Source organism: Pseudomonas sp. H1h, assembly GCF_000633255.1.
Taxonomy (GTDB): domain Bacteria; phylum Pseudomonadota; class Gammaproteobacteria; order Pseudomonadales; family Pseudomonadaceae; genus Aquipseudomonas.
Map to the genome: position 1 here is coordinate 1 of NZ_AYMJ01000004.1, position 55,565 is coordinate 55,565.

Below are 55,565 nucleotides of genomic sequence, written 5' to 3' on the forward strand. Positions count from 1 at the left end.
ATCGGGGCGTTTTTTATGGCTTGGCGCAAAACCAATGTGGGAGCGGGCTTGCTCGCGAAGGCGCCGTGTCAGACAACATCAATGTTGAATGATCTACCGCCTTCGCGAGCAAGCCCGCTCCCACAGGGGATCTTCAGCGTTATTCGGCCCAGGGCGCCCGGCGTGAATCATTGAGTCCCAGTAAATAACTGGTCCCGCCCAACTGGCTCATCTGCTGCCGAATCCAGCCGGCCCGGCGCGACACGTACGCGGTTGGATGGCTGGCGCTCCACACTCGCGGATTAGGTAATACCGCCGCCAGGTAACTCGCCTGCTGACGCGACAGTGACTTGGCGCTTACGCCGAAATGATGGCGGGCTGCGGCTTCGGCGCCAAACACACCGTCATCCCATTCGACGCTGTTCAGGTACACCTCAAGAATTCGCTGCTTGGGCCAGAGCACCTCGATCAGCGCGGTAAACCAGGCTTCCAGGCCTTTGCGCAGATAGCTGCGACCCGACCACAGGAACAGGTTCTTCGACACTTGCTGGCTCAAGGTGCTGGCGCCGCGAATCGAGCCGCCGAGTTCGTTGTGGGCCAACGCCGCCTGGATCGCACCGAAGTCAAAACCCCAGTGCTCGGGAAACTTCTGGTCTTCGCCGGCCATGACCGCGACCTTGAGGTCATCGGAAATCTCGTCCCACGGTTTCCAGGTGCGCTGCAGGTCGATCGGTTCGCCGTCGACCCAGGATTCGACCTTGCGCTCGACCATCAGCGCGGTCCCCGGTGGCGGCACGAAGCGAAACAGCAAAACCAGCAATACGCTGCCGCCCGCGAACCAGAGCAGGGCCTTCGTGAGACGACGCAAAAGTGAACGCAACATAGAGATGGCTTGGCCGAACCGATAGAGCGGGCCATTATACAGACCCTGCCGAACGAGTCTGACTGGAGTTCCACATGCTGCGTGGCTTTCTGATGCTGGCCGCTTTCTTTGGTTTTACCGGTGTCGCCCTCGGCGCATTCGCCGCCCATGGTCTGAAAAACCGCCTGACCCCCGAGTACCTGGCGATCTTCCACACGGGCGTGACCTATCAACTGGTGCACACCCTGGCGCTGTTCGGCGTGGCGCTACTCGCTTCGCAAATTCAGGGGCGGCTGGTGACTTGGGCGGGAGCTTCGTTCACCGTCGGCATCCTGTTGTTCTCTGGCAGTCTGTATCTGCTGACCACCACCGGCATCAGCAAGCTCGGCATCATCACCCCGTTCGGCGGCCTGGCGTTTCTGGTGGGCTGGCTGTGCCTGGGCCTCGCCGCCTGGCGGTTGAGCTGACCGGGCAGTCCATTTCACGATGAATGGCTTGGGTCGCCCAGTCTGATCGGGCTAGAATGCCAGCCCCTAAAAATGATGGCGGCCTAGCGCATGCGCATTCAGTTGAACGGCGAATCCCTTGAACTGCCCGACGGTGAAACCGTTGCGGCCCTGCTGACCCGTCTGGAACTGACCGGACGCCGGGTAGCAGTCGAGCTCAATCTGGATATCGTCCCGCGCAGCCAGCATGCCGAGACCACGCTCAACGACGGCGACAACGTCGAAGTGGTGCACGCCATCGGCGGCGGCTAGCCGCCCGGCTCGCAAGGGCACAGAATTCTGCAAGACCCTCACCCCTAAAGAGGACTCCCCATGAGCATCGTTCGTAGCGACAAGCCTTTCGTCCTGGCCGGTCGTACTTACCAGTCGCGTTTGCTGGTTGGTACCGGCAAGTACCGTGACATGGAAGAAACCCGTCAGGCCATCGAAGCCTCGGGTGCCGAGATCGTCACCTTCGCCGTGCGCCGCACCAACCTCGGTCAGATCGAAGGCGAGCCGAACCTGCTCGACGTGCTGTCGCCGGAGCGCTACACCTTCCTGCCAAACACCGCCGGTTGCTACGACGCCATCGAAGCTGTGCGCACCTGCCGTCTGGCCCGTGAACTGCTCGACGGCCACAACCTGGTGAAGCTGGAAGTGCTGGCCGACCAGAAAACCCTGTTCCCCAACGTGATTGAAACCCTCAAAGCCGCGGAAACGCTGGTCAAGGAAGGCTTCGACGTGATGGTGTACACCAGCGATGATCCGATTATCGCTCGCCAACTGGCGGACATCGGCTGCATCGCGGTCATGCCACTGGCCGGTCTGATCGGTTCGGGCCTGGGGATCTGCAACCCGTACAACCTGCAGATCATCCTTGAAGAAGCCAGGATTCCTGTGTTGGTCGATGCCGGTGTCGGCACGGCGTCCGACGCAACCATCGCCATGGAGCTGGGTTGCGATGCGGTGCTGATGAACTCGGCCATCGCCCACGCCCAGCAACCGGTGATGATGGCCGAAGCCATGAAACACGCCATCGTTGCAGGCCGTCTGGCCTACCTCGCTGGTCGTATGCCGAAAAAACTCTATGCCAGCGCCTCTTCGCCGCTGGATGGTCTGATCAAGTAAGAGCCATTGATGACTGAATCGAACGACACGCCTATCCAGACGGAAGAGGGCGACGAGCGCCAACACCGCCGCATCAAGAGTTTCGTGATGCGCGCCGGGCGCATGACCGAAGGCCAGCAACGTGGTCTGGATCAGGGCGCGCCGCTGTACGTGCTGCCACTGGCCGACGCGCCGGTGGATTACGATCAAGTGTTCGGCCGTTCGGCACCGCGCTCGCTGGAGATCGGTTTCGGCATGGGCCACTCGCTGCTGGAGATGGCCGCGGCCGCGCCGGATCAGGACTTCATCGGTGTTGAAGTGCACCGGCCGGGTGTTGGCGCGCTGCTCAATGGCGTACTGACCCAGGGCCTGACCAACCTGCGCGTCTACGATTGCGATGCGATCGAAGTGCTCAACCGCTGCATCGCCGATAACAGCCTCGATCGCCTGATGCTGTTCTTCCCGGACCCATGGCACAAGAGCCGTCACCACAAGCGTCGCATCGTTCAGGCGTCCTTCGCCGAGCTGGTGCGCAGCAAGCTGAAGGTTGGCGGCATCCTGCACATGGCCACCGACTGGGAACCGTACGCCGAATACATGCTGGAAGTGATGAACGTTGCTCCGGGCTATCGCAACCTCGCCGAAGACGGCAAATGCGTACCACGCCCGGCCGAACGCCCGATCACCAAGTTCGAACGTCGCGGCGAACGTCTTGGGCACGGTGTGTGGGATCTGAAGTTCGAGAAACAGTCCTGAGCATCACGCAAAACCGAATGTGGGAGCGGGCTTGCTCGCGAAGGCATCGGATCAGTCAACATCAACGTTGAATGATCGATAGCTTTCGCGAGCAAGCCCGCTCCCACAGTTGTTTTTGGGTCGGCTGAAAAGATCAGCGGCGGTCAGCGACGACGCCGATCAGCACCAGCACCACCAACAACACCGGCGCCAGGCTGTAGTTGTTGAACTGGCTCAAGCCCTTGACCACCCACGGCGTGGCGTAGATCAGCGCTGCGCCACTGCCGATCACGCACAGCAGGGCCATCAGCGGTACGCGCAGGGCGCCGGCGATGCTGCCCAGGCGTTGTTCGACCCAGCCTTTGAAGTCGGCGCCAAACAGCACCAGCAGGCAGCCCACGAGGGCCAGGGCGATTTCCGAGAGATTGCTGCGGCTCCAGCGGGACACGGTGGCGAGCAGGTCGAGTATCAAATCCATGCGTTTTTCCTTGGGGCTGCCGTTGGGGCGTGGGCTCAGCTCAGAAATTTCTGCAGCAAGTCGTTGAGAAAGAGTTGTCCGCGCTCGGTGGCCGCCAGACGTGACGGTTCGACCTGCATCAGGCCGCTTTGTTCGGCCTCCTTGCGGTGTTCGGCGAGACTTTCCAGGGGCAGGCCGGTGCGCTCCGGGTACAGGTGCGATTCCACACCAGCCGTCAGGCGCAGCGCGTTCATCAGGAACTCGAACGGCATCTCGTCGTTGCCCAGGGCTTTCTCGCCGGCCTGGAAGCTCTTGGCCGGGTTCAGATAGTCCTTCGGCAGGCGCGTTTTCCAGGTCCGGACGATGCGTCCGTCCGGGTGGCTGAGCTTGCCGTGGGCGCCGGCACCGATACCGATGAAGTCGCCGAAACTCCAGTAATTGAGGTTATGCCGCGCCGGGCGTCCGGGCTGGGCGTAGGCCGACACTTCGTATTGCGCGTAACCGTGTTCCGCCAGCAGCGCTTGCCCGGCCTCTTGAATGTCCCACAGCGTGTCGTCTTCCGGCAGCACCGGCGGCTGGTTCCAGAACACCGTGTTCGGCTCCAGTGTCAGCTGATACCAGGAGATGTGCGTCGGTTTCAGCTTGATCGCCTGGCGCAGGTCGCTCAAGGCATCGTCCAGCGATTGATCGGGCAGGCCATGCATCAAGTCGAGGTTGAAGTTATCGAACCCGGCCTGCCGCGCCATACCGGCCGCGCGCACCGCTTCGTCGCCGTTGTGGATGCGTCCAAGGGCTTCAAGCTTCTGCTGCTGGAAGCTCTGGATACCGATCGACAGGCGATTGATCCCCAGTTTGCGGTACGCGACGAACTTATCTTGTTCGAAGGTGCCGGGGTTGGCTTCCAGCGTAATTTCGATATCAGGGGCGAACGGAATGCGCTCCTCGACGCCTTTGAGCAAACGCCCAAGCGCTTCGGCACTGAACAGGCTCGGCGTGCCGCCGCCAAAGAAGATCGAACTGATTTCGCGCCCGTACACCGCGTGCAGGTCCTGATCGAGATCGGCCAGCAGCGCATCGACGTATTCCTGCTCCGGCAGCACCGGGCTGGCGGTGTGCGAGTTGAAATCGCAATACGGGCATTTGCGTACACACCACGGGATGTGGATGTACAGCGCCAGGGGCGGCAGCGTCGGCAGCGGTGCCCGAGGCGAGGAGGCGGCGCCGCCGATGATCAGCGACGACGCAGAGGGGCTGGCGGTCATTTCAGGCCCAGACGCTGGCGCAGCAGATCCATTGCACGGGCGCGGTGGCTGATCTGGTTCTTGTCGGCCGGGCTCAGTTCGGCGCTGGACACGTCACGTTCCGGCACCCAGAACAGCGGGTCGTAGCCGAAACCGTGTTCGCCGCTGGCGGCGGTCAGGATGCGCCCGTGCCACAGGCCTTCGCAGAGGATCGGCAACGGATCGTCGGCGTGGCGCACCAGCGCCAACACGCAGACGAATTGCGCGCCGCGCTCGGCTTCAGGCACGTCTTTCAGGGCTTCGAGCAGTTTGGCATTGTTCGCCGCATCGCCCTTGCCGTCGGCGTAGCGCGCCGAGTAGATACCCGGCGCGCCGCCGAGGAAGTCCACCGCCAGACCGGAATCATCGGCCAGCGCCGGCAGGCCGGAAAGGCGCGCGGCATTGCGGGCCTTGAGGATCGCGTTCTCGACGAACGACAGACCGGTTTCTTCCGGCTCGACCTTGCTCCATTCGCCGATCGAGCGCAGTTGCACCGAGTCGCCGAGCATGGCCTGGAGTTCTTTGAGTTTGCCGGCGTTATGGCTGGCCAGTACGAGTTGCTTGAGGTTCATCATTCGCCGGGAAAGAGTTCTTGGTTGAAATTGATGGTGTTGATCTTGTCACCGTTCTGCACCTTGATTTCAAAGGTGCGCGTTTCCTGCTGGTCCACCGGGTATTGGGCGATGTAGTAGATCGCGCCCTGTTCGGTGATCTGACGGAAATTCAGCGGCACGCTCTGGCTGGTCAGGTCTTTGACCGTGCCGGTGACGCTGGCGATCAACGGTTTGCCGTCCTTGATCACCGAGACATTGATCACGCCCTGGTTCTTGCTGCGGATCAGCTCGGCAGCCTTGGCGATGTCTGGCTGCAAATACGTGGAGTTGAAGGTGTTGTAGTGCACCGTCACGTCGCCGAAGGTTTCCTGGCGTTCGCTTTTGATGACGTCGGCTGCCATGGCCGTGACGCTCAGGCAGGCGGTTAATAACAACAACGCTAGACGACCCATGATCGTGCTCCTCGAAATGTCGTGGTTCAGACCGCGACCCGATGATCTGCAAGCACCGGGCTGCTGACGCGGTAGATACCTATCTCACCTAACAGATTAGGCCATAGCTTACTGGCCCACCCGTGACGGTGCTGTTGATCCACGGCAAGCCGATCAATGACCTTCGCATCACGTTCGCGACAAAGTTCTTCAAAGTCTTCGAAGGTGCAGAAGTGGATGTTCGGCGTGTTGTACCAGGTGTACGGCAGGAACTCGGACACCGGCATGCGGCCCTTGCTCGCCAGGTACCAGCGGCAGCGCCAGTGGCCGAAGTTGGGGAAAGTGATGATGCACTGGCGACCGACCCGGAGCATTTCGTCGAGGATCTTGTCCGGGTAATGCACGGCCTGCAGAGCCTGGGTCATGACCACGATGTCGAAGCTATTGCTGGCGAAGTTGCCCAGGCCCTTGTCCAGGTCCTGCTCGATGACGTTGATGCCCTTGGCCACACACTCGGCGATGTTGTCCGCGTCGTTTTCCAGGCCATAACCGGTGACCTGCTTGTGGTCGCGCAGCCAGGTCAGCAGTTCGCCGTCACCGCAACCGAGGTCGAGGACGCGGCTGCCGGCGGGGATCCATTCCTGGATGATTTCCAGATCAGCTCTCATGGCTTTCTCACAACGTGATTCGGTTCATGTAATTGCCGAACGCCTGCAAATAACGCGGGATCGGAATCAGGAAGGCGTCGTGGCCCTGTGGTGCGTCGATCTCCAGATAGCTGACGTCTTTGCGCGCCGCCATCAACGCGTCCACCAGCTCCCGCGAGCGGGCCGGGGAGAAGCGCCAGTCAGTGGTGAACGACATCACACAGAATTTGGCCGTGGCGTTCTCGAAGGTTTTCGCCAGGTTATCGTCGAAGTTCGCCGCCGGATCGAAGTAGTCCAGTGCCTTGGTCATCAACAGATAGGTGTTGGCATCGAAACGGCCGGAGAACTCTTCGCCCTGATAACGCAGGTAGCTTTCGACCTGGAACTCGACGCTGTGGAAGTCGTAGTTGAGCTTCTCGCTCTTCAGGCCACGGCCGAATTTCTCGCCCATCGAGTCGTCGGACAGGTACGTGATGTGCCCGACCATCCGCGCCAGCATCAGCCCGCGCTTGGGGATCACGCCTTGTTCCTGGAACGAACCACCGTGGAACTCGGGGTCGGTGAGGATGGCCTGACGCGCCACTTCGTTGAAGGCGATGTTCTGCGCCGAGAGCTTGGGGGCCGAGGCGATGGCCAGACAGTGACGCACGCGATCCGGGTAGGTGATGGTCCACTGCAGGGCCTGCATGCCGCCGAGGCTCCCGCCTATCACTGCCGCGAACTGACGGATGCCGAGCAGGTCAGCCAGACGCGCCTGGCTGTGCACCCAGTCTTCCACAGTGAGCACCGGGAAGTCGGCGCCGAACGGCTTGCCGGTGTCCGGATTGATACTGCTCGGCCCGGTGGAGCCGTTGCAGCCGCCGAGGTTGTTGAGACTGACCACGAAGAACTTGTTGGTATCGATCGGCTTGCCCGGGCCGATACAGCTGTCCCACCAACCGGGCTTGCGGTCGTCGACGCTGTGAAAGCCGGCGGCATGGTGATGGCCGGACAAGGCGTGGCAGATCAGCACGGCGTTGCTCGCCTGCGCGTTCAGCGTGCCGTAGGTTTCGTAGATCAGGTCATAGGCCGGCAGCGAACGTCCACAGGCCAATGCCAGGGGTTCACTGAAGTGCGCCGTTTGCGGCGTCACCAGACCAACAGAATCGGGGGGAAAGGCAGCTGGCATCGACCCTGCTCTCGTTGAAATGAGGCGTAAGTCTAAAGACCGGGGGGGTTAGCGGCAAGCAACGATCGGGCCCTGATGTGTTCGCTCTGGACCGAGGTGCAGCCATTCGCGAGCAGGCTCGCTCCCACAGGGGAATGCGATCCCCTGTGGGAGGGCATTTAGAAGTCAGATCCCTGGAATGCATTCCCCTGTGGGAGCGGGCTTGCTCGCGAATGGGGCGACTCGGTACATCAGATTGGTCGCATCAGATCAGGCAACTCCGGCAACTTCTTCGGCGAGCAAATCTTCACCCGTTTCTGCCGGTTCAACTCACCGCTGAGCAAACTGACCTGGCTCTTCGAGACCCCGAAAGCCTTGGCCAGAAAGCCCATCAGATAAGCATTGGCCTTGCCCTCGACCGGCGGCGCGGTGAGGCGAATCTTCAAGCGATCACCGTGCAGCCCGCAGAAATCATCGCTGCGGGCTGCCGGTTGCAGATGACATTCGAGGATCAGGTCGTCCCCGTCCCAGCGAAACCAGCTCACATCAGCAGGCGCAGGATTTCCGGCATCATCGTCATCGCCGCCAGATTGTTGATCACCAGCATGTCGATCAGCTTCAGCGCGAGGAAGGCGAAGATCGGCGACAGGTCCAGACCGCCGAGGTTCGGCAGGATCTTGCGGAACGGTGCCAGCGCCGGTTCGCAGATCTGGTTCACCAGTTCAGCGCCCGGGTTGTGACTGCCCGGGGCGACCCACGACAGGATCACACTGATGATCAGGGCGAAGAAGAAAATCTTCAGGAACAGCGCTGTCACGCCGATGATCGACCAGATGAACAGCTGCAGCGGGTTGCCGGTGGTGCCGTAGGTCAGCAGCAGGGTCAGGGCCATCAGGGCCAGTTGCACCAGAATCGCCAGGACCAGCGACGACATGTCGAGGCCGAATACGCTGGGGATAACCCGACGCAGAGGCTTGAGCAGCGGCTGGGTGGCCTTGACCACGAACTGGCACAACGGGTTGTAGAAGTTCGCCCGCACCAGTTGCAGGACGAAGCGCAGCAGCACGATCAACAGGTACAGGCTGCCAAGGGTTTGCAGCACGTAAACCGCTGCGGTGTTCAATCCAATCATGTAAGGCTCCTTATTTGCCCAGTTGTTCGGCCATTTCGGCCGAGCGGTGCGCGGCGGCGCCGAGTGCTTTTTCCACCAGGGCTTCGAAGCCGCCGGCCTGGAACGATTTGATTGCAGCTTCCGTGGTGCCATTTGGCGAGGTCACGCGGCGACGCAATTCAGCAGCGTCGACGTCACTGGAGACTGCCATGTGCGCGGCGCCCAGCGCCGTCTGCAGAGTCAGTTGCTCAGCGACTTCCTGCGGCAGGCCGAGTTTGACGCCGGCGGCGGTCATCGCTTCGATCAGCAGGAAGAAATACGCCGGGCCGGAGCCGGAGACGGCGGTTACCGCGTCCAGTTGTTGCTCTTCGTTCAGCCACAGGGCGATGCCCACGGCGGACAGCAGTTCTTCGGCCTGCTGACGCTGCTCGGCGGTCACTTCGCTGGTGGCGTACAGGCCGCTGACGCCCTGACGCAGCAGCGCCGGGGTGTTGGGCATGCAGCGCACGATTGGCTGCTCGCCGAGCCACGCGGTCATGCTCGCGCAAGTGATGCCAGCAGCGATCGAGACCACCAACTGCTGTGGTTTCAGGCTCGGGCGGAGAGCTTCACACACGGCTTTCATCGCCTGTGGCTTGACCGCCAGCACGATAACGTCGACGCCATCGATGGCCTGAGCGTTATCGGCAAAGGTTTCGATGCCGTGTTCGGCGCTGACGCGATTGCGCGTCTCTTCACCCGGATCGCTGGCGCGGATGTGACTGGCTTGCAGACCCTTGGCGCGCAGGCCGCCGATCAGACTGGCGGCCATGTTGCCGGCACCGATAAAGGCAATACGTGTGTTGCTCATGTCAGGTCCTTATTCAGAGGTTTGTCAGCCATTTCATGGCTGGCCGTAGTCGCGGGCACCAAACAGGGCGGTACCGATCCGCACCCAGGTGGCGCCTTGGGCGATGGCCGACTCGAGGTCGTGGCTCATGCCCATGGAAAGTGTGTCGAGCGGCAGATTCAGGCTGGCCTGCAGGCGTTGCACGGCAGCAAACGCGGCGTCCTGTTCGGCGCGATCTTCGGTCGGCTCGGGAATCGCCATCAACCCGCGCAACTTCAGGCGCGGCAGGGCGCTGATGGCCTCGGCCAACGCCGGCAGATCGGCCGGGGTGCAGCCGGATTTGCTGGCTTCGCCGCTGACATTGACCTGAATGCAGATATTCAGCGGCGGCAGGTCGGCCGGGCGCTGTTCGGACAGGCGTTGGGCAATTTTCAGGCGATCCACGGAGTGCACCCAGTCGAAATGCTCGGCAATGGCGCGAGTCTTGTTCGATTGAATGGGGCCGATGAAGTGCCAGATCAAGGGCAGGTCGGCCAGCTCGAGCTGTTTGCCCAGGGCTTCCTGCAGATAGTTCTCGCCGAAATCACGCAGGCCGGCGGCGTGGGCTTCACGCAGATCCCCGGCGGGCTTGGTCTTGCTCACGGCGAGCAACTGAACGCTGTTTTCAGCGCGCCCGGCAGCGGCGGTGGCGGCCTGGATGCGCGAACTAACCTGAAGGATGTTGTCTGCTATCGTGGACATCAAGAGGCGCCGGCGGTCTGAAGGTTCGCGGCATTCTACTGGAATTGAGGGACGCTATGGATATCACTGAACTGCTGGCGTTCAGCGCCAAACAGGGCGCTTCCGACCTGCATCTGTCGGCCGGTCTGCCGCCGATGATCCGTGTCGATGGTGATGTGCGGCGGATCAATCTGCCGGCGCTGGATCACAAGCAAGTGCACGAATTGATCTACGACATCATGAACGACACCCAGCGGGTCGACTTCGAGAAACACCTGGAAACGGATTTTTCGTTCGAAGTCCCCGGTGTGGCGCGCTTTCGAGTCAATGCCTTCAACCAGAACCGGGGCGCCGGCGCGGTGTTTCGCACCATTCCGTCGAAAGTGCTGAGCATGGAAGACCTCGGCATGGGCGACGTGTTTCGCAAGATCACTGATGCGCCGCGCGGGCTGGTGCTGGTGACCGGGCCGACCGGCTCCGGCAAATCGACCACGCTGGCGGCGATGATCGATTACCTCAACACCCATCGCCATCACCACATCCTCACCATCGAAGACCCGATCGAGTTCGTCCACGAATCGCGCAAATGCCTGATCAACCAGCGCGAGGTGCACCGCGACACTCGCAGCTTCGCCACCGCCCTGCGTTCGGCGTTGCGCGAAGACCCGGACGTGATTCTGGTGGGCGAGATGCGCGACCTGGAAACCATTCGCCTGGCCCTGACCGCCGCCGAAACCGGCCATCTGGTGTTCGGCACGCTGCACACCACCTCGGCGGCGAAAACCATCGACCGGGTGGTGGATGTGTTCCCGGGGGACGAGAAGTCGATGGTGCGTTCGATGCTGTCGGAATCGCTGCTGGCAGTGGTCTCGCAGACGCTGATCAAGAAGATCGGCGGCGGACGGGTGGCGGCGCACGAGATCATGCTGGGAACGTCGGCGATCCGTAACCTGATCCGCGAGGATAAGGTGGCGCAGATGTATTCGGCGATTCAGACCGGTGGGGCGTTGGGGATGCAGACACTCGACATGTGCCTGAAGGAGCTGGTGACCAAGGGCTTGATCAGCCGCGAGCATGCGCGGGAGAAGGCGCGTACGCCGGATAATTTCTGAAGGAGGCTTGCGGTGCTTTCACGGCCTCTTCGCGAGCAGGCCCGCTCCCACATTGGAATGCATTTCCATGTGGGAGCGAGCCTGCTCGCGATGAGGTCAGTACTGGCGATACAACTTGCGGATCAATCAGCTCAGCGCTGAACCACACGCATCTGCTTGCCGGCAGGCTCTTTGGGCAGCACACGCTTGGCAACCACGTAATGCTGTTCCCAGTACGGCTTGTTCAGCGTGTCGATGCTCACCGCTTTGCCACGGCGCGGTGCGTGGATGAAGCGGTCGTTGCCCAGGTAGATGGCAACGTGGTTGACCCGACGGCTCTTGATGTTGAAGAAAATCAGGTCGCCCGGTTTCAGATCCTTGCGCTCGACTTTCTCGCCATGACCGCTGGCCATGGCGTTGGAGGTGCGTGGCAGGTCGAACGTGGCGTCGTTGAACGCATATTTCACCAGCCCGCTGCAGTCGAAGCCTTTACTTGGGCTGCTGCCGCCCCAACGATAAGGAGTACCGAGAACGTTGACCGCACGGCTCAGGACGTTGCTGCTTTCCTTGTTGGCCATCGGCGGAACCAGCTTGCCGTGATTCTTGCTGGCGAGCGTGGTGTGTTTCGTTTGTTTGCTGCTTTTGCTCGAAGGAGCCGAAGCATGGGATTTAGGGGTGAAACCGTTAACGTTGGGAAGACGTTGCTCACGATTGGTGGCGTGGGCGGCCAGTGGCATTAATAGGCAGATGGTTAGCCATGTCTTGAAAAATGGTCGCATTAGGCGTGGCTCTTAAAGGTTTGCGCGCAACTTTATAACAGCTTTTTTGTCCCTTCCGAGGCCGTTGGTCGATTCAACCCGGGGGTCAATTTCGCCCAACAAGCGGCAATCTGGCGCAATTGTCGGACAGAACCCAAGCCCTGCAAGGCTTTGAGCAAGGTGTAACGCCCACGAACCACTTGTCGGCTCGACACAAAAAAGTCACAGAGATGCATAAAAAATTTATCTATCGACGCAAAAGAGGCCATTCATGAACCGCTATCAGCAGGTTGCTCAACCCCAGGATACGCACAGCAAAGTGATCGGTTATCTGCTGTGGATTTTCGGCTTTACCGGTGCTCACCGTTTTTATTACGGCAAGCCCGTCACCGGGACGATCTGGTTTTTCACCTTCGGTCTGCTGGGTATCGGCTGGCTGATCGACGTGTTCCTGATCCCGGCGATGGATCGCGAGGCCGATCTGCGTTTTACCGCAGGGCCGATCGAATACAACGTGGCGTGGATCCTACTGACGTTTCTGGGGGTGTTCGGCGTGCACCGGATGTACCAGGGCAAGTGGATCAGCGGTTTGCTGTACCTGCTGACGGGCGGATTGTTCTTTGTCGGAGTGCTGTATGACTTCTGGACCCTGAATGATCAGGTCTCGGTGCGTAACGCGCAGAACAGAGGCGCCTTCCAGTAAGTGATAGCGAGGGGGCAGACCGCCGACGCCAGTTCGCACGCTGGCAGGCAAGCCCCCTCGACACCCGGTCTTGCATTTGTGCTATTTCAATTGCGCGAAGGTTTGCATTTGGAAAACGACAAACGTAATGGCCGTGACACCATAAAGTATTGCAATGATGGCGTGATGGGGTTCGGACCAGTAGACAATCCTGTCAACCAAAATCACCAGCGATACTGTTGCAATCAAATAGGCTGACATTTTCAGTAACAGACCTGCGAGCGAGTGGGTGTAGGCCCAGCGTAATAAGAGAATCTGCAGCAGGTGCGTGAGTGTCAGTGTCAGGAAAATAATCAGCGTTGCACCAATGGGAAGGCCGATTGAGTCCTGATTTACATCATATATTTCTGCTCTGAGGTTTTTTATGAGTATGAGTACCCCTGCGCCAGATGTCAGTGCGAGAACGATAGGGTATATATAAATTAACAGTTTGCAGGCTCTGTTCATTCGCTCTCCATTGTGCAGAAGTTTGTGGAAATACTGATGCTCACGGAGCAGGGTGAAATCCTGTTCCGCTCAGCCTTATTTTATGGTCGCCGAAAATATCGATCTCATAATGTGTTCCGGAAAATACTCTACCTGCTGTCGTTAATAACTCAAGGGCAGTTGATCTGTTGCTTGCATCAAAGTCGTAAGTGTCAGTATAGGCACGAATAACGCCATCGAAAACCCAAGACCCTGTTTTGTCCCGGGTAAAGTTTCCCTCCATCTTTAACGTTATTCTTCCCAGATAAGCCCCGGTGACGTTGCTGTCATTAATAGTCGCGTAAGGGATCTTCGGGTCAGATAAGTAATAAGTTCCAGCTTCTCGAGTGCTGGCGATAGAGCTTGCCAATAGTGGCAATTCATTGGCGCTGACATTCAGCCCAATATTGTTGATGTTCACCCTCATCCTCTCACCCTTTCCCCAAAGATAATGAGCGAAAGCTTTGATCGGGCTAAAGGTGCCTCCGGAAAGCTCGGTTGTGAGTGTTTCGTAATTCAGAGTGTAGGGAGCAGTCGCGGAGACTTTGATCAGGGCTTCTATGGCGCTTAGTTTTTGCTGCGCCGCAAATGAATCTGCCAGGCTAAAATTGATGACTTTGTTCTTGAAGTAGCCGTGGCTGATAATGGCGGAGTTGCTTAGTAAATAATTGTCGCTTTCCGTTATTCTCCAGAGATCACGAATTCCACTCAGGGCGTCATTATTAATGGCCTTGCTCACCATTTGCAGTTCGTAGGTGAAGGCTTTGATTCCGGATTTCATTTCAAGCCAGGCATGGAACATATCCATTTCTGCTGAGGTTATTACCGGGCCATTGCTCAGAGGCAGTGAATAGGTTTTACCGTCATTGGTGATGATGGCCTCTCCTGCGCCCTGCCAGTCTGCTGTTGCGTAGGTTCCCCATTTGAAGCCCGAGTCGACTGTAAAGCCGCCAGAACTACTTGTTGTGCCTCTGGTGACAATAGGGGGAAGCGTAAGTCCATTTTTCATATGCTCATCCTTGTGGGTGTTGGTTATCCTTCTGACGGTTTTATATTAATAGCTGTGTGTAAACGTCACCTACGAGAACTTTGTAGGCTGTTTCTGATTGTGTCGAAGCTGTTTTTACAGGGCTGTAAAGCGTCGGAGATTTCTTTATGGCGAGTGGCCGGGTTCCTACGCCGCTTGGTGAAGATAGCGGTGGGAGTGGCGCGAGGGAGAGGGGTGTTGCGAGCAATGAAATTAAGCGGAATTTTTCTAGTAATGATGTTTATCGCTATCAAGCGATAGCAGGCCACTGCAGCCTGCTATCGCTTGTCTTCAGGCCTGGTGGCTGATTCGCCCATCCACCAGCGTGTAACGCACCACACCCGGCAGGGTGTGACCGAGGAACGGGCAGTTCTCGCCCTTCGACAACCAGCCTTCGCCGGCCACGGTGGATGCTTTCGGATCGAACAGCACGATATCCGCCGCGCCGCCCACCGCCAATTTGCCTGCCGGCAGGCGCAGTGCATCCGCCGGGCCAGCGCTCAGGCGCGCGAGCAGGGTCGGTAGATCCAGCAGACCATCCTCGACCAGTGTCATCGCCAGCGGCAGCAACAGCTCGACGCTACTGATGCCCGGCTCGGTCGCACCGAACGGGGCCAGTTTGGCGTCGCGTTCGTGCGGCTGGTGATGGCTGGAGATCGCTGACACCACTCCGGACTTCACCGCCTCACGCAGACCATCGCGGTCAGCGCGGGTGCGCAGTGGCGGTTGCACGTGATACAGGCTGCTGAAGTCGATCAGCGCTTCATCGGTCAGAATCAACTGGTACAGCGCGACATCCGCGGTGACCTTCAAGCCACGGGCCTGGGCCTGGGCGATCAGGGCCACACCGCGAGCGCTGGTCAGTTGACTGAAATGCGCACGCACGCCGGTCTGCTCGACCAGCAGCAGATCGCGGGCCAGGGCCACGGTTTCTGCGGTTTCCGGGATGCCCGGCAAGCCGAGGAAACTGGCGACAGCGCCTTCGTGGGCCAGGCCGCCATCGGCCAGATCGTGATCCTGTGAATTGAAAATCACCGTCAGGTCGAAGGTGGCCGCGTAGTCCAGCGCCCGGCACAGGGTGCGGGTGTTGCGAAAGCTCTCCAGACCGTTGCCGAATGCCACACAGCCGGCGTCACGCAAAGCAACGAGCTCTGCAAGCTGTTCGCCGTCCAGGCCTTTGCTCAGTGCGCCAATCGGGAACACCTTGGTGTTGCCGGCTTCGCGGGCGCGGTCGAGGATCAGCTCGGCCACCGCCGAGGTGTCGAGCACCGGTTTGGTCTTTGGTGGGCAGCATAGGCTGGTCACGCCACCGGCCGCTGCGGCGCGGGTTTCGCTGGCGATGGTGCCTTTGCGGCTGTAGCCCGGCTCGCGCAGGGCGACGTTCAGGTCGACCAGCCCGGGGGCGGCCACAAGGCCTTGGGCGTCGATGGTTTCGACAGCGCTGAAACCGGCCGGCGCGGCGCCGAGGGCGACGATCTTGCAGGCTTCGACGTGGATATCGGTGACTTGATCCAGGCCGCTGCTTGGATCGATGACGCGGGCGCCGAGAATGCTGAGCTTCACTGGGCGTTCTCCTGCTCGAATTGACGTTGCGCCGTTTGCCCGCTCATGGCCATCGACAGCACGGCCATACGGATGGCGATGCCGTAGGTGACTTGATTGAGGATCACCGAGTGCGGGCCGTCGGCCACTGCCGACTCGATTTCCACGCCACGGTTGATCGGCCCCGGGTGCATGACGATGCAATCGGGCTTGGCCCCGGCCAGGCGCGCCGTGGTCAGGCCGAACAGGCGGTAGAACTCGCCTTCGCTCGGCAGCAGGCCGCCGGTCATGCGCTCACGCTGCAGGCGCAGCATGATCACCACGTCGACGTCCTTCAGGCCTTCGGTCATGTCGGTGTAGACCTTGACGCCGTACTGCTCGATGCCGATCGGCAGCAGGGTTTTCGGCGCGATCACGCGGATGTCCTGGCAGCCGAGGGTCTTCAGGGCGAGCATGTTCGAGCGCGCCACCCGTGAGTGCAGGATGTCGCCGACGATCGCTACCGAGAGGTTTTCGAAACTGCCCTTGTGCCGACGGATGGTCAGCATGTCGAGCATGCCCTGGGTCGGGTGCGCATGACGGCCGTCGCCACCGTTGATGATCGCTACTTGCGGACAGACATGCTCGGCGATGAAGTGCGCAGCGCCCGAGTCTCCGTGGCGCACGACGAACATGTCGGCGGCCATCGCTTCAAGGTTGCGCAGGGTGTCGAGCAGGGTTTCACCTTTACTCGCCGACGAGGTCGACACGTTGAGGGTGATCACGTCCGCCGACAGCCGCTGGGCCGCCAGTTCGAAGGTGGTGCGGGTGCGGGTGGAGTTCTCGAAGAACACGTTGCACACGGTCTTGCCGCGCAGCAACGGGACCTTCTTCACCGCCCGGGCACCGACTTCGAGGAACGAATCGGCAGTGTCGAGGATTTCCGTCAGCAACTCGCGGCGCAGGCCGTCGAGCGAGAGGAAGTGGCGCAGCTGGCCCTGATCATTGAGCTGCAGCGGGCGCTTGGTGTCTAGAGGCGTCATCGCGAGGGGGACTCTCAATAGGGCGGATTAAGGGTTCAGGTCTTGCAGTTCGAGCGTCAGCGGCTCAGGGCCGGACAGCTTTACCCGCTCGTGCGGGGCGAGCGACAGGGTCGCGCCGACCACGTTCGGGCGAATCGGCAGTTCGCCAGCGTCCAGGTCCAGCAGGCAGACCAGGGTCACGCTGGCTGGGCGGCCGTAGTCGAACAGTTCGTTCATGGCGGCGCGGATGGTGCGGCCGCTCATCAGTACGTCGTCGATCAGCACCAGATGCTGGCCTTCGATCTCGAAGGGCAGGGCCGACGGGCGCACTTGCGGGTGCAGGCCGTTCTGGCTGAAGTCGTCGCGGTAGAAGGAAACATCCAGCGTGCCCAGCGGCGCATCACTGCCCAGCTCCTTGAGCAGGGCCTGCGCGACCCAGATTCCGCCAGTGCGGATGCCGATGTAGCGCGGTTCACTGATATCACGCTGGGCAAGGTGCGCCTTGAGGCGGGTCGCCATCTGGCTGATCAGATCGGCGGGATTTGGCAGGCTCATGGTTGCTCCTTCTTGGGGCCGAGCCAGGTCCTTGGACAAGGCTCGGGTCATAACGCAAAAGAAAAGCGCCGAAGCGCTTGTCAGGATTCAAACAATGCAGTGTTTTCATCGAGCCAGCCCTGCAACAGCAGGGCGGCGGCGATGGCGTCCACCGGGTTGTCGCGGTAACTGCCTTTCTGTCCGCCGCGCACCAGTCGCTCACCCTTGGCTTCAAAGGTGGTCAGGCGTTCGTCGTGGGTATAGAACGGCACATTGAAGCGGCCATTGAGGCGACGGGCGAACTTCTCGGCGCGCAGGCACATTTCGCTGGGCGTGCCGTCCATGTTCAGCGGCAGGCCGACCACCACGGCGTCGGGCTTCCATTCCTTGAACAGGGCTTCGACCTGATTCCAGTCCGGAACGCCGTTCTGCGCTTTCAGGGTGCACAGCTCGCGGGCCTGGCCGGTAATCACCTGGCCGACCGCGACGCCGATCTGTTTGGTGCCGTAGTCGAAGCCGAGAATCAGGCGCAGGGCCATCAGGCGTGCCCCGCCTGGCTGGTCAGCAGGCTGAGGTTGATCCCCAGATGCCGTGCCGCCGCTTCCAGACGCAGTTCGCTGCTGGTGTTGAACAGGATGTCGGCGTCGTACGGGCAGGTCAGCCAGGCGTTGTCGGCGAGCTCCGCTTCCAGTTGCCCGGCTTCCCAGCCGGCGTAGCCGAGGGCGATCACGCTTTTCGCCGGGCCCACGCCGTCGGCGATGGCGAACAGCACGTCCTGCGAGGTCGACAGCGCCAGATCGCCGTCCAGTTCGACAGTGGCCTGAAAGGTCTTGCCCGCCGGGTGCAGAACGAAACCGCGATCAGTCTGCACCGGGCCGCCGATGAAGATCGGCACATGCTGGCACAGTGCTGGTGGATCGATGTCCGGACGCAGTTGCTCGAGAATGTCGGCCAGATTCAGCTCTTGCGGTCGATTGACCACCAGCCCCATGGCGCCATTGGCCGTGTGCTCGACGATGTAGGTCAAGGTGTGGGCAAAGTTCGGGTCGGCCATGTGAGGCATGGCGATCAGGAAGTGATGCTTGAGGTAGCTGGGGCTGACGTTTTTCATGAGCGATAGTGTGGCGTCGTAGGGGCAAACTGACAAGCTGAGGATCAGGCAGTAACGCGGATCAAATGTGGGGCGGGCTTTGCGATGTTCTTAATTGCTGGAGAGCTTGTCGCCCCGGGCGAACTTCCAGGTGCGGATGATTTCCAGTCGGTCGATATCCGACAGATCGCCGGTAAACGGGGCAAACGGTGCCGCCAGTCGAACAATGCGCTGCGCTGCCTGATCCAGCAGCGGCTGGCCGGACGACTCGAGCACCAGCACTTCATACAGCGAACCGTCGCGATTGATCGAGACCATCAGGCGCAGGTTGCCGTAGATCTGCTTGCGTCGGGCCTCTTCCGGGTAATTGAGGTTGCCGATTCGCTCGACCTTCTTGCGCCAGTCGTCCTTGTACCAGGCGCCCTTGTCGCGCATGGTCGAGGCGGCGCTCAAACGGTGAATGCGCGGGCGCTTGGCGTACAGCTGTTGTTCGTTGGCCAGTTCCGCTTCGAGGCTGGCGATGTCGCTGGACAGCTGCGAGCTGTCGAACGTCGGCGCGTCAACTGCAGGTTTGGTCTCGGTTTTGGTTTCTTCTTTCTTGGTCGGCGCCTTTTGCTGTTTCGGCGCCACCGTGGTCACCGCAGCCTTGGGCGCCGCTTCGCGGACTTCCGGCTTGGCGGCCGGTGGCGGGGTGACTTTCTTGACCTGGTTGTCCTGGAACGGCGCGACCTCGGTGGTCTTGGGGATCGCCTTCTTGTCCAGGGTGCCGCTGCCTTGCTGGTTTTCCTGAGCGAGGAAATCGGCCTTCTCGGGCTTCTTTTCACTCTTGAAGGTGGCGAGGGTGATTTCCAGGGTTTTGCTGATCTGCTTGGGCTCGACCATGGTGAAGCCGACACCCAGCAGCAGCGCCAAATGAATCAGCGCCGCGAGAAACAGGGTAAATCCGAGGCGATCGGCCGGGCGCACGCCACGGTGGGCGAGTTCTGCGGGCAGATCGGACGGGAGGGTCATGACAGAAAAACCAACATCGCGTTTTTACGGGCTCGGCATGATAACGCAATGTTGGTTTTTAGCTGCAAGCTTCAAGCGACAAGCAGCACAGGAGCAGCAGCGAGTTTCGAGCTGCAAGTTTAAGGCTTGAGGCTTGCAGCTGGCCGTCAGGCTTGCAGCTTCTTCTCGATCGCGTCCATCAGCAGGCCGCCGATGTCGGTGCCGAACGCATTGTCGATCTCGCGGATGCAGGTTGGGCTAGTGACATTGATTTCGGTGAGGCTTTCGCCAATCACGTCCAGACCGACGAACAGCAGGCCTTTCTCGCGCAGGGTCGGGCCGACTTGTGCGGCGATCCAGCGATCCTTGTCGGTCAGCGGACGGGCTTCCCCACGGCCACCGGCGGCGAGGTTGCCACGGGTTTCGCCCTGAGCCGGAATCCGCGCCAGGCAGTAATCCACCGGCTCGCCGTCGATCATCAGGATGCGCTTGTCGCCGTCCTTGATCGCTGGCAGATAAGCCTGGCCCATGATCTGCTGGGTGCCGAGGGCGGTCAGGGTTTCGAGGATCACCGACAGGTTCGGATCGCCCGCGCGGTGGCGGAAAATCGAAGTGCCGCCCATGCCGTCCAGCGGCTTGAGGATCACGTCGCCGTGTTTGGCAGCGAATTCACGCAGCACATCGGCGCGACGGCTGACTACGGTCGGTGGCGTGCACTGCGGGAACAGCGTGGCGAACAGCTTTTCATTGCAGTCGCGCAGGCTCTGCGGCTTGTTGACCACCAGCACGCCGGCGGTTTCGGCCTGTTCCAGCAGGTAGGTGGAGTACACGAACTCCATGTCGAACGGCGGATCCTTGCGCATCAGGATCACGTCCAGGTCGCTCAGCAGGTTGTCCTGCTCGGCGTCCAGTTCGAACCATTTTTCCGGGTTGGCGAAGACTTTCAGCGGCTTCATGCGCGCCCGGGCCTGACCTTCGCCCTGATACAGGTCGCGCTGTTCCATGTAGAACAGTTCCCAGCCACGCTTCTGCGCGGCCAGCAGCATGGCCAGCGAGCTATCCTTTTTATAGGAAATGCTGGCGATAGGGTCCATGACAATCCCGACGCGAACGCTCATTGGGTTTTCCTCGAAAATTGGCTACCGGATCGGTATTGAAAAAGTGCCGCCAGAGTGGCGCTGGCAGGGTTTTCGGTCAAGGAAAAACCCGTCGATAGATTGCATCTGGAGACTGTGCTAAAAAGGCTGGCATAGCGTGCTGGCCCTTGAGCATCAAGGGTTTCCAGCCATTACTCATCGCAAAACGGACAATTTGATTCGCAAAGGCGACGGTAGAGCCCCCTTATGGAACAGCAGTCCAGCGCCTTGAAGGTCATGGTGATCGATGACTCGAAAACGATTCGTCGCACCGCCGAAACGCTGTTGAAGAATGTGGGCTGCGAGGTCATCACGGCCATCGACGGTTTCGACGCGTTGGCCAAGATCGCCGACAACCACCCCGGAATCATTTTTGTCGACATCATGATGCCGCGTCTGGATGGTTATCAGACCTGCGCTTTAATCAAGAACAACAGTGCGTTCAAGTCCACGCCGGTGATCATGCTGTCCTCGCGTGACGGTCTGTTCGACAAGGCCAAGGGGCGGATTGTCGGCTCTGATCAATTTTTGACCAAGCCTTTCAGCAAGGAAGAACTGCTCAACGCGATCCAGGCCCACGTTCCGGGCTTTGCCGCCGTTTTGCCGCAGTAAGACACGTACAGAGACGCTCGGCCAGCGGGCCGGATGTCGACAAGAAAAATGGGGAAGACCATGGCACGTATCCTGATCGTCGATGATTCGCCGACTGAAATGTACAAACTCACCGGCATGCTGGAAAAGCACGGCCATGAAGTGCTCAAGGCCGAAAACGGCGCCGACGGCGTAGCGCTGGCCCGTCAGGAAAAACCCGACGCCGTGCTGATGGACATCGTCATGCCGGGCCTCAACGGTTTTCAGGCGACCCGCCAGTTGACCAAGGATGCCGAGACCAGCCATATCCCGGTGATCATTATCACCACCAAGGATCAGGAAACCGACAAGGTCTGGGGCACCCGTCAGGGCGCAAAGGATTACCTGACCAAACCGGTCGAGGAAGACATGCTGATCAAGACCCTGAACAACGTGCTGGCCGGTTGATCGCGCCGCCATGAGCGAATCGCTGACCGCGTTCGAGTTGCTGTGGCAGATCGACCAGCGCTGCCGCCTGCTGGCGGCGGACCTGCCGTCGCAGCCCGGTCGCCAGGATCGCTGGAGCGGCATCGGTTTTCGCCTCGGCGAGCACTGGTACGTGGCGCCGATGGGCGAAGTCAGCGAAGTGCTGCACGAGCCGCGCTTCACTCAGTTGCCCGGGGTCAAGCCATGGGTCAAAGGGGTGGCTAACCTGCGTGGGCGCTTGCTGCCGATCATGGACCTGTGCGGGTTTTTCGGTCACGAACTGTCGCCACTGCGCAAACAGCGGCGGGTGTTGGTGGTGGAGCATCAGGACGTATTCGCCGGGCTGCTGGTTGATGAGGTGTTCGGCCTGCAGCACTTCGAACAGGGCAGCTTCGAGCCGATCTCGATCAGCAAGCGCCAGGGCTCCAAGGCCGAGTTCGTCAAAGGCTATTTCCGGCGCGAGCAGAACTGGCGGGTGTTCAGCCTGTTTGCGCTGGCCAAATCGCCGGTGTTCATGAGCGTCGCAATTTAGTCGAAACACCACAAACCCCACATTGGACCGTGGCAGGTTTCATAGGCGAGGACCGATGACAAAAGCAAAAACAGGCAAGTCGGCGGAAGGATCGCGCAGTCGCTCGCAGATCATCGTGCTGTTCATCGCACTGATCGTGTTCATCATGCTGCTGTTCGCCAACTTCGCGTACCTCAACACCCAGGCCAACTACGACAAACAGTACATCGGCCACGCCGGTGAGCTGCGCGTGCTGTCGCAACGCATCGCCAAGAACGCCACCGAAGCCGCCGCCGGCAAGGCTGCCGCGTTCAAGTTGCTCAGCGATGCGCGCAACGATTTCGCCCAGCGCTGGGGTTATCTGAAGAAGGGCGACCCGGCCACCGGCCTGCCACCCGCCCCGGCCACCGTGCGCCCTGAAATGCGCGCCGTGCAGCTGGATTGGGAGCGCTTGCTGAAAAACACCGATGCCATTCTCTCCAGCGAGCAGACCGTGCTGTCGCTGCATCAGGTCGCCGCAACGCTGGCCGAAACTGTGCCGCAGTTGCAGATCGAATACGAAAAAGTCGTCGAAATCCTCCTGCAACGCGGCGCCCCGGCCGCGCAAGTGGCGATGGCCCAGCGTCAATCACTGCTGGCCGAACGTATCCTCGGCGCGGTCAACACCGTGCTGGCCGGCGACGAGAATTCGCAGCAGGCCGCCGACGCCTTTGGGCGCGACGCCACCCGTTTCGGCCAGGTGCTCAACGGCATGTTGCAGGGCAACCCGACCCTGAAAATCAGCCAGGTCGAGGACCGCGATGCCCGTGCGCGCCTGAGTGATATTTCCGAGTTGTTCCAGTTTGTTTCCGGCTCCGTGGATGAAATCCTCGAAACCTCGCCAGAGCTGTTCAAGGTCCGTGAGTCGGCCGGCAACATCTTCAGCCTGTCGCAGACCCTGCTCGATGAAGCTTCACATCTGGCCACCGGCTTCGAAAACCTCGCCGGCGGGCGCAGCACCGATACCATCGGCGGCTACGTGTTGGGGTTGCTGGCGCTGGCCTCGATCATCCTGATCGGCATGGTCATGGTCCGTGAAACCAATCGCCAGTTGCGCGAGACCGCCGAGAAGAACGAACGCAACCAGAACGCGATCATGCGCCTGCTCGACGAAATCGAAGACCTCGCCGACGGCGACCTCACGGTCACCGCGTCGGTGACCGAAGACTTCACCGGGACCATCGCCGACTCGATCAACTACTCGGTCGACCAACTGCGCGATCTGGTCGCTACCATCAACCTCACCGCCGGCCAGGTGGCCGCCGCCGTGCAGGAAACCCAGGCCACCGCGATGCACCTGGCCCAGGCCTCTGAGCATCAGGCGCAGCAGATTTCCGAAGCCTCGACGGCGATCAGCGACATGGCCCAATCCATCGACCAGGTGTCGGCCAACGCCGCTGAGTCCTCGGCGGTGGCCGAGCGTTCGGTGGAGATCGCCAACAAAGGCAACGAGGTAGTGCATAACACCATCCACGGCATGGACAACATTCGCGAACAGATTCAGGACACCGCCAAGCGGATCAAACGCCTGGGCGAATCCTCGCAGGAGATTGGCGACATCGTCAGCCTGATCGACGACATTGCCGACCAGACCAACATCCTCGCCCTCAACGCGGCGATTCAGGCGTCGATGGCCGGGGATGCCGGGCGCGGTTTCGCCGTGGTAGCCGATGAAGTGCAGCGTCTGGCCGAGCGTTCGTCCGCCGCCACCCGGCAGATCGAGACCCTGGTGCGGGCGATCCAGACCGACACCAACGAAGCGGTGATTTCCATGGAGCAGACCACCACCGAGGTGGTGCGCGGCGCGCGGCTGGCGCAGGATGCCGGTGTGGCCCTGGAAGAAATCGAAGGTGTGTCGAAGACCCTCGCGGCGCTGATCCAGAGCATTTCCAACGCGGCGCAGCAGCAGACCTCGTCGGCCGGACAGATTTCCCTGACGATGAACGTGATCCAGCAGATCACCACGCAGACCTCGTCCGGTTCCACCGCCACCGCCGAGAGCATCGGCAACCTGGCGAAGATGGCCAGTCAGCTGCGCCGTTCGGTATCCGGTTTCACCTTGCCGTCGGCGTCCGCGACGGACAAGGCGTGAGTGGAGTGGTTATGGGTGACCGGCATGATTACGTGGCCCTCGAGTGGGTCAAGGGCGAAATTGCCGAAACGCTGAAACAGGCGCATCAGGCGATTGAAGCCGTGCTTGATGATCCGCAGGCCTTTCCTGGGCTGGACGAGTGCCTCGATTACATCCATCAGGTGCACGGCAGCTTGCAGATGGTCGAGTTCTACGGCGCCGCCTTGCTCGCCGAAGAGATGGAACACTTGGTCGAGGCCTTGCAGCACGAGCGTGTCAGCCATCGTGAAGAAGCCCTGCACCTGCTGCTGCAAGCCCTTGGACAGTTGCCGATCTACCTCGACCGCGTGCAGAGCGCCCGCCGTGATCTGCCACTGGTGGTGCTGCCGCTGATCAACGATCTGCGCAGTGCGCGGGGCGAAAGCCTGCTCTCGGAAACCAGCCTGTTCAGCCCGCAATTGCTCCAGTTGTCGCCGCTCAGCGATGCAGCGCTGGCGCTGCTGGAGCCTGCGGAACTGCCGAACGTGCTGCGCAAGTTGCGCCAGATGCTGCAAATGGCGCTGGTCGGTCTGTTGCGCGAGCAGGATGACCAGACGCATCTGGATTACCTGGCGAAGGTCTTCAGCCGTCTCGAAGCCTTGAGCGGCGAGGCGCCGTTGAGCCCGTTATGGCAAGTTGCGTCGGCGCTGGTCGAAGGCATGCGCGAAGGCGCGATTGCCAACAGTCCCGCGCTGCGCAGCCTGTTCAAGGATGCCGACAAGGAGCTCAAGCGCCTGCTCGAACAGGGCATGCACGGACTCAATCAACCGCCGCCGGCGGAGCTGCTCAAAAGCCTGCTGTTCTATATTGCCAAAGCCGAACATCCCACCGGGCAGATGCTGACCATGAAAGATCGCTACTCCCTGGACGACGCGTTGCCCGACAGCGCGATGCTCGACGAAGAACGCGCGCGCCTGGCCGGCCCCGACCGCGATGCGATGCGCTCGGTGCTCACGGCATTGTGTGAAGAACTGGTGCGGGTCAAGGAGCGGCTTGATCTGTTCGTGCGCAGCGACCGTCAGCATGCCTCGGACCTGGACAGCCTGCTGGCACCGCTGCGGCAAATCGCCGACACCCTGGCAGTGCTCGGTTTCGGCCAGCCGCGCAAGGTCATCATCGATCAACTGGCGGTGGTGCTCAGCCTCGCTCAGGGCCAACGCGAGCCGAGTGACGCCACGCTGATGGACGTCGCTGGCGCCTTGCTCTACGTCGAAGCGAACCTGGCCGGGATGGTCGGCAAGGTGGAGCCGGAAAGCCCCGAAGACGCGCGCTTGCCGACCACCGACCTGACGCAGATCCACCAGATCGTGATCAAGGAAGCGCGCATCTGCCTGCAACAGGCCAAGGACATGATCGTCGACTACATCGACGCCGACTGGGATCGCCAGCAATTGCAACCGTTGCCGGAGCTGCTGACCCAGGTGCGCGGCGCGCTGGCGATGATTCCGCTGAGCCGGGCGGCGAGCCTGGTCGAAGCCTGCAACCGTTTCATCCGCGAGCATCTGCTGCTCGATCCCCATGAGCCAGGCTGGCAACAGCTGGATAATCTGGCCGACGTCATTACCAGCCTTGAGTATTACCTCGAACGTCTGAGCGACGATCCGCAGGCGCCGAACGAGCCCCTGCTGGACGTCGCACAGAAGAGCCTCGCCAGCCTCGGTTTTTTTCCCAAGGACCCGCTCGACGAGCAGCCCGGCGAACCGCATGTGCCGCTGCTGGACGATGTGCTCAGCCCCGGCGAAGCGTTGGTGATGCAGGACCTGCAAGCGCTGGATGACCCCGAGACCGTGCAGTCGCTGGCCGATGTGCTGGCAAGCCCGGTGTCGGCGGTCAACCCGCCAGCCTTGATCACCCCCGGCAGCCTGATGCCGCCGCCCGCCGATGAAGAACCGGTGGACGATGAACTGCGCGAAGTGTTCCTCGAAGAGACCGATGAGGTGCTCGAGGTTCTGCACGAATACCTGCCGCGCTGGACGGCCGACACCCATGACCGCGCCGCGCTGACGGAACTGCGCCGGGCCTTTCACACCTTGAAGGGCAGTGGGCGGATGGTTCGTGCGTTGATTCTCGGCGAGCTGGCGTGGGCAGTGGAAAACCTGCTCAACCGCGTACTGGAACATAGCGTCGAGCCCGGCCCGCAGGTTAAACAGTTGCTCCAGGACAGCGTGCTGTTGCTGCCGGAGCTGATCAGCGAATTCGCCACTCAGCGCCAGCGTCAGCGCAGCGACGTCGATCAACTCGCGGCCCGCGCTCACGCCTTGGCCAAAGGCGCTGCGGCGCCGGCCGAGGAAGACGGCGCCGACGTTGCCGCGTTGGATCCGCTGTTGCTGGAGATCTTCCGCAACGAAGCCGAAACCCACCTCGCCAGCCTCAACCGTTTTCTCGATCAGGCCGCCGAGCATGTGCCGCTGCAGGCCAGCGACGAATTGCAGCGCGCCTTGCACACGCTCAAGGGCAGTGCGTCGATGGCCGGCGTGCTGCCGATTGCCGAACTGGCGGCACCACTGGATCAGTTGGCCCGTGAATTCAAGGCACATCAGTTGCCACTCGACCTGGACGAAGTGGAATTGCTGCTCGAAGCCGAAGGCCTGTTGCGCGTTGGCCTGCGGCAGCTCAAGCACGATCCGCTGGCGCCGATTGTCGGTGCACAGTCGCTGATCAAACGCACGGGCACACTGCTCGCCGAACGTCTGGAAGCCATCCTCAATGCGCCGAATACCGGTTTGCGAATCAAACGCGATCCGCAACTGATCAATAACTTCCTCGCCCAGGGCATGGACATTCTGCTCGACGCTGAAAGCCTGCTGCAGCGTTGGCAGCAACACCCCGGCGAGCGCCAGGAACTCAGCGCGCTGCTGGATGAACTGACCACTTTGGGCGAGGGCGCACACCTCGCCGATCTGCTGCCGGTGGACGTGCTGTGCGAAGCCTTGCTCGACCTCTATGGTGCGGTGGAAGAAAGCAGCCTGGCGGTCAGCGAAAGGTTTTTCCAGGAAGCGCAGAACGCCCACGAAGCGTTGATCAACATGCTCGACGAACTGGCCGCCGGCCAGGAAGTCACGCCGCAGCCGCAACGTATCCGCGCCTTGCACGAACTGCTGGATGAAAGCCTCGACCCGACGTCCATGGGGCTGATCCGCAGCGACGGCAGTCGCACCTTGAGCATCCATGAGCTGGGTGCTGCGACTGCCGAGCTCGCCCAAGCCAATGCCGAGACCGCCCCGGACGACGAGATTGTCGAGATCTTCCTTGAAGAGGCGGTGGATATTCTCGACAGCGCCGGCCAGGCCTTGCAGCGCTGGTTGGGCGACCCGGACAACGGCGCTCCGCTGTCATCGTTGCAGCGTGACTTGCACACGCTCAAGGGCGGCGCGCGGATGGCCGAAGTCGATGCCATCGGTGATCTGGCCCATGAGCTGGAAGGTCTTTACGAAGGGCTGGTGGATCGCCGCTACAGTCACAGCGATGCGTTGGGTCGGCTGTTGCACAAGAGCCATGACCGCCTGGCGTTGCTGCTTGAGCAGTTGCAGGACCATCAACCGCTGCGCCCGGCGCAGGAGCTGATCGAGGCGATCCGCCAGTTCCGTCAGGGCGCATCCGGCAGTGCCGAAGCCGCGCAACCGGCCGCCGATCACGACAGCGCCGCGCATGACCCGGAGCTGCTGGAGATCTTCCTCGAAGAAGGTTTTGACATCATCGAAAACTCCGGCGCGGCGTTGCTGCGCTGGCAGGCCGAGCCGGGCAATCGCCAGGAAGTGGAAACCCTGTTGCGCGACCTGCACACGCTCAAGGGCGGCGCGCGGATGGTCGAGATCGGCCCGATCGGCGACCTCGCCCATGAGCTGGAATACCTCTACGAAAGCCTCGTCAGCGGTGTGCTGCAACCGTCCGCCGAACTGTTCGCGCTGGTGCAGCGCGGGCACGATCGACTGGCGCAAATGCTCGATGGCGTGCGTGCCGGCCAGCCATGCCCGCCTGCGGATCGGCTGATCAGCGCGATCCAGAACTTCAGCCATCCGGCGACCCCCGACACGCCGCCGCTGCTGCCGATTCCGACCAAGACCGAGCCTGCGGCACCAGCCGCTGATGCCGCTGCGGACATGGTCAAGGTGTCCGCCGAGCTGCTCGATGAGCTGGTCAATCTGGCCGGTGAAACCTCGATTTTCCGTGGGCGTATCGAGCAACAGGTCAGCGATGCACAAACCGCGCTGAACGAGATGGAAACCACTATCGAGCGTATGCGCGATCAGTTGCGCCGGCTCGACACCGAAACCCAGGGGCGGATTCTCAGCCGTCAGCAGGTCGATGCCGAACGCCTCGGTTATGAAGAATTCGATCCGCTGGAAATGGACCGTCATTCGCAGTTGCAGCAACTGTCGCGGGCACTGTTCGAGTCCGCCTCCGACTTGCTCGATCTCAAGGAAACCCTCGACCGTCGTAACCACGACGCTGAGAACCTGTTGCAGCAACAAGGGCGGATCAACACCGAATTGCAGGAAGGCCTGATGCGCACGCGCATGGTGCCGTTCGAAAGGATGCTGCCACGGCTCAAGCGCATCGTGCGGCAGGTCGCCGAAGAGCTGAACAAGGACGTCGCGTTCATCATCGACAACGCCGAAGGCGAGATGGACCGCAACGTGCTGGAACGCATGGCGGCGCCGCTGGAACACATGTTGCGCAACGCCGTCGATCACGGCCTGGAGTCTGCCGAAGTACGACTGGCGGCGGGCAAACCGGCGCAGGGCACGATCAGCCTGGACCTGTCGCGCGAGGGCGGCGACATCGTTTTCGATATCCGCGACGACGGCGCCGGGGTGCCGCTGGACGCGGTGCGGCGCAAGGCGATCAAGCGTGGCTTGCTGGCGCCGGATGCCGAGATCAGTGACCGCGACGTGCTGCAGTTCATTCTCCAGCCGGGCTTTTCCACCGCTGAAAAGATTACCCAGATTTCCGGGCGCGGCGTCGGTATGGATGTGGTCCACGAAGAAGTCCGTCAGCTCGGCGGCACCATGAGTATCGATTCGGTGCGGGGGCAGGGCGTGCATTTCCGCATTCGCTTGCCGTTCACCGTGTCGGTCAACCGGGCGCTGATGGTGCAGTGCGGCGAGGATCAATACGCGATTCCGCTGAACACCATCGAAGGCATCGTCCGCGTCTTGCCGAATGATCTGGAGGGGCATTTCCGCAATGATCCGCCGAGCTATCACTACGGCGGTCAGCGCCATGAACTGTGTTACCTGGGCGAGCTGCTGAAAACCGCGCCCCGGCCGAAACTGCTCGGCCAGAGCCTGCCATTGCCGGTGCTGCTGGTGCAGTGCAATGACCGGCGCATCGCGGTGCAGGTGGACGCGATGGCCGGCACCCGCGAGATCGTGGTCAAGAGCCTTGGCCCGCAGTTCGGCGCGGTGCAGGGGGTGTCCGGGGCGACGATTCTCGGCGATGGCCGGGTGGTGCTGATTCTCGACTTGCTGGCGCCGATCCGCGCGATGCAGGCGCGGGTAGCGCAGCGTCCGGCGCATGCGGAAATCGACAGCGAGCCGCAGAAACCACTGCTGGTGCTGGTGGTCGACGACTCGGTCACCGTGCGCAAGGTCACCAGCCGTTTGCTCGAACGTCATGGCATGAACGTGCTGACCGCCAAGGACGGGGTTGATGCGATGCTGCTGCTCGAAGAGCACATGCCCGACCTGATGCTGCTCGACATCGAAATGCCGCGCATGGACGGCTTCGAAGTCGCCACCCAGGTGCGCAACGACGAACGCCTGCAACACCTGCCGATCATCATGATCACCTCGCGCACCGGGCAGAAACACCGCGACCGTGCAATGGCCATCGGCGTCAACGATTACCTCGGCAAGCCGTACCAGGAATCGGTGCTGCTCGAAAGTATCGCTCACTGGAGCAAGAAACATGCATGAGCGCCGCCACAACGCGCGCACCAGCCAACTCACCGGCCTGCTGCTGCCGCTGGCCGATCGCAACCTGATCCTGCCCAACGTCGCTGTGGCCGAGCTGATCGACTACCAGGCCAGCGCCTTCGACCTGGACACCCCTCCGTGGTATCTGGGGCGGGTGAGCTGGCGTGAACGGCAGATTCCGTTGCTGAGTTTCGAGTCGGCCTGCGGGCAGAAAATCGTCATCGGCGAGCGCGCGCGGATCGTTATCCTCAACGCCCTCGGTGGCTTGCCGCAGCTCAAATTCATTGCGCTGCTGGTGCAGGGGATTCCACGCTCGTACAAGCTCGACAGCCAGTTGAGTTATGTCGATGTGCCGTTGTGTGCGCTGGAGCAGGCGGCGGTGCAGGTTGGGGAGCAAGTGGCGAAGGTGCCGGATTTGTTGGGATTGGAGCAGTTGTTGGTGGATGCAGGACTGGTTCACTGATCCAGCCTTTGTGGGGGGCTGACTGGCCTCTTCGCGAGCAAGCCCGCTCCCACAGTAGATTTGTGTCGTGCACAAAATCTGCGCTCACTGAAGATCCCCTGTGGGAGCGGGCTTGCTCGCGAAGGCGTCAGTCGCCGCCCCTCAATCCGACAGGCAAACCCTCAATCTCTACAGCGCCATAAACTCCCTCCAGCCCAGCTGTTAAAAGACAGACTGATCCAGAATTTGCGATGCGTCGGCTGGCCTCTTCGCGAGCAGGCTCGCTCCCACAGTAGATTTGTGTCGTGCACAAAATCTGCGCTCACTGAAGATCCCCTGTGGGAGCGGGCTTGCTCGCGAAGGCGTCAGTCGCCGCCCCTCAATCCGACAGGCAAACCTTCAATCTCTACAGCGCCATAAACCTCCTTCAGCCCAGCTGTTTAAAGACAGACTGATCCAGAATTTGCGATGCGTCGGCTGGCCTCTTCGCGAGCAAGCCCGCTCCCACCTTGGATCTTCAGTGAATACAGATTATGCGTACGCCACCGACCCCCTGTGGGAGCGGGCTTGCTCGCGAAGGCGTCAGTCGCCACACCCCAATCCGACAGGCAGATCCTGAATCTCTACAGCGCCATAAACCCCATTCAGCCCAACTGTTTAAAGACAGACTGATCCAGAATTTGCGATGCGTCGGCTGGCCTCTTCGCGAGCAGGCTCGCTCCCACATTGGATCTTCAGTGATCCGGGATTTTGAGCACGACACAGAACCCTTGTGGGAGCGAGCCTGCTCGCGAATGCGGCAGTGAACGTTACGCTCAGCGTAATGATTCACCGCCGCACTTGATTGATGCCCACCCTTCACGCGCCTAACGTAGCTCCACGACAGCGAACCCCGTGGAGTGAGCATGACAACAACAATTTCCCCCGACTCGCGCTGGACGCGGCGGCGTGACGAGAAGCAGCGGCGCCTCGACAAGGTACGCGGGCTGGCCGATGGTGTGGTGTTGCCCACCGACAAGATCGTTGCCGCACTCGAAGCGCTGATCCATCCCGGCGACCGCGTGGTGCTTGAGGGCAACAACCAGAAGCAGGCGGATTTTCTTTCCCGCTCGCTGGCCAAGGCCGATCCGCAAAAGCTCCACGATCTGCACATGATCATGCCCAGTGTCGGTCGCTCGGAGCACCTCGACCTGTTCGAGCGCGGCATCGCCCGCAAACTGGATTTCTCCTTTGCCGGCACCCAGAGCCTGCGCATCAGCCAGCTGCTTGAAGACGGTCTGCTGGAAGTCGGCGCGATTCATACCTACATCGAACTCTACGCACGGCTGGTGGTGGACCTGATCCCCAACGTCGTGCTGTCGGCCGGGTTCATGGCTGACCGCGCCGGCAACATCTACACCGGCCCGAGCACTGAGGACACTCCCGCACTGATCGAACCGGCCGCGTTCAGCGACGGCATCGTCATTGTCCAGGTCAACCAATTGGTCGACGATGTCAGCGAACTGCCCCGCGTGGATATCCCGGCATCGTGGGTCGATTTCGTGGTGGTGGCCGACAAGCCGTTCTACATCGAACCGCTGTTCACCCGCGACCCAAGGCACATCAAACCGGTGCACGTGTTGATGGCGATGATGGCGATCCGTGGCATCTACGAAAAACACAACGTGCAGTCGCTCAACCACGGCATCGGTTTCAACACCGCCGCCATCGAATTGATTCTGCCGACCTACGGCGAATCCCTCGGCCTCAAGGGCAAGATCTGCCGCAACTGGACGCTCAACCCGCACCCGACACTGATCCCGGCGATTGAAAGTGGCTGGGTCGAAAGCGTGCATTGCTTCGGCACCGAACTGGGCATGGAAAACTACATCGCCGCGCGCCCGGACGTGTTCTTCACCGGCCGTGACGGCTCGCTGCGTTCCAACCGGATGTTCTGCCAACTGGCCGGGCAGTACGCGGTGGACCTGTTTATCGGCGCGACGTTGCAGGTCGATGGCGACGGCCATTCCTCGACCGTGACCCGTGGTCGTCTCGCCGGTTTCGGCGGTGCGCCAAACATGGGCCACGACCCGCGTGGCCGCCGTCACGGCACCCCGGCGTGGCTCGATATGCGTCACGACGACTCGCAGCAACCGATGCTCGAACGCGGCAAGAAACTCGTGGTGCAAATGGTCGAGACCTTCCAGGAGGGCGGCAAACCGACCTTCGTCGAAACCCTCGACGCGGTGGAAGTGGCGAAGAAAAGCGGCATGCCGCTGGCGCCGATCATGATCTACGGCGATGACGTCACCCACCTGCTCACCGAAGAGGGCATCGCCTACCTGTACAAGGCGCGCTCGCTGGAAGAGCGCCAGGCGATGATCGCCGCGGTGGCGGGCGTGACCGCTATCGGCCTGCGCCACAACCCCAAAGACACCGAACGCATGCGCCGCGAAGGTCTGATCGCCTTGCCCGAAGACCTCGGCATCCGCCGCACCGACGCCACCCGCGAACTGTTGGCGGCGAAAAGTGTGGCCGATCTGGTCGAGTGGTCCGGCGGCCTGTACAACCCGCCCGCCAAATTCAGGAGCTGGTAATGCACGCACTCAACCTGCAAGCGAAACCCCTCAGCCTGAGCGAACGCCTGGCGGATCTGGCGGTGGATGCGCTGATCGACGAAGCCGATCTGTCGCCGAAACCGGCGCTGGTCGACCGTCGTGGCAACGGCGCGCACACCGATCTGCACCTGGGCCTGATGCACGCGTCGGCGTTGTCTTTGTGGCCGGCGTTCAAGGAAATGGCCGAAGCTGCCAGCACGACAGGCGAGGTCGGTTTGCCATTGCGCGAAGCGATTGGCCGCATCGGTCGCGAAGGCGAGCAAGCGATGCTCGCGACCACTAACGGTGTAAACACCCATCGCGGGGCAATCTGGGCCTTGGGGCTTTTGATCACTGCCGCTGCACTGGAGCCGCAATCGTCCAGCGCCAATGCAGTCTCCCTGCGCGCCGCACGTCTGGCCTTGCTGGATGATCGTCATGCACCAAAACCCTTGAGCCACGGCGCCCAGGTCGCCCTCCGATATGGCGCACGCGGTGCCCGCGAGGAAGCGCAACTCGGCTTCCCGTCCGTACTGCAACGTGGCCTGCCACAACTCAAACGCAGCCGCGCCAACGGCCACGGCGAACAGAATGCCCGGCTCGACGCCTTGCTCGCGATCATGACTGACCTCGCCGACACCTGCGTACTTTACCGCGCAGGTGAACAAGGCCTGCACGCCATGCAAAGCGGCGCGCAAGCGGTGCTCGATGCCGGCGGCAGCACCAGCCTCAGCGGGCGTCGGCGCCTGCACGAACTCGATCAACAACTCATCGCATTGAATGCCTCGCCCGGTGGCGCCGCCGACTTGCTCGCCGCCACGCTGCTGCTCGACCGAATCGAGCGCGACGGCATCCTTCAGGGAGCGTTTTGATGGAAACCTTATCCTTTGAATTCCCCGCCGGGCAGCCGCCACGTGGTCGCGCGCTGGTCGGTTGTGTCGGCTCGGGTGATCTGGAAGTGCTGATAGAGCCGGGACTGGCCGGCAAGCTGACGATCAATGTGCAGACCTCGGTCAACGGCGCACAGCTGCGCTGGCAGCATCTGTTTGCGCGGATGTTCGACGGCGCCACGCCGCCGGCGATGGCCATCGATATTCACGATTTCGGTGCGACGCCGGGTGTGGTGCGGCTGCGGCTGGAACAAGGTTTCGAGGAGATCGGCCATGACTGACAGCGCGGCGCTTTTGCACAAACACAGCTTCGTCGAACTCGGTGCGCGGCAACGGGCGAAAGCCTTGCTCGATGCCGGGACCTGCCGTGAATTGCTCGACCCGTTTCAGCGCGTCATGTCGCCGTGGCTTGAACGCCAGGGCGTGGTGCCGCAAGCCGATGATGGTGTGGTGATCGCCAAGGGCAGCCTCGATGGTTTGCCGGTGGTGATCGCGGCGATTGAAGGCGCGTTTCAAGGTGGCAGCCTCGGCGAGGTCGGCGGGGCGAAGATTGCCGGTGCGCTGGAACTGGCCGCTGAAGACAACCGCAAGGGCATCCCGACCCGCGCCGTGTTGCTGCTGGAAACCGGTGGCGTGCGCTTGCAGGAAGCCAACCTCGGGCTGGCGGCGATTGCCGATATTCATGCGGCGATTGTCGATTTGCAGCAGTACCAGCCGGTTGTCGGTGTGGTCGCGGGCAGCGTCGGCTGTTTCGGCGGCATGTCGATTGCCGCCGCGCTGTGCAGCTATTTGCTGGTGACCCAGGAAGCGCGCCTCGGCTTGAACGGCCCGCAGGTGATCGAGCAGGAAGCCGGGATCGAGGAATACGACTCGCGCGACCGGCCCTTCATCTGGAGCCTGACCGGTGGCGAGCAGCGTTTCGCTAGCGGCTTGGTGGATCGTTATGTCGCCGATGATGTGGAGAAGATTCGGCAGCAGGTTGGCGAGTTGCTGCAACAAGGTTTACCGGCGCAACCACGCAGTCAGCGTGCCGAGTGGTTCCTTCAACGCCTCGGCAGCCTGAACACTGACCAGCAAATCGAACCGGCGGTGGTTCGCGATCTGTATCAAGGAGAGCGCTCATGAGCGGTTATTCATTGCGCGGTTTGAACTGGTTCAATGCCCTGAGCGCGGGGGCTGTTGCGGTGAAAGGGTTGCCGCCATCGTTGAAGGTGGCCGACGGTGAGTTGGGGCGTTTTATCGCCGTGGTCGCTGACCCGGACAACCGCTTTCCACGCGCTCGTAACGGTGAAGTCGGCCTGCTCGAAGGCTGGGGCTTGGCCAAGGCTGTGGATGACGCGATCAGCGCTGATCGCGACAACGCGCAGAAGCGTCCGATCATCGCCATCGTCGATGTACCGAGCCAGGCTTATGGCCGCCGCGAAGAAGCGCTCGGCATTCATCAGGCTTTGGCCGGTGCGGCGGACAGTTATGCCCGCGCCCGCTTGGCCGGCCACCCGGTGATTGCGCTGTTGGTGGGCAAGGCGATGTCCGGGGCGTTTCTCGCTCACGGTTATCAGGCCAACCGCTTGATTGCCTTGCGCGATCCCGGCGTGATGGTGCACGCGATGGGCAAGGCGTCGGCGGCGCGAGTGACCTTGCGCAGCGTTGAGGAACTGGAAGCGCTGGCGGCCAGCGTGCCGCCGATGGCTTATGACATCGACAGCTACGCCAGCCTCGGATTGCTCTGGGAAACCCTCTCGGTGCAGCAGATCGAGCAGCCGTCAGCGGAGGATCTGGCGCGAGTGAGCGAGTGCCTGAAACAAGCCATCGACGATATCTCCAGCACTGACTTGAGCAACCGTCTCGGCGCGAAAAATCGCCAAGCATCCAGCCGCGTGCGCGAACTGCTGAGGGCGCAGTGGTGAACATGCCACTGGCCCACGACCTGCTCTGGGGCATGACGCCGGCGCAGTTGCCGGCGGATGCGCCGCTGTGGGCCGTCGAGTCGCTGGCAGCCGGGCAACCGGTGGTGGTGCGGCGCGCCGTGAGCGCTGCAGGCCGGGTGGCGGTGGGCGTGCGCGGAGTGTTGCGCGAGCAGCGGCTGGCGGCGTTTATGCCGGTCGATTCGATTGCCTGTCGGGTCAGTCCCGAGGCGCTGTGTCGGGTCGATTGCGAGCGTGATTTACCGGTGATGCAGGCGCTTGAACAACTGCGGCCGTGGCTCGATGATTGCGGTTGGGTCTGGGGCGTCAGCGGCAGTGTCGGGTTTGAATTGGCCAGTGGTTTTGCAGCGATGCACGAGCGCAGCGATCTCGATCTGATCCTGCGCACGCCGCAAGTGCTGACGCGCAATCAGGCACGCAAACTGGTCGAGCGCTTCGATCAGGCGGTGTGCCGGGTCGACATGCAATTGCAGACGCCATTCGGTGCGGTGGCTTTGCGCGAATGGGCCAGCGAGTCGGCGCGCGTGCTGCTGAAGAATGCACATCAGGCTTGTCTGGTTGCTGACCCGTGGAACCCGCAGGAGCAGGCAGCGTGAGCAGTCTGTTGGTGTTCCCCGGCCAGGGCGCGCAGCAAGCGGGCATGCTCCAGCGCTTGTCTGGAGCAACGCTGACCGAGGCCAGTGATGTGCTCGGTGAAGATGTCTCGTTGCTCGATTCGCCCGAAGCGTTGCGCAGCACCCGGGCCGTTCAGCTGTGCCTGCTGATCGTCGGCGTCGCTGCGTCGCGGCAGTTGTTGCAGGACGGACTGACGGCGGACTACGTCGCTGGCCTGTCCATCGGCGCTTATCCGGCAGCGGTGGTCGCCGGGGCCTTGAATTTCAGCGATGCACTGCATCTGGTGAGCCTGCGCGGGGAGTTGATGCAGCAGGCTTATCCACAAGGCTACGGCATGACCGCGATCATCGGCCTGCAATTGTCCACCGTCGAAACGCTGCTGGCGCAGGTGCACAGCGAGGATGCGCCGGTGTACCTGGCCAACATCAACGCCGATAACCAAGTGGTGATTGCTGGCAGTGACGAGGCCATGCAAACCGTCGCCGAACTGGCACGCAGCCGTGGCGCCGGTCTGGCGAAACGGTTGGCGGTGAGTGTGCCGTCGCACTGTCCGCTGCTGGAAAAGCCGGCGCAAACCCTTGCCAAAGCCTTCGCCAACGTCGAATTGAAAATGCCGCAGATGGCTTATCTGAGCGGCAGTCGCGCGCGCCCTGTGACCAAAGTAGAAGCGTTGCGCGACGATCTCGCCTTCAACATGTGCCGCGTGGTCGATTGGCGCGGCACCGTGCAAAGCGCCTACGAGCGCGGCGTGCGTCTACACATCGAATTGCCACCCGGTGCCGTACTGACCGGGCTGGCGCGCCGGGTGTTCGAACAGGGCACGGTCACTGCCTTCGACAGTGCGCGGCTCGACACCTTGCAGGCGCTGCTGCGCGAGGAGGGTGGCCGCCGACCATAAACCGCCGCGACTCAGGCTTCGAACAACAAAAACAACATTCGACGATGCACTTTGAGGACTACAACAATGATTATTTACGGTGTGGCGTTTCTCGCCTTTTGTACGCTGGTGGGTATTTGGGTCGGTGAGCTGCTCGGCAAGTTGATCGGCGTGCCGGCCAACGTCGGCGGCGTCGGTATTGCGATGCTGCTGCTGATCGGGTTGGGCAGTTACCTGAACAAAAGCGGCTGGCTCAAAGGCAAGACCGAGCAGGGCGTCGAGTTCTGGAGTGCGATCTACATTCCGATTGTGGTCGCCATGGCGGCGCAACAAAACGTTTACGGCGCGCTGAAGGGCGGGCCGATGGCGATCCTCGCGGGAACGCTTGCCGTGGTCATCGCCTTTGCCTTGGTGCCGGTGCTGGTGCGCCTGGGTAACAAGGAACCGGCGCCGATCACACCTGCCAAGACTGCGGGGTGAGCGCCATGTACGAATCAATGATGAAAGTCATCACCGGCTACGGTTTGATCAGCGGCTTCCTGATTGTCGGCCTGACCATGTGGGTGTCCTACTGGATGTCCAACACCTTCACCAAGGGCCGTCTGCACGGCTCGGCCATCGCCATTTTGCTGGGACTGGTGCTGTCGTATGTCGGCGGTGCACTGACCGGTGGGCAGAAAGGCGTGGTGGATATTCCGCTGCTGTCGGGCATCGGTTTGCTCGGTGGCGCGATGCTGCGCGATTTCGCAATTGTCGCCACGGCGTTCGGCGTCAGTGTCGATGAGCTGAAGCGCGCCGGGTTTGTCGGGGTGCTGGCATTATTTGTCGGCGTGGGCACGTCGTTCGTTGCCGGGGTCGGTGTGGCGATGGCGTTCGGTTACACCGATGCAGTGAGCCTGACCACCATTGGCGCAGGGGCGGTGACTTACATCGTCGGGCCGGTGACAGGCGCGGCGATTGGGGCGAGTTCCGAGGTGATGGCGCTGTCGATTGCGGCGGGGTTGATCAAAGCGATTCTGGTGATGGTGATGACGCCGTTCGTGGCGCCGATGATCGGCCTGAACAACCCGCGCAGTGCGGTGATCTTTGGCGGTTTGATGGGCACCTCCAGTGGCGTGGCCGGCGGGTTGGCGGCGACCGATCCGAAACTGGTGCCCTATGGCTGCCTGACGGCGGCGTTCTATACGGCGTTGGGTTGTTTGCTCGGGCCTTCGCTGTTGTTTCTGCTGATGCGCGGGTTGATGGGCTAAGGCATCTGCTGTCTGGACTGACGCCTTCGCGAGCAGGCTCGCTCCCACACTTGGAATGCATTTCCCTGTGGGCGCGAGCCTGCTCGCGATTGGGACGACACGGTCTCATGCCTGGCGATTGGCATACATCCGACATTCCGCCAGCAACGCCAGCAGGTTCGGATCGCGCTCCTTGGCCTTCAGAAACACCACGCCGATGTGCTGCTGCAACCGGTACTTCTCCTGCAACGGGATCAGCTTCACCCGATTCTCGTACACCGCCGCAATCCGCCCCGGCAGTAACGCGTAACCGACGCCTGAACTGACCATGCTCAGCAGGGTGAAGATGTCGTTCACCTGCATCGCCACTTTCGGCTCGAACCCTGCCTGCTTGAACACCCGCACACCGTCCTGATGCGTGGCAAAGCCCTGGGTCAAGGTGATGAACGTTTCATCGCGTACCTGCGCCAGATCGACTTCGGTGCGTTGGGCAAACGTGGAATCCGCCGGCGTGGCGAGGAAGATGTCATCGGAGAACAGCGGGATCTGCTCGCAGTCCGGGTCGTTGATGCTGTCGTCCAGCGACACCAGAATCGCGTCGACTTCCATGTTTTTCAGCTTGTAGAGCAGGTCGATGTTCGAGCCGAGGATCAGGTCGATGTTGAGTTCGCTGCGGCGTATCTTCAGGCCCATGATCAGTTGCGGCACGGTCTTCACCGTCAGCGAATACAGCGAGCCGAGCTTGAAGCGTTCGGCAGAGAATCCGGCGGCTTCGCGGGTCAGGCGTACGCTTTCGACGACATCACTGATCAGCTTCTGCGCGCGCTCTTCCAGCACATAAGCGCTTTCCAGCGGCGTCAGGTTGCGGCCTTCGTGCTTGAACAGCGGGCAGCGCAGGGCGCTTTCCAGTGAATGAATGGCGCGATGCACGCTGACGTTGCTGGTCTGTAACTCGGCAGCGGCGCGCGCCAGATTGCCGGTGCGCATGAAGGCGAGGAACACCTCGAGTTTTTTCAGGGTCAATTCTTCGTCGATCAGCATGGCGCGGACTCTTTTTGGTATCGGCCGATTGTGCCCAATTACCACGACATGTGCAGACCCGCGTTGAACAGAAACATTGCGCTTTTACGCTCAAGGCCCGAGCCTTGCGCGTTGCGGTAACGAATCATGAGGTGAGCGACACATGTATCACGGGGAAAGACTCAACGCCTGGACGCATCTGGTCGGGGCGGTGGCAGCGTTTATCGGCGGTGTGTGGATGTTGGTGATTGCCAGTCTCGACGGCAGTCCGTGGAAGATTGTCAGCGTGGCGATTTACGCATTCACTCTGTTGGTGCTCTACAGCGCCTCGACCGTGTACCACAGCGTGCGCGGGCGTAAAAAAGCAATCATGAAAAAGGTTGATCACTTTTCGATCTACCTGTTGATTGCCGGCAGTTACACGCCGTTCTGTCTGGTGACGCTGCGCGGGCCGTGGGGCTGGACGCTGTTCGGCATTGTCTGGGGGCTGGCGTTGATCGGCATCCTGCAAGAGATCAAGCCACGCTCGGAGGCGCGAATTCTGTCGATCGTGATTTACGCGGTGATGGGCTGGATCGTGCTGGTGGCGGTCAAGCCGTTGATCGCGGCGCTGGGCACGACCGGGTTTGCCTGGCTGGCGTCGGGCGGTGTGTTGTACACCGTGGGGATCATCTTTTTTGCCCTTGATCACCGGTTGCGGCATGCGCACGGGATCTGGCACCTGTTTGTGATTGCCGGGAGTTTGCTGCACTTTGTGGCGATTCTGTTTTATGTCCTGTGAACGCAATGCTGGTGGGAGGGGGCTTGCTGCTGACATCTTTGTCGAATGACATACCGCATTCGGGAGCAAGCCCCCTCCCACAGTGAATCTTCTGTGTTCACAAAATGTGTGTTCACTGGAGATCTATTGTGGGAGCGGGCTTGCTCGCGAAGAGGCCCTAGAAATCACCCCAAAGTTGCTGGGCCATCGCCAATGCAAGCCCCCTCCCACAGTGAATTTTCTGTGTTCACAAAATGTGTGTTCACTGGAGATCTGTTGTGGGAGCGGGCTTGCTCGCGAAGAGGCCCTAGAAATCACCCCAAAGTTGCTGGGCCACCGCCAATGCAAGCCCCCTCCCACAGTGAATCTTCTGTGTTCACAAAATGTGTGTTCACTGGAGATCTGTTGTGGGAGCGGGCTTGTTCGCGAAGAGGCCCTAGAAATCACCCCAAAGTTGCTGGGCCACCGCCAATGCAAGCCCCCTCCCACAGTGAATTTTCTGTGTTCACAAAATGTGTGTTCACTGGAGATCTGTTGTGGGAGCGGGCTTGCTCGCGAAGAGGCCCTAGAAATCACCCCAAAGTTGCTGGGCCACCGCCAATGCGACCACCGGTGCCGTCTCGGTACGCAATACACGTGGGCCAAGGCGCGCCGCGTGGAAACCGCTGCCCTTGGCCTGCTCGACTTCGGCGTCGGACAACCCGCCTTCCGGGCCGATGAGGAAGGCCAGGCTCGAAGGCTTGGCGTGACTCACCAACGGCTCCGCCACCGGATGCAGCACCAGTTTCAACTCAGCTTCGGTCTGCTTGATCCAGTCAGCCAACAACACTGGCGGATGAATCACCGGCACTCGCGAACGGCCGCACTGCTCACAGGCACTGATCGCCACCTGACGCCAGTGCAGCAGGCGTTTGTCGGCGCGCTCATCCTTGAGCCGGACTTCGCAGCGGTCGCTGAAGATCGGGGTGATTTCATTCACGCCCAGCTCGGTGGCTTTCTGAATCGCCCAGTCCATGCGCTCGCCCCGGGACAGGCCCTGGCCGAGGTGGATATGCAGCGGCGATTCGACCTGACCGGCGAATTGCTCGTCGATCTGTACGGTCACGCGCTTCTTGCCGACCTCCAGCAGGGCGCCCCGAAACTCATGGCCGGAGCCGTCAAACAACTGCACCGCATCGCCCTCGGCCATGCGCAGCACGCGGCTGATGTAATGCGCCTGGGCTTCCGGCAGTTCGTGTTCGCCGGTGCTCAGGGGCGCGTCGATAAAGAAGCGGGACAGTCTCATTTCGGGGTCTCTGGAAAGATGTGAATCAGTTGGATCGGTGTCGACTTCATTCGCGAGCAGGCTCGCTCCCACATTTGAAATGCATTCCCCTGTGGGAGCGAGCCTGCTCGCGAAAGCGCCAGTCCAGACACCGCAAATCTCAAGTAAGCCGAATCAGCCCGGATCGCGGAAACCGGGGTGGAAATCCTTCGGCACCGCCACGCTCACGCTGTCACGCGTAGCGATGTCGATGCCCTCGCTGGCCACTTCGGCGAGGAAGTCGATTTGCTCCGGGGTGATCACGTACGGCGGCAGGAAATACACCACGCTGCCCAGCGGCCGCAGCAACGCGCCGCGCTCCAGCGCATGCTGGAACACCTTCAGGCCGCGCCGTTCCTGCCAGGGGTAGGCCTCTTTGGTGGCCTTATCCTTGACCATCTCGATCGCCAGGACCATGCCGGTCTGGCGCACTTCGGACACGTTCGGGTGATCGACCAGATGCGCGGTGGCCGAGGCCATGCGCTGGGCCAGGGCCTTGTTGTTCTCGATGACGTTGTCCTGCTCGAAGATATCCAGCGTCGCCAGTGCCGCCGCGCACGCCAGCGGGTTGCCGGTGTAGCTGTGCGAATGCAGGAAGGCGCGCAGGGTCGGGTAGTCGTCGTAGAACGCGCTGTAGACCTCGTCGGTCGTCAGGCACGCCGCCAGCGGCAGGTAGCCGCCGGTCAACGCTTTCGACAGGCAGAGGAAGTCCGGGCGGATGCCGGCCTGTTCGCAGGCGAACATCGTCCCGGTGCGGCCGAAGCCGACGGCGATTTCGTCGAGGATCAGGTGCACGCCATAACGGTCGCAGGATTCGCGCAGCAGCTTGAGGTACACCGGGTGGTACATGCGCATGCCGCCGGCGCCCTGAATCAACGGCTCGACGATGACTGCCGCGACGCTGTCATGATTTTCGGCCAGAGTCTGCTCCATGGCCGCGAACATGTTGCGCGAATGTTCTTCCCAGCTCATGCCTTCGGGGCGCCCGTAGCAATCGGGGCTCGGCACCTTGATGGTGTCCATCAGCAGGGCTTTGTAGGTTTCGGTGAACAGCGGCACATCGCCGACGGCCATCGCTGCCATGGTTTCGCCGTGGTAGCTGTTGGTCAGGGTGACAAAGCGCTTTTTGTTCGGCTGGCCGCGATTGAGCCAGTAGTGAAAGCTCATTTTCAGCGCGACTTCGATGCAGGACGAACCGTTATCGGCGTAGAACACCCGGTTCAGGCCTTGCGGCGTCATCTTCACCAGACGTTCGGACAGTTCGATCACCGGCTGATGGCTGAATCCGGCCAGAATCACGTGTTCCAGTTGATCGACCTGATCCTTGATGCGCTGGTTGATGCGCGGGTTGGCGTGGCCGAACACGTTGACCCACCAGGAGCTGACGGCGTCGAGGTAGCGTTTGCCTTCGAAGTCTTCGAGCCACACGCCCTCACCGCGTTTGATCGGGATCAGCGGCAGCTGTTCGTGGTCTTTCATCTGGGTGCAGGGATGCCACAGCACGGCGAGGTCGCGTTGCATCCACTGGTTATTCAGGCCCATTTACAGTCTCCTCGAGGCGGCTCGCGTCAGGCGCGGGCAAACAATCGCGCAAGCCTATGCAATGCATCGCGCCGGGACAACCCATTGCGTCGATTGAGCTACTTTGTATGGGGCGATAGACGTCGCTGGCGGCGTTTTGATGGCTGACGTATTCTTCGCGGTTCTTTGGGTCGTCTGGCCCGCAAAACTGCTTTTTCCTACGTGTATTTCCGGAGTTCGCTGAATGTCTGTCGGTTGGCTGCGCGCCTGTGCGCTGGTGATGTTGGGGCTGTTCAGCGTTACGGCGCTGGCCAAGGATAAAACCGCAATCGTGATCGGCGGCGGCCTGTCGGGCCTGACCGCGGCTTACGAGCTGCAGAACAAGGGCTGGCAGGTCACGCTGCTGGAAGCCAAACCGAGCCTGGGTGGTCGTTCCGGCATGGCCACCAGCGAGTGGATCGGCAACGACAAGACCCAGCCGGTGCTGAACAAGTACGTCTCGACCTTCAAGCTGAGCACCACGCCGGCCCCTGAGTTCGTGCGCACACCGGGTTATCTGATCGACGGCGAGTATTTCTCCGCAGCCGATCTGGCGACGAAGCAGCCGGCCACCGCCGATGCGTTGAAGCGCTACCAGAAAACCCTCGACGATCTGGCGCGCTCGATCGACGATCCGCAAAACCCGGCCGCGACCAACACCCTGCATGCGCTGGACCAGATCAACGTGTCGAGCTGGCTCGACAAGCAGAACCTGCCGGCCACTGCACGTCAGCTGATCAACCAGGACATCCGCACTCACTACGACGAGCCTTCGCGCCTGTCGCTGCTGTATTTCGCCCAGCAGAACCGCGTGTATCGCGGCGTCGCTGACCGTGATCTGCGTGCCTCGCGTCTGGTGGGCGGCAGCCAGGTGCTGGCCCAGGCCTTCGTCAAGCAGATCAAGACCATCAAGACCAACTCGCCGGTTTCGGCCATCACTCAGGACAAGGACGGCGTGACCGTCAAGGTCGGCAGTGTGGGTTATCAGGCTGATTACGTGGTGCTGGCGGTGCCGTTGCGTGCACTGAACAAGATTGCGCTGACGCCAGCGCTGGACGCTCAGCATCTGGCCGCGATCAAGGGCACCAACTACGGCTGGCGTGACCAGATCATGCTCAAGTTCAAGACGCCAGTGTGGGAAAGCAAGGCGCGCATGTCCGGCGAGATCTACAGCAACGCAGGTTTAGGCATGCTCTGGATCGAACCAGCCCTCAAGGGCGGCGCCAACGTCGTCATCAACCTGTCCGGCGACAACGCTCGGGTGATGCAGGCGTTCGGCGACAAGCAGATGGTCGATCAGGTGCTGATCCGTCTGCACGCGTTTTATCCACAGGCCCGTGGCTCGTTCACCGGTTATGAAATCCGCCGTTACAGCACCGACCCGTCGATGGGCGGCGCTTACCTGGCTTACGGCCCGGGCCAGATCAGCAAGTTCTGGCGTCTGTGGGAGCGTCCGCTGCAACGCGTGACCTTCGCTGGCGAACATACCGACACCTTGTACCCGGGCACACTGGAAGGCGCACTGCGCACCGGCCAGCGTGCGGCCAGTCAGGTAGAAGACCTGGCAGCCGGCAAGTCGTTTGAACCGGTCAAAGTGGTTCCGGCTGCAGCAGCGGCAGGCGCGGCGGGTGCCGTGGCGGCGAAGAAGGGCAACTTCTTCAGCAACCTGTTCGGTGGCTCGGATGATGAGAAAAAACCAGAGCCAGTGAAGGCACCTGAGCCCGCTCCAGCGCCAGTGGCACCAGCGCCTGCACCGGCTCCAGCCCCTGCGCCAGCTCCGGTGGAAGCACCGAAGCCAGCGGCCCCGGTGAAAGCCGAGCCGGCGAAGAAAGCGGCGGCCAAGCCTGCGGCGAAGAAGCCTGCGGCCAAAACCGAGGCGAAAAAAGCCCCGGCCAAGCCAGCAGCGAAAAAAGCCGAACCGGCGAAGAAGCCAGCGGCTAAACCGGCAGCAACTCCGGCACCGGCGGCAAGCACCGACAGCAAAGCGCAGTAAGTCTTTGCGGTGAACGAAAAAGCGCGGCTTTCATGCCGCGCTTTTTTATTGCCTGCCAAACCAGGCTCGCACAGTTGGAATGCGTACACCCTGTGGGAGCGGGCTTGCTCGCGAAGAGGCCGGTTCAGGCAATACAAACTCCGGATCTGTACGCAGCATTCTGCACCGCACTTTCCCCGTTAATCTTTCCTTAACCACTATGCTCAAGACTCTTGATCGTATTTCTCGATATTTCAAAGCAAAATTTTCCGCTTTAATTCGATAGATAACTCGCTAGTCTTGGTTCGCAGTTCTCACAGGATTTGGGCAATGCAGCTACGTAACTCTTCTTCACGCTATGGTTGGGTCAGCATCTTCATGCACTGGGGCGTGGCGCTGGCAGTCTTCGGGCTGTTTGCACTGGGTCTGTGGATGGTGGGGCTGGATTACTACAGCAGCTGGCGCAAAGACGCGCCGGATCTGCACAAGAGCATCGGTCTGGTGTTGTTGGGTGTGATGGTGTTGCGGGTGCTCTGGCGCTTTATCAGCCCACCGCCGCCAACACTGCAAAGCTACAGCCGGATGACCCGTATCGGCGCGAAGTTCGGCCACGGGTTTCTGTATCTCGCGCTGTTCGCTGTGATGATTGCCGGTTACCTGATTTCCACCGCAGACGGTGTCGGGATCCCGGTGTTTGGCCTGTTTGAAGTTCCTGCACTGGTCTCCGGGCTACCGGATCAGGCAGATACCGCTGGGGTGATTCATCTCTGGCTGGCGTGGGCGCTGGTAATTTTTTCCGGTCTCCATGCGTTGGCAGCATTGAAGCACCACTTTATCGATCGTGATGCGACCCTGACGCGAATGCTCGGTCGCAAAGCCTGAAATTCAACCTCGACTCAAAGGAAAAGAAAGCATGTTGAAAAAGACTCTGGCCGCTCTGGCAATCGGTTCGGCCGTACTGTCCGCGAACGTGATGGCTGCTGATTACACCGTCGACAAGGAAGGCCAGCACGCTTTCGTCGACTTCAAGATCAGCCACCTGGGCTACAGTTTCATCACCGGTACCTTCAAGGACATCGACGGCAAGTTCAGCTTTGACGCTGCCAAGCCTGAAGACAGCAAAATCGAATTCAACGTGAAAACCGCCAGCGTGTTCACCAACCACGCCGAGCGCGACAAGCACATCGCCAGCAAAGACTTCCTGGACGTGGGCAAATACGCTGACGCCAAGTTCGTCTCGACCAGCGTCAAATCCACCGGCAAGAACGCCGCTGGCAAAGACACTGCTGACGTGACCGGTGACCTGACCCTGCACGGCGTGACCAAGCCGATCGTGGTCAAGGCTGTGTTCCTGGGTGAAGGCAAGGATCCATGGGGCGGCTACCGTGCCGGCTTCGAAGGCACCACCAGCATCAATCGCCAGGATTTCGGCAAGATGATGGATCTGGGCCCGGCATCCAACAACGTCGACCTGTACATCTCGTTTGAAGGTGTGAAAGCGAAGTAATTTTCGCCGTCATGCAAAAACGCCCCCGGTCGCAAGGTCGGGGGCGTTTTTTTTGTGTACTCATAGCCCATATCACCACAAACCCCCTGTGAAAGCGGGCTTGTTCGCGAATGCGGTGTGTCATTGAAAGGGATGTTGGCTGACTGGCGCATTCGCGAGCAAGCCCGCTCCCACAGGGAAAGGTGTGTGTTGTGCATAAAAAATGCCCCGGCTCTTTCGAGTCGGGGCATTTTTCATGGCTGCGATAACTCAGCGATTGCGGGTCAGCAAGGCTGGTTTTTCGCCGCGCGGGCGGGTCGGCAGTTGATCGAGCTGCTCAGGTGTCGGGAAGCGGTCAGCCTTGGACTCCTTGTGCATGATCTTCGGCCCACTGCTGCGCGGATTCTGCACGGCCGGTTCGGCGCGTGGCTGATCGTCGCGAGCCGGGCGGCGGTTGCGCGAGGACTCGTCGCGACGGCCCTGGCCGTCACGCGGAGCACCATTGCGTGGGCCGCTGCGTTTGGCCGGCGGGGTGCCGGTGCTCGAACCGTTGCTGTTGCGCGGACCGTTCTGGCGACCCTGCGGCTGACCGCCACGGGGTGCGCCCGAACCTGCGCCCTGAGCTGGCGCGCCTGGACGGCGACCACGGCCACCGGCCGGGGCAGCTTTCGGCACGTAGTCAACGCGGTTACCGAAGTTATCGATATCGTCGTCGAGGAACTCGTCCGGGGCGCGATCAGCGGCGGCGCGTGGCGGCTGCGACGGCTGACGCTGTTCGCGGGCCGGGGTGCCTTCACGTGGTTTCTGCTGGCGGGCAGGGCGCTCGCCGCGTTCACCGGCCGGTTTTTCCTTGCCCTTGTCTTTGCCTTTGTCTTTACGACCGCCGCCACCGCCGCCGCCATTCGGACCGTCACCACGCGGGCCACGGGAGTTGCGCGGGTTGCGCATGTCCGGACGCTCACGCACTTCAGGCTTCTCGGCCTCGATGGTGCTGGCATCGAAGCCCATCAGGTCGCCGTCGGCGATTTTCTGCTTGGTCATGCGTTCGATGCTTTTCAGCAGTTTTTCTTCGTCCGGGGCAACCAGCGAGATTGCTTCGCCCGAACGACCGGCGCGGCCAGTACGGCCGATACGGTGCACGTAGTCTTCATCGACGTTCGGCAGTTCGAAGTTGACCACGTGTGGCAACTGGTCGATGTCCAGACCACGGGCGGCGATATCGGTTGCTACCAGGATGCGCACTTCACCGGCCTTGAAGTCGGCCAAGGCTTTGGTGCGCGCGTTCTGGCTCTTGTTACCGTGGATCGCCACAGCCGGCAGGCCGTGTTTGTCCAGGTACTCGGCCAGACGGTTGGCGCCGTGCTTGGTGCGGGTAAACACCAGCACCTGTTCCCAGGCGCCTGCGGTGATCAAGTGCGCCAGCAGGGCGCGCTTATGGCTGGCCGGCAGACGGAACACGCGTTGCTCGATGCGCTCGACCGTGGTGTTCGGCGGCGTCACTTCGATGCGTTCCGGGTTGTGCAGCAGTTTGCCGGCAAGATCAGTGATGTCTTTGGAGAAGGTCGCCGAGAACAGCAGGTTCTGACGCTTGGCCGGCAGACGCGCGAGGACTTTCTTCACGTCGTGCACGAAGCCCATGTCGAGCATGCGGTCGGCTTCGTCGAGGACGAGGATTTCGACGTGGGACAGGTCAACGCTGCCCTGGCCGCAGAGGTCGAGCAAACGACCCGGGCAGGCAACGAGCACGTCAACACCACGGGACATGGCCTGAACCTGTGGGTTCATGCCGACGCCGCCGAAGATGCAGGCGCTGACGAATTTCAGGTCACGAGCATAGATCTTGAAGCTCTCGTGAACCTGGGCCGCGAGTTCGCGGGTCGGGGTCAGGACCAGTACGCGCGGTTGGCGAGGGCCATGACGCTGGGATTTGTCCGGGTGACCGTTGGGGAACAACCGCTCCAGGATCGGAAGGGCGAAACCGCCGGTTTTACCGGTACCTGTCTGTGCCGCAACCATCAGGTCGCGACCTTGCAACACGGCGGGAATGGCCCGCTGTTGCACCGGAGTAGGCTCGGTATAGCCCGCATCTTCGATGGCACGGACTAAAGCCTCGGAGAGACCGAGGGAAGCAAAGGACATGAGTAATCCTGTTTTAGTTAGGGCTTGGCCCAATGGGAGTCTTGCCTGGCGCGAATCGCGTTTAAGAGGACGCGACCCCGTCCGGTCCTGCTGCGGTCTCGAAGGCACGTCAGGAGCGCTCGCGCGGGCTGAAAAGCTGCGCTGTAGCGGGTCTAGAGGCCTGTTACGGTTCCGGGCGTCCGGGCGTGAGCCTGGCGGGAACGCCGGAGTATAACAGAGCAATCACTGCGCGCTGCTTTCCTGCTGCTCAACGGTTTTGCTGTCGGCCGAGGCATTGCCCAGCGGCGCGGTGCCAGCCGGCGCTGCGCCGTAACGTGCGCTGAGCTCGGCGTAGGCCGGTTCGTGCTTGAAACGCTTGAGTTCGGCGCCGAAACGCTGCACCAGCAGATCCATCCCGGCATTGCGGCGAACCGCCAGATATTGGCTCTGGCGGCTAATAACAGTAGGGTTTTCGGTGATCTGATCGCGGATATTCAACTGATCGAGCAAGTGCTGACCGACGCGGCGATCGGTGATCAGCAAGTCGATGCGTCCGCGCAGCAGTTTGCCGAAATTGGCTTCGTGCGTCGGCGCCGGTTCACGGGTGAACAACGTCGATTCCCTGAAATCCGGGCTGTACAGATACCCCGGCGAGGTGCCGATGGTCAGGCCTTTGAGATCTTCGAGCTGGCGGAACGGGTGTGGCCGGTCGTTGGCGTAGAACATCACGAACTCGACGTCCGACAACGGTTCGATGGGGTAGAGCAGGGTGGCGTCGCGCTCGTTGCTGTGAAAGATGTCCAGAGCGCCGTCAGCCTGGCCGGTGTCGAGCATCGACAGGCAGCGCTTCCATGGCAGGAACTGCCATTCGACCTCGATTCCCAGGCGCTTGAACACGATGGCCGTGGTTTCGTAGTCCAGCCCGAGGTTTTTACCGCCCTCTTCGTAGACATAAGGCGCCCACGGCTCGGTGACAATACGCAACTTCTCGCCCCGAGCAGCAAAGCTCAGGCAAGCAAAAACCAGCACCGTGAATAACTGCGCGATCAAAGGCATGGCTTGAGATTACGACGAGAAACGCGAAAGAGCCAGAAAGTGGCTGTACAAGCTCTGTTTCGGGCGTTAAAAGCAAAAGATCGCAGCCTCTGACAGACTCCGCAGAGCCGGAAAACTGTCAAAAGTTGCGATCTTCAGGTCTTGCCCGGGTGTTGCTTAGCGCGGCAGCTTCAGGTTGTTCCAGATCGCCAGGCTCGGTTCGGCCTGATTCATGGAATAGAAGTGCAGCCCCGGTGCGCCACCCTGCAGCAGGCGTTCGCACATTTCGCTGACGACCTGCTCGCCAAAGCGCTGAATGCTTTGGCTGTCGTCGCCGTAGGCTTCCAGTTGCTTGCGGATCCAGCGCGGAATTTCCGCACCGCAGGCATCGGAGAAACGCGCCAGCTTGCTGTAGTTGGTGATCGGCATGATCCCCGGCACGACCGGAATATCCACGCCCAGCGCCTGCAAACGTTCGACGAAGTAGAAGTAGCTGTCGGCGTTGAAGAAGTACTGGGTGATTGCGCTGTCGGCGCCGGCGCGAGCCTTGCGCACGAAGTTGGCAAGATCGTCTTCGTAGTTGCGCGCTTGCGGATGCATCTCCGGGTAAGCGGCGACTTCGATGTGGAAATGATCACCGGTTTCTTCACGAATGAATTCCACCAGTTCATTGGCGTGACGCAGCTCGCCGCTGGTCATGCCCATGCCGGACGGCAGGTCGCCGCGCAGCGCAACGATGCGCTTGATACCGGCTGCCTTGTATTCGTTCAGCAGGCCGCGCAGGTCGTCCTTGCTGTCGCCGACGCACGACAGGTGCGGTGCGGCCGGTACTTTGACTTCGCTTTCCAGTTGCAGAACGGTGTTGAGGGTGCGATCACGGGTCGAACCACCAGCGCCATAGGTGCAGGAAAAGAAGTCGGGGTTGTAAGTGGCCAGCTGACGGGCAGTGGCGAGCAGTTTTTCATGCCCAGCATCGGTCTTGGTCGGGAAGAACTCGAAGCTGTAGCGACGGTCTTGGGACATGGTCATACCCTTGAAAACAAGAACCTTCGAGGCGCTGCAATCTCATGTGGGAGCGAGCCTGCTCGCGAAAGCGCTGGGACAGACAACACGGATGTTGAATGTTAAGCCGCCTTCGCGAGCAGGCTCGCTCCCACAGGGATAGCGAGCAGTCAGCGCCTGTTAGTAGCGGTAAGCGTGCGGCTTGAACGGGCCTTCGACGGTCACGCCGATGTAGTCAGCCTGTTGCTTGGTCAGTTGAGTGACCACGCCGCCGAAGCCGCGAACCATTTCCAGGGCCACTTCTTCGTCGAGTTTCTTCGGCAGTACTTCAACGGTCAGGCGCTCAGCTTTCTGGGCTGGCGACAGGTCGGCGTACTTCTGGCCGAACAGGAAGATCTGTGCCAGAACCTGGTTGGCGAACGAACCGTCCATGATGCGGCTTGGGTGACCGGTAGCGTTGCCCAGGTTCACCAGACGGCCTTCGGCCAGCAGGATCAGGTAGTCGTCGTTCTGCGCGTCGAATGCGCCCGGGCCGGTACGGTGGATCTTGTGTACCTGTGGCTTCACTTCTTCCCATGCCCAGTTCTTGCGCATGAAAGCGGTGTCGATTTCGTTGTCGAAGTGACCGATGTTGCAGACAACAGCACGCTTCTTCAGCGCTTTGAGCATGTTGGCGTCGCAAACGTTGACGTTACCGGTGGTGGTCACGATCAGGTCGATCTTGCCCAGCAGCGCTTTGTCGATGCTGGCTTCGGTGCCGTCGTTGATGCCGTCGATGAACGGCGAAACCAGTTCGAAACCGTCCATGCAGGCTTGCATGGCGCAGATCGGGTCGACTTCGGAGACTTTGACGATCATGCCTTCCTGACGCAGGGACTGGGCCGAACCCTTGCCCACGTCACCGTAACCGATGACCAGCGCTTGCTTGCCGGACAGCAGGTGGTCGGTACCGCGCTTGATCGCATCGTTCAGGCTGTGACGGCAGCCGTACTTGTTGTCGTTCTTGGACTTGGTTACCGAGTCGTTGACGTTGATGGCCGGGATCTTCAGCTCGCCCTTGGCCAGCATGTCCAGCAGGCGGTGTACGCCGGTGGTGGTTTCTTCGGTCACGCCGTGAACGCGATCCAGCACCTGAGGGTACTTGTCGTGCAGCAGCTGAGTCAGGTCGCCGCCGTCGTCGAGGATCATGTTGGCGTCCCATGGCTGGCCATCTTTCAGGATGGTCTGCTCCAGGCACCACTCGTACTCTTCTTCAGTCTCGCCTTTCCAGGCGAAAACCGGGATGCCGGCAGCGGCGATGGACGCAGCAGCCTGATCCTGGGTGGAGAAAATGTTGCAGGACGACCAGCGTACTTCGGCACCCAGGGCAACCAGGGTTTCGATCAGCACGGCAGTCTGAATGGTCATGTGGATGCAGCCGAGGATTTTCGCGCCCTTGAGCGGCTGCTCGGAAGCGTACTTGCGGCGCAGACCCATCAGGGCCGGCATTTCCGATTCGGCGATGATGGTTTCGCGACGGCCCCAGGCAGCCAGGGACATGTCGGCAACTTTGTAATCGTTAAAATCGGCAGGCGTGATAACAGCGCTCATGAAGAGCCTCCATTCGTAATGTATGCGAATGGGCGCCGTTGTGCGTTTAGTGTCTGGCCTGAGCCAGTCAACGCCCCATCCGAGCCTGACAGGTTGAACCTGCTGCAGCGCCCCTCGGACAGGTGGCGGGAAAACGGTAGCAAGTGAACGTTACCGTTTTGAAACGGGGGCGATTATAGCCGTCTAGACTGATCTTCCAAAGGGTTTCTGTCGGCCAAATGAAGATCGCTAATAGCGACCATAGTAGAAGGCTCATGGAGCCTGACCGCTCAGTCTGCCAAGATGGCCCCATCATTGGGCAAGACACTCAGGAGTGAAGATGAATTTCCACACCCGCAAATGGGTAAAACCCGAAGACCTGAACCCCAACGGCACCCTGTTCGGCGGCAGCCTGCTGCGCTGGATCGACGAGGAAGCGGCGATCTACGCCATCGTCCAGTTGGGCAATCAGCGCGTGGTGACCAAGTACATTTCCGAGATCAACTTCGTCAGCGCCTCGCGTCAGGGCGACATTATCGAACTGGGCATCACCGCCACCGAGTTCGGCCGCACCTCGATCACCCTGACTTGCGAGGTGCGCAACAAGATCACCCGCAAGAGCATCCTCACGGTCGAGAAGATGGTCTTCGTCAACCTCGGCGAAGACGGCCTGCCGGCGCCGCACGGGCGCACTGAAATCAAATATGTGAAAGATCAGTTTCAGGAAGATGAATTAGTCACCAAGTGACATCGGCGGTGCGCCCTTCGCGAGCAAGCCCGCTCCCACATCAGACCGCGTGCTGCCCCGCAACTCGGTCAACTGTGGGAGCGGGCTTGCTCGCGAATGCGGTTTTGTATTCACCGAAGATTCATCTGCTCAGTGAACAGCTGTGAACGGCGGGGGTCGTAGCTGAAAGCCCCCCACTGGTTGCCACGCCATGACCACCCCCACCGACGGCAAGACCCCCGACCTCTCGGCCAAGGAGCAACACGAAGTCGAGAAAAACCAGCCGCCACGCGCGGCGGTTCTGCATGAAATCATCCGCACCCAGGGCGATCAGGAGCTGGAGCGCAGCATTGCCGCGTTGTGGTGGTCGGCGCTGGCCGCCGGGCTGACGATGGGCCTGTCGCTGATGGGCATGGGTTTGCTCAACTCGCGCCTGCCCGAGGGCGACGAATTCAAGGTGATCGCCAGTTTCGGCTATTGCGCGGGTTTCCTCGCGGTGATCCTTGCCCGCCAGCAGCTGTTCACCGAAAACACCCTGACCGCGGTCCTGCCGGTCATGACCAAACCGACGATACGCAACTTCGGCCGACTGATCCGGCTATGGGGCGTCGTCCTGTTCGGTAATTTGTGCGGCACGATTCTGGTGGCGTACGTGATGCTCGAGTTGCCGATTTTCGACAGCAAGACCGACGCCGCCTTCCTCGAAATCGGCCGCAAGGTCATGGAAAACCACGCCAGCCAGATGTTCGCCAAGGGCATCGTCTCCGGCTGGATGATCGCCACCATGGTCTGGATGATCCCGTCCATGGAGAGCGCGAAGATGTGGATCATCATCCTCATCACCTACCTGATGGCGCTGGGCGACTTCACCCACATCGTGGTCGGTTCGGCGGAAGTGTCGTATCTGGTGTTTGCCGGCGAGCTGCCGTGGAGTGATTTCTGGATGGTGTTCGCCGGGCCGACGTTGGCGGGGAACATCATCGGCGGCAGTTTCATCTTCGCCCTGATCAGCCATGCGCAGATACGCAGCGAGAGCGGTGCGCCGAAAGACCCGGAAAAGCCGAAAGGGTCTGCGGGCCAGGTTGAACAGCCTGATCCGCAGCAGATCGGAAAATGATCAGTGGTGCGCGGGCTCAGCCGCTGTGGCTGGCTCGTCACGGGTGGCGTGCTTGACCAATTTGCCGATGGTCAGCCCCTGCAACAGGATTGACGACAGCACCACGATGTAGGTGATGCTCAGCAGCAGATCGCGCTCCGGGCCCAATGGCAGGGCCAGCGCCAGTGCCACCGAGACACCGCCGCGCAAGCCGCCCCAGGTCAGGATGCGGATGGTGCCGCGCGGCACCGTGCGCCAGCGACGCAGCAGGACGATGGCCGGGGCCACGGTGAGCAGACGCGAGAGCAGAATCGCCACCGCCAGCAGGCTTGCCGCCGCCACGTGCAGCCAGTTGAACGGCAGCAGTAACAGCTCCAGACCGATCAGCGCGAACAGCAGGGCGTTGAGCATGTCGTCAAGCAACTCCCAGAAGCCGTCGAGGTACTTGCGGGTCATGTCGTTCATCGCCAGGTTGCGCCCCAGGTTACCGATGATCAGACCGGCCACCACCATCGCAATCGGTGCCGAGACGTGCACCTCGCTGGCCATCGCCGAACCACCGATCACCAGCGCCAGGGTCAGCATCACCGTGATCTGATGCTGCTGGACGCTCTTGATCATCCGGTACACCAGATAGCCGATCAGCCCGCCGAACAGCACGCCGCCAATCGCCTCGTGAACGAACAGCATGGCCGTGGCGCTGATGGTCGGCGTTTCGCCCAGTTGGGCGATGCCCAGCAGCACGGTGAACACCACCACCGCCGTGCCATCGTTGAACAGTGATTCACCGACAATGGTGGTTTTCAGCGGCTTGGAAGCATTGGCCGTACGCAATACGCCGAGCACCGCGATCGGGTCGGTCGGCGAAATCAGCGCGCCGAACAGCAGGCAGTACAGGAAGCTCACGTGCCAGCCGAACAGGGCAAAAATGTAATAGGCGAGGCTGCCGATCACGGCGGTGGCGATCAGCACGCCGAAGGTCGCCAACAGGCCGATGGGCCAGCGGTAG

56 protein-coding genes and 1 riboswitch (1 of these 57 running past the window's edge) are annotated in these 55,565 nt (G+C 61.2%); of the genes, 27 read left to right on the plus strand and 29 right to left on the minus strand.

Annotation, left to right across the window (positions count from 1 at the left end; translation table 11 throughout):
• Window positions 1-139: 139 nt before the first annotated feature.
• Window positions 140-862: a monofunctional biosynthetic peptidoglycan transglycosylase gene (gene mtgA / locus U862_RS0103535; protein WP_025109130.1), complete on the minus strand. Its 723-nt coding sequence runs from the start codon at window positions 860-862 to the stop codon at window positions 140-142.
• 74 nt (window positions 863-936) lie between these two features.
• On the opposite strand from mtgA, the gene U862_RS0103540 reads away from it, so the two are divergent.
• The 4 genes from U862_RS0103540 to trmB all read left to right on the plus strand — a co-directional run bounded on the left by U862_RS0103540 (window position 937) and on the right by trmB (window position 3,189).
• The gene (locus tag U862_RS0103540; RefSeq protein WP_025109131.1) at window positions 937-1,308 is read left to right on the plus strand and encodes a DUF423 domain-containing protein; all 372 of its coding nucleotides are present in this window, start codon (window positions 937-939) and stop codon (window positions 1,306-1,308) included.
• Between the two features lie 90 nt (window positions 1,309-1,398).
• The gene (thiS, locus tag U862_RS0103545) at window positions 1,399-1,599 is read left to right on the plus strand and encodes a sulfur carrier protein ThiS (protein ID WP_025109132.1); all 201 of its coding nucleotides are present in this window, start codon (window positions 1,399-1,401) and stop codon (window positions 1,597-1,599) included.
• A gap of 60 nt (window positions 1,600-1,659) precedes the next feature.
• Window positions 1,660-2,454: a thiazole synthase gene (locus U862_RS0103550; RefSeq protein ID WP_025109133.1), complete on the plus strand. Its 795-nt coding sequence runs from the start codon at window positions 1,660-1,662 to the stop codon at window positions 2,452-2,454.
• 9 nt (window positions 2,455-2,463) lie between these two features.
• Window positions 2,464-3,189 carry a tRNA (guanosine(46)-N7)-methyltransferase TrmB gene (gene trmB / locus U862_RS0103555; protein WP_016983240.1) on the plus strand — a complete coding sequence of 242 codons (726 nt, stop codon included), beginning with the start codon at window positions 2,464-2,466 and terminating at the stop codon, window positions 3,187-3,189.
• A 133-nt stretch (window positions 3,190-3,322) separates the two neighbouring features.
• Here the strand turns inward: trmB and U862_RS0103560 are convergent, their stop codons facing one another.
• The 10 genes from U862_RS0103560 to U862_RS0103605 form a co-directional block, all read right to left on the minus strand.
• Window positions 3,323-3,646 (minus strand): DUF3392 domain-containing protein, encoded by a 324-nt coding sequence (locus U862_RS0103560; RefSeq protein ID WP_003229134.1) that lies wholly within the window; start codon window positions 3,644-3,646, stop codon window positions 3,323-3,325.
• A 35-nt stretch (window positions 3,647-3,681) separates the two neighbouring features.
• Window positions 3,682-4,887 (minus strand): radical SAM family heme chaperone HemW, encoded by a 1,206-nt coding sequence (hemW, locus tag U862_RS0103565; protein ID WP_025109134.1) that lies wholly within the window; start codon window positions 4,885-4,887, stop codon window positions 3,682-3,684.
• Window positions 4,884-5,480 (minus strand): RdgB/HAM1 family non-canonical purine NTP pyrophosphatase, encoded by a 597-nt coding sequence (gene rdgB / locus U862_RS0103570; RefSeq protein WP_025109135.1) that lies wholly within the window; start codon window positions 5,478-5,480, stop codon window positions 4,884-4,886. The genes hemW and rdgB overlap by 4 nt, the downstream gene beginning before the upstream one ends.
• Window positions 5,477-5,911, minus strand: coding sequence for a DUF4426 domain-containing protein (locus tag U862_RS0103575; protein ID WP_025109136.1), 435 nt, complete (start codon window positions 5,909-5,911; stop codon window positions 5,477-5,479). Before U862_RS0103575 ends, rdgB begins: the two co-directional genes overlap by 4 nt.
• Before the next feature lie 26 nt (window positions 5,912-5,937).
• Window positions 5,938-6,558 (minus strand): methionine biosynthesis protein MetW, encoded by a 621-nt coding sequence (metW, locus tag U862_RS0103580; protein WP_025109137.1) that lies wholly within the window; start codon window positions 6,556-6,558, stop codon window positions 5,938-5,940.
• Window positions 6,559-6,565: 7 nt separating this feature from the next.
• Window positions 6,566-7,705, minus strand: coding sequence for a homoserine O-acetyltransferase (locus U862_RS0103585; protein ID WP_025109138.1), 1,140 nt, complete (start codon window positions 7,703-7,705; stop codon window positions 6,566-6,568).
• Window positions 7,706-7,935: 230 nt separating this feature from the next.
• Entirely contained in the window at window positions 7,936-8,229 is a 294-nt protein-coding gene (locus U862_RS0103590; RefSeq protein WP_025109139.1) for a DUF167 domain-containing protein, read from the minus strand.
• Window positions 8,226-8,816: a YggT family protein gene (locus tag U862_RS0103595; protein ID WP_025109140.1), complete on the minus strand. Its 591-nt coding sequence runs from the start codon at window positions 8,814-8,816 to the stop codon at window positions 8,226-8,228. Before U862_RS0103595 ends, U862_RS0103590 begins: the two co-directional genes overlap by 4 nt.
• 10 nt (window positions 8,817-8,826) lie before the next feature.
• On the minus strand, window positions 8,827-9,645 hold the full coding sequence (gene proC / locus U862_RS0103600) for a pyrroline-5-carboxylate reductase (protein WP_025109141.1): 819 nt from the start codon (window positions 9,643-9,645) through the stop codon (window positions 8,827-8,829).
• Between the two features lie 33 nt (window positions 9,646-9,678).
• Window positions 9,679-10,365 (minus strand): YggS family pyridoxal phosphate-dependent enzyme, encoded by a 687-nt coding sequence (locus U862_RS0103605; RefSeq protein WP_025109142.1) that lies wholly within the window; start codon window positions 10,363-10,365, stop codon window positions 9,679-9,681.
• Window positions 10,366-10,421: 56 nt separating this feature from the next.
• On the opposite strand from U862_RS0103605, the gene U862_RS0103610 reads away from it, so the two are divergent.
• Window positions 10,422-11,456, plus strand: coding sequence for a type IV pilus twitching motility protein PilT (locus U862_RS0103610; protein ID WP_025109143.1), 1,035 nt, complete (start codon window positions 10,422-10,424; stop codon window positions 11,454-11,456).
• Between the two features lie 131 nt (window positions 11,457-11,587).
• Here the strand turns inward: U862_RS0103610 and U862_RS0103615 are convergent, their stop codons facing one another.
• A complete protein-coding gene (locus U862_RS0103615) occupies window positions 11,588-12,214 on the minus strand; it encodes a C40 family peptidase (protein ID WP_003229112.1) in 627 nt (208 codons plus the stop codon).
• 250 nt (window positions 12,215-12,464) lie between these two features.
• Between U862_RS0103615 and U862_RS0103620 the strand changes: the two genes are divergently transcribed.
• Window positions 12,465-12,896: an NINE protein gene (locus tag U862_RS0103620; RefSeq protein WP_025109144.1), complete on the plus strand. Its 432-nt coding sequence runs from the start codon at window positions 12,465-12,467 to the stop codon at window positions 12,894-12,896.
• Window positions 12,897-12,977: 81 nt separating this feature from the next.
• Here U862_RS0103620 and U862_RS0103625 read toward each other — a convergent pair whose 3' ends face one another.
• The 9 genes from U862_RS0103625 to gshB form a co-directional block, all read right to left on the minus strand.
• Window positions 12,978-13,382 carry a hypothetical protein gene (locus U862_RS0103625; protein WP_025109145.1) on the minus strand — a complete coding sequence of 135 codons (405 nt, stop codon included), beginning with the start codon at window positions 13,380-13,382 and terminating at the stop codon, window positions 12,978-12,980.
• A 40-nt stretch (window positions 13,383-13,422) separates the two neighbouring features.
• On the minus strand, window positions 13,423-14,409 hold the full coding sequence (locus tag U862_RS0103630) for a lipid II-degrading bacteriocin (RefSeq protein WP_025109146.1): 987 nt from the start codon (window positions 14,407-14,409) through the stop codon (window positions 13,423-13,425).
• 309 nt (window positions 14,410-14,718) lie between these two features.
• Window positions 14,719-15,990 carry a dihydroorotase gene (locus U862_RS0103635; RefSeq protein WP_025109147.1) on the minus strand — a complete coding sequence of 424 codons (1,272 nt, stop codon included), beginning with the start codon at window positions 15,988-15,990 and terminating at the stop codon, window positions 14,719-14,721.
• Complete coding sequence (locus tag U862_RS0103640) at window positions 15,987-16,991, minus strand: aspartate carbamoyltransferase catalytic subunit (RefSeq protein WP_025109148.1); 1,005 nt, start codon at window positions 16,989-16,991, stop codon at window positions 15,987-15,989. Before U862_RS0103640 ends, U862_RS0103635 begins: the two co-directional genes overlap by 4 nt.
• A gap of 27 nt (window positions 16,992-17,018) precedes the next feature.
• Window positions 17,019-17,525, minus strand: coding sequence for a bifunctional pyr operon transcriptional regulator/uracil phosphoribosyltransferase PyrR (gene pyrR / locus U862_RS0103645; RefSeq protein ID WP_025109149.1), 507 nt, complete (start codon window positions 17,523-17,525; stop codon window positions 17,019-17,021).
• 80 nt (window positions 17,526-17,605) lie between these two features.
• Complete coding sequence (gene ruvX, locus U862_RS0103650) at window positions 17,606-18,043, minus strand: Holliday junction resolvase RuvX (protein WP_003229101.1); 438 nt, start codon at window positions 18,041-18,043, stop codon at window positions 17,606-17,608.
• Window positions 18,043-18,615 carry a YqgE/AlgH family protein gene (locus U862_RS0103655; RefSeq protein WP_025109150.1) on the minus strand — a complete coding sequence of 191 codons (573 nt, stop codon included), beginning with the start codon at window positions 18,613-18,615 and terminating at the stop codon, window positions 18,043-18,045. The genes ruvX and U862_RS0103655 overlap by 1 nt, the downstream gene beginning before the upstream one ends.
• A gap of 90 nt (window positions 18,616-18,705) precedes the next feature.
• A complete protein-coding gene (locus U862_RS0103660) occupies window positions 18,706-19,605 on the minus strand; it encodes an energy transducer TonB (protein WP_025109151.1) in 900 nt (299 codons plus the stop codon).
• A gap of 146 nt (window positions 19,606-19,751) precedes the next feature.
• Window positions 19,752-20,702 carry a glutathione synthase gene (gshB, locus tag U862_RS0103665; RefSeq protein WP_025109152.1) on the minus strand — a complete coding sequence of 317 codons (951 nt, stop codon included), beginning with the start codon at window positions 20,700-20,702 and terminating at the stop codon, window positions 19,752-19,754.
• Window positions 20,703-20,927: 225 nt separating this feature from the next.
• On the opposite strand from gshB, the gene pilG reads away from it, so the two are divergent.
• The 15 genes from pilG (at window position 20,928) to madM (ending at window position 38,929) form a co-directional block, all read left to right on the plus strand.
• Window positions 20,928-21,332: a twitching motility response regulator PilG gene (gene pilG, locus U862_RS0103670; RefSeq protein ID WP_025109153.1), complete on the plus strand. Its 405-nt coding sequence runs from the start codon at window positions 20,928-20,930 to the stop codon at window positions 21,330-21,332.
• Window positions 21,333-21,392: 60 nt separating this feature from the next.
• Complete coding sequence (gene pilH / locus U862_RS0103675; RefSeq protein ID WP_025109154.1) at window positions 21,393-21,758, plus strand: twitching motility response regulator PilH; 366 nt, start codon at window positions 21,393-21,395, stop codon at window positions 21,756-21,758.
• 10 nt (window positions 21,759-21,768) lie between these two features.
• Entirely contained in the window at window positions 21,769-22,308 is a 540-nt protein-coding gene (locus tag U862_RS0103680; protein WP_025109155.1) for a chemotaxis protein CheW, read from the plus strand.
• Window positions 22,309-22,363: 55 nt separating this feature from the next.
• Window positions 22,364-24,418, plus strand: a complete 2,055-nt coding sequence (locus U862_RS0103685) for a methyl-accepting chemotaxis protein (protein WP_025109156.1) — start codon at window positions 22,364-22,366, stop codon at window positions 24,416-24,418.
• Window positions 24,419-24,429: 11 nt separating this feature from the next.
• Window positions 24,430-30,354, plus strand: coding sequence for an Hpt domain-containing protein (locus U862_RS0103690; RefSeq protein WP_025109157.1), 5,925 nt, complete (start codon window positions 24,430-24,432; stop codon window positions 30,352-30,354).
• Window positions 30,347-30,817, plus strand: a complete 471-nt coding sequence (locus U862_RS0103695; protein WP_025109158.1) for a chemotaxis protein CheW — start codon at window positions 30,347-30,349, stop codon at window positions 30,815-30,817. The genes U862_RS0103690 and U862_RS0103695 overlap by 8 nt, the downstream gene beginning before the upstream one ends.
• Before the next feature lie 884 nt (window positions 30,818-31,701).
• Window positions 31,702-33,372: a malonate decarboxylase subunit alpha gene (gene mdcA, locus U862_RS0103700; protein WP_025109159.1), complete on the plus strand. Its 1,671-nt coding sequence runs from the start codon at window positions 31,702-31,704 to the stop codon at window positions 33,370-33,372.
• Entirely contained in the window at window positions 33,372-34,244 is an 873-nt protein-coding gene (locus U862_RS0103705; protein WP_025109160.1) for a triphosphoribosyl-dephospho-CoA synthase, read from the plus strand. The genes mdcA and U862_RS0103705 overlap by 1 nt, the downstream gene beginning before the upstream one ends.
• Window positions 34,244-34,543 (plus strand): malonate decarboxylase subunit delta, encoded by a 300-nt coding sequence (locus tag U862_RS0103710; protein WP_025109161.1) that lies wholly within the window; start codon window positions 34,244-34,246, stop codon window positions 34,541-34,543. The genes U862_RS0103705 and U862_RS0103710 overlap by 1 nt, the downstream gene beginning before the upstream one ends.
• On the plus strand, window positions 34,536-35,387 hold the full coding sequence (locus tag U862_RS0103715) for a biotin-independent malonate decarboxylase subunit beta (protein WP_025109162.1): 852 nt from the start codon (window positions 34,536-34,538) through the stop codon (window positions 35,385-35,387). Before U862_RS0103710 ends, U862_RS0103715 begins: the two co-directional genes overlap by 8 nt.
• Entirely contained in the window at window positions 35,384-36,169 is a 786-nt protein-coding gene (gene mdcE / locus U862_RS0103720; RefSeq protein WP_025109163.1) for a biotin-independent malonate decarboxylase subunit gamma, read from the plus strand. Before U862_RS0103715 ends, mdcE begins: the two co-directional genes overlap by 4 nt.
• Complete coding sequence (locus U862_RS0103725) at window positions 36,163-36,783, plus strand: malonate decarboxylase holo-ACP synthase (RefSeq protein WP_025109164.1); 621 nt, start codon at window positions 36,163-36,165, stop codon at window positions 36,781-36,783. The genes mdcE and U862_RS0103725 overlap by 7 nt, the downstream gene beginning before the upstream one ends.
• Entirely contained in the window at window positions 36,780-37,700 is a 921-nt protein-coding gene (gene mdcH, locus U862_RS0103730; protein ID WP_025109165.1) for a malonate decarboxylase subunit epsilon, read from the plus strand. Before U862_RS0103725 ends, mdcH begins: the two co-directional genes overlap by 4 nt.
• 66 nt (window positions 37,701-37,766) lie before the next feature.
• Window positions 37,767-38,159, plus strand: coding sequence for a malonate transporter subunit MadL (gene madL, locus U862_RS0103735; protein WP_025109166.1), 393 nt, complete (start codon window positions 37,767-37,769; stop codon window positions 38,157-38,159).
• A 5-nt stretch (window positions 38,160-38,164) separates the two neighbouring features.
• Window positions 38,165-38,929: a malonate transporter subunit MadM gene (gene madM / locus U862_RS0103740; RefSeq protein ID WP_025109167.1), complete on the plus strand. Its 765-nt coding sequence runs from the start codon at window positions 38,165-38,167 to the stop codon at window positions 38,927-38,929.
• Between the two features lie 105 nt (window positions 38,930-39,034).
• Here madM and U862_RS0103745 read toward each other — a convergent pair whose 3' ends face one another.
• Window positions 39,035-39,949, minus strand: a complete 915-nt coding sequence (locus U862_RS0103745) for a LysR substrate-binding domain-containing protein (RefSeq protein ID WP_025109168.1) — start codon at window positions 39,947-39,949, stop codon at window positions 39,035-39,037.
• A gap of 142 nt (window positions 39,950-40,091) precedes the next feature.
• Here U862_RS0103745 and U862_RS0103755 point away from each other — a divergent pair, with 142 nt between their 5' ends.
• Window positions 40,092-40,709, plus strand: coding sequence for a hemolysin III family protein (locus U862_RS0103755; protein ID WP_025109169.1), 618 nt, complete (start codon window positions 40,092-40,094; stop codon window positions 40,707-40,709).
• Between the two features lie 544 nt (window positions 40,710-41,253).
• On the opposite strand, the gene U862_RS0103760 is transcribed toward U862_RS0103755, so the two are convergent.
• Both U862_RS0103760 and U862_RS0103765 read right to left on the minus strand, forming a co-directional pair.
• Window positions 41,254-41,973, minus strand: a complete 720-nt coding sequence (locus U862_RS0103760) for a 16S rRNA (uracil(1498)-N(3))-methyltransferase (protein ID WP_025109170.1) — start codon at window positions 41,971-41,973, stop codon at window positions 41,254-41,256.
• A gap of 153 nt (window positions 41,974-42,126) precedes the next feature.
• Window positions 42,127-43,533, minus strand: coding sequence for an adenosylmethionine--8-amino-7-oxononanoate transaminase (locus tag U862_RS0103765; protein ID WP_025109171.1), 1,407 nt, complete (start codon window positions 43,531-43,533; stop codon window positions 42,127-42,129).
• 223 nt (window positions 43,534-43,756) lie between these two features.
• On the opposite strand from U862_RS0103765, the gene U862_RS0103770 reads away from it, so the two are divergent.
• The 3 genes from U862_RS0103770 (at window position 43,757) to U862_RS0103780 (ending at window position 47,030) form a co-directional block, all read left to right on the plus strand.
• Window positions 43,757-45,544: a flavin monoamine oxidase family protein gene (locus U862_RS0103770; protein WP_025109172.1), complete on the plus strand. Its 1,788-nt coding sequence runs from the start codon at window positions 43,757-43,759 to the stop codon at window positions 45,542-45,544.
• A gap of 309 nt (window positions 45,545-45,853) precedes the next feature.
• Window positions 45,854-46,405: a cytochrome b gene (locus U862_RS0103775; RefSeq protein WP_025109173.1), complete on the plus strand. Its 552-nt coding sequence runs from the start codon at window positions 45,854-45,856 to the stop codon at window positions 46,403-46,405.
• Between the two features lie 31 nt (window positions 46,406-46,436).
• Window positions 46,437-47,030, plus strand: a complete 594-nt coding sequence (locus U862_RS0103780) for a YceI family protein (protein ID WP_025109174.1) — start codon at window positions 46,437-46,439, stop codon at window positions 47,028-47,030.
• A 249-nt stretch (window positions 47,031-47,279) separates the two neighbouring features.
• Here U862_RS0103780 and U862_RS0103785 read toward each other — a convergent pair whose 3' ends face one another.
• From U862_RS0103785 to ahcY, 4 genes are all read right to left on the minus strand, one after another.
• Window positions 47,280-49,148 carry a DEAD/DEAH box helicase gene (locus U862_RS0103785; RefSeq protein ID WP_025109175.1) on the minus strand — a complete coding sequence of 623 codons (1,869 nt, stop codon included), beginning with the start codon at window positions 49,146-49,148 and terminating at the stop codon, window positions 47,280-47,282.
• 222 nt (window positions 49,149-49,370) lie between these two features.
• Window positions 49,371-50,183, minus strand: a complete 813-nt coding sequence (locus U862_RS0103790; RefSeq protein WP_025109176.1) for an ABC transporter substrate-binding protein — start codon at window positions 50,181-50,183, stop codon at window positions 49,371-49,373.
• Window positions 50,184-50,339: 156 nt separating this feature from the next.
• The gene (gene metF / locus U862_RS0103795) at window positions 50,340-51,185 is read right to left on the minus strand and encodes a methylenetetrahydrofolate reductase [NAD(P)H] (RefSeq protein ID WP_025109177.1); all 846 of its coding nucleotides are present in this window, start codon (window positions 51,183-51,185) and stop codon (window positions 50,340-50,342) included.
• Between the two features lie 159 nt (window positions 51,186-51,344).
• Window positions 51,345-52,754 (minus strand): adenosylhomocysteinase, encoded by a 1,410-nt coding sequence (ahcY, locus tag U862_RS0103800; RefSeq protein ID WP_007959684.1) that lies wholly within the window; start codon window positions 52,752-52,754, stop codon window positions 51,345-51,347.
• Window positions 52,755-52,777: 23 nt separating this feature from the next.
• A riboswitch (S-adenosyl-L-homocysteine riboswitch) is annotated at window positions 52,778-52,876 on the minus strand.
• A 197-nt stretch (window positions 52,877-53,073) separates the two neighbouring features.
• Between ahcY and U862_RS0103805 the strand changes: the two genes are divergently transcribed.
• A complete protein-coding gene (locus U862_RS0103805; RefSeq protein WP_016984776.1) occupies window positions 53,074-53,481 on the plus strand; it encodes an acyl-CoA thioesterase in 408 nt (135 codons plus the stop codon).
• 190 nt (window positions 53,482-53,671) lie between these two features.
• A complete protein-coding gene (locus U862_RS0103810; protein ID WP_025109178.1) occupies window positions 53,672-54,577 on the plus strand; it encodes a formate/nitrite transporter family protein in 906 nt (301 codons plus the stop codon).
• On the opposite strand, the gene U862_RS0103815 is transcribed toward U862_RS0103810, so the two are convergent.
• Window positions 54,578-55,565: the 3' portion of a sodium:proton antiporter gene (locus U862_RS0103815; RefSeq protein WP_025109179.1), read on the minus strand. Its footprint extends 278 nt past the window's final position; the window shows 988 of its 1,266 coding nt (coding positions 279-1,266); its start codon lies off the right edge, out of view; it ends in the stop codon at window positions 54,578-54,580.

What these genes read in the sequence shown, in the direction of transcription:
- mtgA (WP_025109130.1), bottom strand. Translation starts at nt 862, where the DNA reads ATGTTGCGTTCACTTTTGCGTCGTCTCACGAAGGCCCTGCTCTGGTTC.
- U862_RS0103540 (WP_025109131.1), top strand. Translation starts at nt 937, where the DNA reads ATGCTGCGTGGCTTTCTGATGCTGGCCGCTTTCTTTGGTTTTACCGGT.
- thiS (WP_025109132.1), top strand. Translation starts at nt 1,399, where the DNA reads ATGCGCATTCAGTTGAACGGCGAATCCCTTGAACTGCCCGACGGTGAA.
- U862_RS0103550 (WP_025109133.1), top strand. Translation starts at nt 1,660, where the DNA reads ATGAGCATCGTTCGTAGCGACAAGCCTTTCGTCCTGGCCGGTCGTACT.
- trmB (WP_016983240.1), top strand. Translation starts at nt 2,464, where the DNA reads ATGACTGAATCGAACGACACGCCTATCCAGACGGAAGAGGGCGACGAG.
- U862_RS0103560 (WP_003229134.1), bottom strand. Translation starts at nt 3,646, where the DNA reads ATGGATTTGATACTCGACCTGCTCGCCACCGTGTCCCGCTGGAGCCGC.
- hemW (WP_025109134.1), bottom strand. Translation starts at nt 4,887, where the DNA reads ATGACCGCCAGCCCCTCTGCGTCGTCGCTGATCATCGGCGGCGCCGCC.
- rdgB (WP_025109135.1), bottom strand. Translation starts at nt 5,480, where the DNA reads ATGATGAACCTCAAGCAACTCGTACTGGCCAGCCATAACGCCGGCAAA.
- U862_RS0103575 (WP_025109136.1), bottom strand. Translation starts at nt 5,911, where the DNA reads ATGGGTCGTCTAGCGTTGTTGTTATTAACCGCCTGCCTGAGCGTCACG.
- metW (WP_025109137.1), bottom strand. Translation starts at nt 6,558, where the DNA reads ATGAGAGCTGATCTGGAAATCATCCAGGAATGGATCCCCGCCGGCAGC.
- U862_RS0103585 (WP_025109138.1), bottom strand. Translation starts at nt 7,705, where the DNA reads ATGCCAGCTGCCTTTCCCCCCGATTCTGTTGGTCTGGTGACGCCGCAA.
- U862_RS0103595 (WP_025109140.1), bottom strand. Translation starts at nt 8,816, where the DNA reads ATGATTGGATTGAACACCGCAGCGGTTTACGTGCTGCAAACCCTTGGC.
- proC (WP_025109141.1), bottom strand. Translation starts at nt 9,645, where the DNA reads ATGAGCAACACACGTATTGCCTTTATCGGTGCCGGCAACATGGCCGCC.
- U862_RS0103605 (WP_025109142.1), bottom strand. Translation starts at nt 10,365, where the DNA reads ATGTCCACGATAGCAGACAACATCCTTCAGGTTAGTTCGCGCATCCAG.
- U862_RS0103610 (WP_025109143.1), top strand. Translation starts at nt 10,422, where the DNA reads ATGGATATCACTGAACTGCTGGCGTTCAGCGCCAAACAGGGCGCTTCC.
- U862_RS0103615 (WP_003229112.1), bottom strand. Translation starts at nt 12,214, where the DNA reads ATGCGACCATTTTTCAAGACATGGCTAACCATCTGCCTATTAATGCCA.
- U862_RS0103620 (WP_025109144.1), top strand. Translation starts at nt 12,465, where the DNA reads ATGAACCGCTATCAGCAGGTTGCTCAACCCCAGGATACGCACAGCAAA.
- U862_RS0103625 (WP_025109145.1), bottom strand. Translation starts at nt 13,382, where the DNA reads ATGAACAGAGCCTGCAAACTGTTAATTTATATATACCCTATCGTTCTC.
- U862_RS0103630 (WP_025109146.1), bottom strand. Translation starts at nt 14,409, where the DNA reads ATGAAAAATGGACTTACGCTTCCCCCTATTGTCACCAGAGGCACAACA.
- U862_RS0103640 (WP_025109148.1), bottom strand. Translation starts at nt 16,991, where the DNA reads ATGACGCCTCTAGACACCAAGCGCCCGCTGCAGCTCAATGATCAGGGC.
- pyrR (WP_025109149.1), bottom strand. Translation starts at nt 17,525, where the DNA reads ATGAGCCTGCCAAATCCCGCCGATCTGATCAGCCAGATGGCGACCCGC.
- ruvX (WP_003229101.1), bottom strand. Translation starts at nt 18,043, where the DNA reads ATGGCCCTGCGCCTGATTCTCGGCTTCGACTACGGCACCAAACAGATC.
- U862_RS0103655 (WP_025109150.1), bottom strand. Translation starts at nt 18,615, where the DNA reads ATGAAAAACGTCAGCCCCAGCTACCTCAAGCATCACTTCCTGATCGCC.
- U862_RS0103660 (WP_025109151.1), bottom strand. Translation starts at nt 19,605, where the DNA reads ATGACCCTCCCGTCCGATCTGCCCGCAGAACTCGCCCACCGTGGCGTG.
- gshB (WP_025109152.1), bottom strand. Translation starts at nt 20,702, where the DNA reads ATGAGCGTTCGCGTCGGGATTGTCATGGACCCTATCGCCAGCATTTCC.
- pilG (WP_025109153.1), top strand. Translation starts at nt 20,928, where the DNA reads ATGGAACAGCAGTCCAGCGCCTTGAAGGTCATGGTGATCGATGACTCG.
- pilH (WP_025109154.1), top strand. Translation starts at nt 21,393, where the DNA reads ATGGCACGTATCCTGATCGTCGATGATTCGCCGACTGAAATGTACAAA.
- U862_RS0103680 (WP_025109155.1), top strand. Translation starts at nt 21,769, where the DNA reads ATGAGCGAATCGCTGACCGCGTTCGAGTTGCTGTGGCAGATCGACCAG.
- U862_RS0103685 (WP_025109156.1), top strand. Translation starts at nt 22,364, where the DNA reads ATGACAAAAGCAAAAACAGGCAAGTCGGCGGAAGGATCGCGCAGTCGC.
- U862_RS0103690 (WP_025109157.1), top strand. Translation starts at nt 24,430, where the DNA reads ATGGGTGACCGGCATGATTACGTGGCCCTCGAGTGGGTCAAGGGCGAA.
- U862_RS0103695 (WP_025109158.1), top strand. Translation starts at nt 30,347, where the DNA reads ATGCATGAGCGCCGCCACAACGCGCGCACCAGCCAACTCACCGGCCTG.
- mdcA (WP_025109159.1), top strand. Translation starts at nt 31,702, where the DNA reads ATGACAACAACAATTTCCCCCGACTCGCGCTGGACGCGGCGGCGTGAC.
- U862_RS0103705 (WP_025109160.1), top strand. Translation starts at nt 33,372, where the DNA reads ATGCACGCACTCAACCTGCAAGCGAAACCCCTCAGCCTGAGCGAACGC.
- U862_RS0103710 (WP_025109161.1), top strand. Translation starts at nt 34,244, where the DNA reads ATGGAAACCTTATCCTTTGAATTCCCCGCCGGGCAGCCGCCACGTGGT.
- U862_RS0103715 (WP_025109162.1), top strand. Translation starts at nt 34,536, where the DNA reads ATGACTGACAGCGCGGCGCTTTTGCACAAACACAGCTTCGTCGAACTC.
- mdcE (WP_025109163.1), top strand. Translation starts at nt 35,384, where the DNA reads ATGAGCGGTTATTCATTGCGCGGTTTGAACTGGTTCAATGCCCTGAGC.
- madL (WP_025109166.1), top strand. Translation starts at nt 37,767, where the DNA reads ATGATTATTTACGGTGTGGCGTTTCTCGCCTTTTGTACGCTGGTGGGT.
- madM (WP_025109167.1), top strand. Translation starts at nt 38,165, where the DNA reads ATGTACGAATCAATGATGAAAGTCATCACCGGCTACGGTTTGATCAGC.
- U862_RS0103745 (WP_025109168.1), bottom strand. Translation starts at nt 39,949, where the DNA reads ATGCTGATCGACGAAGAATTGACCCTGAAAAAACTCGAGGTGTTCCTC.
- U862_RS0103755 (WP_025109169.1), top strand. Translation starts at nt 40,092, where the DNA reads ATGTATCACGGGGAAAGACTCAACGCCTGGACGCATCTGGTCGGGGCG.
- U862_RS0103760 (WP_025109170.1), bottom strand. Translation starts at nt 41,973, where the DNA reads ATGAGACTGTCCCGCTTCTTTATCGACGCGCCCCTGAGCACCGGCGAA.
- U862_RS0103765 (WP_025109171.1), bottom strand. Translation starts at nt 43,533, where the DNA reads ATGGGCCTGAATAACCAGTGGATGCAACGCGACCTCGCCGTGCTGTGG.
- U862_RS0103770 (WP_025109172.1), top strand. Translation starts at nt 43,757, where the DNA reads ATGTCTGTCGGTTGGCTGCGCGCCTGTGCGCTGGTGATGTTGGGGCTG.
- U862_RS0103775 (WP_025109173.1), top strand. Translation starts at nt 45,854, where the DNA reads ATGCAGCTACGTAACTCTTCTTCACGCTATGGTTGGGTCAGCATCTTC.
- U862_RS0103780 (WP_025109174.1), top strand. Translation starts at nt 46,437, where the DNA reads ATGTTGAAAAAGACTCTGGCCGCTCTGGCAATCGGTTCGGCCGTACTG.
- U862_RS0103785 (WP_025109175.1), bottom strand. Translation starts at nt 49,148, where the DNA reads ATGTCCTTTGCTTCCCTCGGTCTCTCCGAGGCTTTAGTCCGTGCCATC.
- U862_RS0103790 (WP_025109176.1), bottom strand. Translation starts at nt 50,183, where the DNA reads ATGCCTTTGATCGCGCAGTTATTCACGGTGCTGGTTTTTGCTTGCCTG.
- metF (WP_025109177.1), bottom strand. Translation starts at nt 51,185, where the DNA reads ATGTCCCAAGACCGTCGCTACAGCTTCGAGTTCTTCCCGACCAAGACC.
- ahcY (WP_007959684.1), bottom strand. Translation starts at nt 52,754, where the DNA reads ATGAGCGCTGTTATCACGCCTGCCGATTTTAACGATTACAAAGTTGCC.
- U862_RS0103805 (WP_016984776.1), top strand. Translation starts at nt 53,074, where the DNA reads ATGAATTTCCACACCCGCAAATGGGTAAAACCCGAAGACCTGAACCCC.
- U862_RS0103810 (WP_025109178.1), top strand. Translation starts at nt 53,672, where the DNA reads ATGACCACCCCCACCGACGGCAAGACCCCCGACCTCTCGGCCAAGGAG.